Below are 55081 nucleotides of genomic sequence, written 5' to 3' on the forward strand. Positions count from 1 at the left end.
TGCGCGACCTCCTGATCGGGGCGCCCGTGTTCTGGGTGCAGCGGCCGGGCTACATCCTGGCCTGCCTCGCAGCGGCTGCCGTGGTCTGGCTGCTGGGCAAGCGCGGCTGGCGTTTCCGGGCTCTGCTGTGGCTCGACGCCCTAGGCATGGCCGCCTATGCCGTGGTCGGCACGGCCAAGGCCCTGAGCCTTGGCGTCCATCCATTCACCGCCTCGGTCATGGGCGTGCTGACCACCGCCTTCGGCGGCGTCATCCGCGACGTGCTGGCCGAAGAGCCCAACCTACTGCTGCGCCGGGAAATCTATATCACCGCCGCCATGCTGGGAGCCGGGGTGTTCGTGGTGCTGCAGCTGCTGAACGTGCCGTTCTGGCCGGCCGGAATTGCCGGCTTCGCGGCCGCCTTCGGCCTGCGGGCCTGCGCGATCCTGTTCGGCTGGTCGCTGCCCGGGTTCCACGGCGAGGACGACGCCGACGCGGCCTAGCCCTTCGGCGTCAGCTTGAACGTCACCTTGTAGCCGTCATGGTCGGACAGCACCGGTTGGGCGTCGCCGTCGAATGTGGCCTCGACCTCGATCGGCGTGACCTCGACCTGATCCCCATTCAGGAAGCCGATCAGGTCCTGCGTATCTAGCCAGGGCGCGTCGCCGTCATACGAGATCTTGGTGTCGCAGGCGCCGGGCCGGCGGTGGCACCATCGGCTGACCACCTCGAACGGATACTCGGTCATCATGTGGTCGAAGCGGCCGGGCGAACGGCGGATATTGAAGTCCCCGCCGACGATCAGCGGCGCGCCGGGCGTGCGGTCCGACTGCATAAAGTGCTTCAGCTCTTCGGCCTGCAGGTTGTGGGCGGCGTTGTAGCGGGCGCGCGGCACGCCCGAGGCGCCATGCGAGTTCAGGTGGGTGTCGGCGATCTCGACCGGCACCGACAGGCCAGGCACCTGCAGGCTGACCAGCATGACGCCCTTGTTGGCCAGGCAGTCCAGACCCGCGCAGTAGCGGTAGGCGTGCGACTTGACCCAGTCGATGGGATAGTTGCTCAGCACCCACAGGCCGCTGGAGCCCCACTTACCCAAGCCCTCGCCCTTGCGCCGATAGCGCACGCGCCGGTACTCGGGCCGTTCGTCCTTGGCGAAGACATTGGGATCGCGCTGGCCCTTGCGGGGGCCGCGAGCGACATAGGCGTAACCGCTCTCGTCGATCAGGTCCCAGATCTCGTCGCGAAAGCCCTCCTGGATCAGGACGACGTCGGGCTCTTCGCCCTTGGAGCGCAGAGCGGCCAGCTCGTGGCCGATCTTCTTCAGCGCCGAGCCCCGGCCCTTCCGGATCGGCCAGGGCAGGCCCTCGACATTGTAGGTCATGACGCTGAACGTCACGCCGACAGCATCCTTGGATGCGGCCTCGCCGGACACGGGCTCGCTCGCCCGCGCCGGGGCGGCGGCCAGCAGGGCCAGTGCGACAAGAGCCCAGGCTCGGCGGATCAGGCGGCTCGCTCCTCGGCGATCTGGGCAATGACATGGGCGCCGTCGTGGCCCGTGACCCGGAAGGCGACGATCTCGCCCAGCGGCGCCTCGCCCTCGAAGCGGATCTCGGTGAAGTCGTCGGCCCGAGCCACGCCCTCGCGCTCGACCAGGCCCGGCAGGGTGCGGCCAACCTGGCGCTGCAGATGACGTTCCAGGCCGCGCTGGCCGGCCTCGCGCAGGCGGCGGGCGCGGTCCTTGATCAGCGGCCCCTTCACCGGCGGCATCCGCGCGGCGGGCGTGCCGGGGCGGGCGCTGTAGGGGAAGACGTGCAGGAAGGCCAGGTCCGCCTCCTCGACCAGACGCAGCGTGTTCTCGAACGCCTCGTCGGTCTCGGTCGGGAAGCCGGCGATCAGGTCGGCGCCGAAGGCCGTATCGGGACGCACGCGGCGCACCTCCGAGACCAGCTTCAGGGCGTCCTCTCGGCTATGGCGGCGCTTCATGCGCTTGAGGATCAGGTTGTCGCCAGCCTGCAAGGACAGGTGCAGGTACGGCATCAACCGCGGCTCAGTCTCCAGCAGCTTGAAGAGGTCCGGATCGATCTCGGCCGCGTCGATCGACGACAGCCGCAGCCGCGGCAGGTCCGGGACCATGCGCAGGATGCGGCCGACCAGTTGGCCCAGGGTCGGAGTCCCCGGCAGGTCCGTGCCCCACGAGGTGACGTCGACGCCGGTCAGCACGACTTCGCGATAGCCCTCGGCGGCCAGCTTGCGGACCTGCTCGACGACCTCGCCGGCCGGAGCCGAGCGCGAGTTTCCGCGGCCATAGGGGATGATGCAGAAGGTGCAGCGGTGATCGCAGCCGTTCTGGACCTCGACATAGGCCCGGGCGCGGTCCTTGAGGCCGTCGATCAAATGGCCGGCGGTCTCCTTGATCGACATGATGTCGTTGACCCGCACGCGGGTTGAGGTGTCGATCAGCGCGCCCGGGGCGGCCTTCTCGGCATTGCCCAGCACCAGGTCGATCTCGGGCATGGCGGCGAAGGCGGCGGCGTCGACCTGGGCGGCGCAGCCGGTCACGATGATCCGCGCGCCGGGACGCTCGCGCCGGGCCTTGCGGATCGCCTGGCGGGCCTGACGCACGGCTTCGTTGGTCACCGCGCAGGTGTTGAACACCACCGCATCCGAAAGACCATCGGCGGCGGCGCGGGCGCGGATGGCTTCGCTCTCGTAGGCGTTCAGGCGGCAGCCGAAGGTGACGACATCGACGCCGTCCGGGCCGGACAGGGTCGTCGCCGGACCGCCTTCTTCACCGGCTTCGGGCTTGGGCTTCGGGGCCGCCTTGATGACGGTGTAGGTCGTCACGGCTTGGCGACACCAGAATCGACAAATTGGGCGAAGGCGTCCTTCCAGTCCTTGTGCCAGCGCGAAAGGGCCGGACGGTTCTCGATGATGTCGCCCAGGGCCCAGGCCATGCGCTTGTTGTCCAGCTCGCGCGAGACGTCGTTGTCCGGGCAGAGAACGTAGAAGTCGCCGGCGCCGATGCGCTCCAGCATGAACTCCACGACCTGTTCCGAGGTCCAGGCGGCGGCGGGCTTCTCGCCCGGGCCGCGCTTGGTCATGCCGGTGAAAGTGTAGCCGGGGACCAGCAGATGAGCGCTGACCTGGCAGCCTTCCGTTTCGCGCAAGGTGTGGGCCAGGCCCTCGGTCAGCGACTTCACCGCCGACTTGGAGACGTTGTAGGCCGTGTCGCCCGGCGGCTGGGTAATGCCCTGCTTGGAGCCGGTGTTGATGATCAGGCCGGGATTGCCCGAGGCGGCCATGTCCTCGCCGAACACCTGAACGCCGTTGATCACGCCCCACAGGTTGACGTCGAGAATGCGCTTCCAGGCGTCGTCGCCAGCGAACGCGTCGCCGCCACCGCCGACCCCGGCGTTGTTCATCAGGATGTCGACCGACCCATAGGCTTCGATCGCGGCGGCCTTCAGGGCCTCCACGGCCGCGCGGTCCGACACGTCGGTCGGAACGGCCAGGGCGCCGATGGCCTCGGCCTCGGTCTTCAGCTTGCGAGCGGTGACGTCGGCCATGACGACGTTGAGGCCCAAGGCGCGGAACGCCTTGGCGGCGGCTAGGCCGATGCCGTCGGCGGCGCCGGTGATGACGGCGGTCTTGCCTTGAGCCAGTGCAGGATGGACGGTCATGCGGCCACCGGGAGCTTGCCGGTGAAGTCCATGCTGACCGGGCCGGTCATGATCACGTGGCCATCGCTCTCGCGCCATTCGATGACGAGCGAGCCGCTCTCGAACTGAATCCGGGCCTTGCGGTCGGTCAGGCCCCGGCGCACGGCCGCGACCTGGGCGGCGCAGGCGCCCGTCCCGCAGGCCGAGGTCAGGCCCGCGCCGCGTTCCCAGACCTTCAGCTGGATATGGTCGCGAGCGGCGATGTGCGCGAAGCCGACATTGACGCCTTCGGGAAACAGCGGGTGATGCTCGACCAGCGAGCCCGTGCCGGTGGCGAACTCATCCGAGACCGGGGCGTCGACGAAGAACACGACGTGCGGATTGCCCATCGAGACGCAGACCGGCGTGTGAACCAGCGGCGCGTCGATCGGACCGACCTGCAGTTCGACGCGCTCGGTGTTCATCTCTTCGGACAGCGGGATCTGGGTCCAGTCGAGGGCCGGCGGGCCCATGTCGACCGTAACCAGCTTCTCGCCGGCGGCGACGCCCGACAGGCGTCCGGCGCTGGTGTCGAAGGCCACGGCCTCCTTGCCCGACGACTGCATCAGCAGCCAGGCCACGCAGCGGGTGCCGTTGCCGCACGCGCCAATCTCGTCGCCATCGGAATTCCAGAATCGCACATAGGCCGCCGCGCCCGGCGCCTTGGGCGGGTCGATGGCGATCACCTGGTCGCAGCCGACGCCGCCGTCCCCACGTTTGGCGATCGCGCGGATCTCCTCGGGGGTCGGTTCAAAAGCTTGCGTGGCGGTCTCGATGACGACGAAGTCGTTGCCGAGCCCATTCATCTTCAGGAAGGTGCGGCTCATGACGCGGCTATATAGTGGAAAGCGGGGCAAAATGCACCGCAGCGGGACGACGCAGTAGCATGACGGCCAAGGATATTTGCGAGCAGCTGACCAGCGCCCTGCGCGACCGCCAGCTGATGCGCTTTCACCGGCGTTTCGAGGACGGCTGGGTGAAGGGTTATGTCGTCGGAATCGGGCCCGTCTTCGTGATGCTCGCGGAAGTCAGCGACCACCTGCGCTTCAACGGCTTCGGCTGCTACCGCCTGCCTGACATCAAGAACCTGCAGCCCGCGCCCTACCCCGAGTTTGTGGAGTCCGCGCTGGAGAAGACAGGCCAGGTCCAGCCTGAAACCCCGGCCGTGGCCCTCAACAGCATCGACGACATCATGGCGACCGCCGGAGCTCTGTTCCCGATCGTCACCGTACACGAGGAGACCGGCGGTCCCGGCGTCTGCCACATCGGCGCGTTCGTCAGCCTGGAGGGCGGGGTGGTCTGGATGCGCGACATAGGCCCCGATGCGGTCTGGGACACCCAGCCCACGGCCCGGCGACTGGACGATCTGACCCGGATCGACTTCGGCGGCGCCTACGAGGCCGCCCTGGCCCTGGTCGGCGGTCCGGCGCCCGAACCGATCGAGGCTCGCCCGCCGCTGCGACTAGTGGCCGACAATGGCTGAGCCCGCTCGCGAAGACCTGCGCCTGCGCGCGCGGCTGCGGGCCCTGTACCACGGCGCTTCGCCAACGGCGGTGCGGTTCCGCTATGCGGTGATCCTGATCGATCTGGCGATCATCGCCTTCTTCATCGCCGCGCCGCTGATGCAGCACCACGGCGTGACCTTCTATCTGATCGACTATGGCGTGGCGCTGTTCCTGGCCCTGGACCTGGCGGCGCGGGCCGTCGCCCATGGCGACTTCAAGTCCTGGCTAAAGAAGCCGATCGTCTGGCTGGACCTCTTCGTGCTGGCCACCCTGCTGTTCCCGGCCTGGCTGTTCAACTTCGGCTTCCTGCGCGTGCTGCGCCTGTGGACCCTGGTGCACAGCGAGTTCTTCTGGCGCACCGTGGCTCGTCGCTACGACGACACCCGGATCGAGGACATCACCCGCGCGGCCAGCTCGCTGGCGACCTTCGTCTTTGTGGTCACGGGCTTTGTCTATACGAGCTTCGTTGGCCGTCATGAGGGCCTAAACGGCTATGTCGACGCGCTGTACTTCACGGTCACCAGCCTGACGACGACAGGCTACGGCGACGTCACGCTGCCGGGCGTGTGGGGCAAGCTGCTGTCGATGGCGGTGATGCTGGGCGGGGTGTCGCTGTTCATCGGCCTGATCCAGTCGATATTGCGACCACACAAGGTGATCCATCCCTGCCCCTGCTGCGGCCTGCGTCGGCACGATCCGGACGCGGTTCACTGCAAGGCGTGCGGCCTCGTGCTGAACATCCCCGATGACGGGCTCTGATCGTTCCCGGTCAAGCTCTGGCCAGGGTCGAATTTTGCGCTAGGGTCGCCTCCCCTGTCGCGCCGCTTTCGGGATGACTAGATGCGTAACCTGCTTTTCGCCCTCCTCGCCTCCACGAGTCTGATGACCCTGACCCCCGCGATCGCCGCCGACACGACCAAGCCTGCCGAAGCCCGCACGCCGCTGGCCGAGCTGGGCAGGGACGACCCTTATCTCTGGATGGAAGAGATCGAAGGGACCCGCGCCCTGGACTGGGCCAAGGCCCAGAACGGCAAGACTTTGCCCGTGCTGCAGGGCGATGCGCGCTATGCCGGGCTGGAAGCCCAGGCCCTGGCGATCCTGAACGCCAAGGACCGGGTGCCCGGCGTCTCGTTCGCCGGCGACGGGTTCTTGCGCAACTTCTGGCAGGATAAGGACCATGTCCGCGGCGTCTGGCGAAAGACGACGCTGGAGAGCTATCGCACGGCCGAGCCGGCCTGGGAGACCCTCCTCGACATCGACGCCCTGTCCAAGGCCGAGAACGCCAACTGGGTGTTCAAGGGCGCCAGCTGCCTTGCCCCCGACGACACCCGCTGCTTGGTCACCCTGTCGAACGGCGGCAAGGACGCCGTGACGGTGCGTGAGTTCGACACCACGACCAAGAGATTCGTCGACCCGGCCAAGGGCGGCTTCGTCCTGCCCGAAGGCAAGCAGAACTACACCTGGCTGGACAAGGACACCCTTCTGGTCGCCCGCGAGTGGACGCCTGGCGAGCTGACCAAGTCGGGTTACGCCTATGTGCTGAAGACCCTCAAGCGCGGCCAGACCCTGGACCAGGCGCAGGAGGTCTATCGCGGGACCGAGACCGACGTGTCGGTCAGCCCCTATGTCCTGCGCGATCCGGACGGCAAGGTTATGGGCGTCATCGCCCACCGCGGCGTGACCTTCTTCGAGAGCGAAGACTATCTGATCACCCCGATGGGGCCGGCCCGCCTGCCCTTCCCGGCCAAAAGCTCGATCCAGACCTATGTCGACGGCCGCCTGGTGTTCCTGCTCGAGCAGGACTGGCCCGAGCATGGCCTTAAGGTCGGCGACTTGGCCGAGTACAACATCGACCCGCTGACCGTAGACGCCCATGCCAGCCTGGGTCATGGCAAGCCGGCCGGCGCCAAGCCGCAGCTGATCTTCCGCCCGACCGCCAAGCAGTCTGTGGAGTCGGTGACCAACACCCGCGGCAAGCTGGTCGTGGCCATACTGGACAACGTCAAGGGTGCGACCCTGGTGTTCAGCCACGGCGCGAAGGGCTGGAGCCAGCAGAAGCTCGATCTGCCGGCCAATTCCAGCATCGGCCTGGGCTCGGCGTCGGAGAAGGATGACCGCCTTTTCGTCACCGTCACCGGCTACCTGACCCCGACCACCTATTGGATCGCCGACGCGGCCACGCTGAAGCTTGAACAGGTCAAGGCCTCGCCGGCTCGCTTCGACGCCTCGACCCACGTGGTCGAGCAGTTCGAGGCCACCTCGAAGGACGGCGTGAAGGTCCCCTACTTCATCGTCCGGCCCAAGGACGTGAAGTACGATGGCAAGGCCCCGACCTTGCTCTACGCCTATGGCGGCTTCCAGGTGTCGATGACGCCGTCCTATTCGGGCGTGATGGGCAAGCTGTGGCTGGAGCGCGGCGGCACGTATGTCGTGGCCAACATCCGCGGCGGCGGCGAGTTCGGTCCCGCCTGGCACGAGGCGGCGCTGAAAGAGAACCGCCAGAAGGCCTATGACGACTTCTTTGCGGTGTCGCAGGACCTGATCGCCCGCAAGATCACCTCGCCCCGTCGCCTGGGCGTGATGGGCGGCTCGAACGGCGGCCTGCTGATGGGCGTGGCCCTGACCCAGCGTCCGGAGCTCTACAACGCCATCGTCGTGCAGGTGCCGCTGTTCGACATGATCCGCTACAGCCAGATCGGGGCCGGCGCCTCGTGGGTGGGCGAGTATGGCGACCCGGCCATACCGTCGGAACGGGCGGTCATCGCCAAGTATGACCCCTATTCCAATCTCAAGGCCGGCCAGAAGTATCCCGAGGTTTTCATCGAGACCTCGACCAAGGACGACCGCGTCCACCCGGCCCACGCCCGCAAGGCGGCCGCCAAGCTCGAGGCTCTGGGCTATCCGGTGCTGTACTACGAGAACGTCGACGGCGGCCACGCGGCCAGCGCCAACCTGGCTGAAACGGCTCGACGCCAGGCGCTGGAGTTCATCTATCTGACGCGCAAGCTGATGGACTGAACCGGACGGCGGCTCGATCTCTCTTTTGCGAGAAATTGAGCCGCCTCAATTTCGCGTAACGCCGTGTCGTCAACTCTAAGGAAAGTTATCGGCGTCAGGATGCGCCGCAATTAACTGTACGAGCGCGCCCTCTTGCCTATCGAAGTCGTCAACGCCTTGGACCTTTCGCCTGCCGACGTCGCGCGGTGGGCTGAGCTTCAGCGTGGCCAGACGCGGTTGGATTCGCCCTTCCTGTCGCCGCAGTGGACCCTGGCCGTGGCCCGGGCCCAGGCTCAAGGCGACAAGGGCGAGAAGGGCCAGGCCATCAAGGTGGCGATCGAGCGCGGCGCGACGGGCGAGGCCGTAGCCTTCCTGCCCACCCGGGTGCGCCACGACGTGGCCATGCCGGTCGGCGCGCCGATGTGCGACTATCAGGCCCTGATCTCGGCTCCCGGCGCGACCATGAACCCGCGCGAACTGCTGTCGGTGCTGGGCGCGGCCCGCATCGACTTCTGCCACATGATGGCCGACGACGTGACCCTGGGTCGCCACGCGCGCGGCCAGGCCGACAGCTGGGTGATCGAGACCCCGAACGGCTACGAGGCCTATGCCGCAGAGCGCAAGGCCGCCGGCGTCGGCGTGCTCAAGGACATCGACAAGAAACGCCGCAAGGCCGAGCGCGAGATCGGTCCCTGCCGCTTCACCGCCATGTCGGAAAGCCGTGCGGCGTTCGACCAGCTGATCGCCTGGAAGCGGGTGCAGCTGCTGCTGACGCACCAGACCGACCTCTTCAAGGCCCAGTGGGTCAACAGATTGCTGGACGATCTTTTCCAGCGCCGCGACGCCGATTTCGGCGGCGGGCTCTACACGCTGCACCTGGGCGAGCGCCTGGCGGCCGTGCAGATGCACCTGCGCGGACAGCACACGATCCACGGCTGGCTGATCGCCCACAATCCGGATCTCGAGCGCTATTCGCCTGGCCTGATGCTGTTCCAGGACATCCTGAAGAGCATGGACGGCACGCCCTACATGCGCCTGGACCTGGGCGCCGGCGACTACCGCTTCAAGCGCGAGCTTTCCAACGCCCGCCAGACGGTGGTGTTCGGCTTCATGGGTTCGCCCTCGATCCCCAGCCTGTTCCGGCACGCCGCCTACGGCGTGCGCAGCATGGCCGAAGCCCTGCCGCTGGGCCGGATTTCCGACCTCCCCGGCAAGGCCATGCGGCGCCTGGACCTGCTGCGCGGCCTGCACTGACCCCTAGAGCGCTCTAGGCGCGGGTCCAGCCGTACTGCAGCTCGCCCTCGCGGTGGGCGAAGCGGTTGAGGTGGACGGCCACCACGTCTTCCAGCTTCGCCAGGCTTTCGCCGTCCTCAGCCTGGATGGTGATGTCCAGACCGTCCGGATGGGCGGCCATCCGGCACGTCCCGGCCGGCAACGGGAAGGTCGCGGTCGCAGCGTCGTACTGGACCTCGAACTTGTGGCTCCAGTGCTTGGCCAACTGGGTCATGTAGCGGGCGCCGTTTTCGGTGGCGACGCGGGCGTGGCTTTCCATGAGCGCTCCTGTCTTCAGATGGCTTCGATGACGCCGGCGGCGTCGTCCAGGGCCTTGGCCACGGCGCTGATCTGCTCCGCGGTGAGCTGACCGCCGTGCAACTTCAAGCGCAGGGCCGTCTTCAGATTTTCGCGAGCCCGCAGGATCTGCGGCGAGAAGGCCGCACTGGCCGACGCAGCCTCTGCCATGCGCTCGAACAGCGAGCGGACAGGCTGGGCGTTGCTGGCCAGGAAGTCCTCGCCCTCGGGGGTGATCGTATAGAGCTTCTTGCCGCCGCCGGCCTCGCCGGCCGTGACGTAGCCCAGCTCTTCCAGCAGGGTCAGGGTCGGATAGACCACGCCGGGGCTGGGGGTATAGGCGCCGCCGGCTGCTGTCTCGATGGCCTTGATCAGCTCGTAGCCATGGCTGGGCTTGTCGGCGATCAGCTTGAGCACCACGAAGCGCAGGTCGCCGTGGTCGAAGAACCGGCCCATGCGACCGCCGCGGCCTCGCGGACCGCCGTGCTCGCCACGATGGTCTCCATGGAAACCGAACGGATGGCGGCCGTGATGTTCGCCGCCATGACCGGCCCAATGGCCGCGGCGGTGTTGGTGATGACGTCCAAACATGTGTGTTTTAGATCCTGTTTCGTTATATCGAAGTTATAGATATATCGAAACTGACGATCGTCAAGCCTATTTCGTTATATCTAATTACATCGAACGAAATACGGCCTAGCTTCGCGGGACGAATGGCCTTACGCCGCCCGCCCCGCCGAACCGGTGACGACCTGAGGTATAGCGGCCACAGCGTGGCCGAAATCTCGGGGTCAATCTTGATACGGAGGACGTCGTGAATACATGCCGCGTATCAGAAGCAGGAGCATCAGCTTGAGCGACCAGCCCCAGAGCCCGCGCCGCAAGGCCGCCGGCCGGCGTTTCGCCGTCGCCGTCGGGCTGATGTCGGCCGCCAGCGTGCTGGCCTTGGCCCCCGTCGCTCAGGCGCAAGAAGCGGTTCCGACCGTCCCCGCGCCGCCGGTTTCCGCGCCGGCGGTGGCGGACGACAGCGCTGCCTTGGCCGTCAATGATCCGCTGGAAGGCGCCAACCGCGCCTCGTTCAAGTTCAGCATGGGCGTGGACAAGGTTCTGCTGGGCCCGATCGCCCATGGCTACATGGCCGTGACCCCCGACGTGGTGCGCGATCGCGTCAGCAACGCCGTCTACAATCTCGGCGAGCCCAACACCGTCATCAACCACGTGCTGCAGGGCAAGCCCAAGCGCGCCATGCGTTCGACCACCCGCTTCCTCGTCAACTCGACGATCGGCGTGCTGGGTCTCTTCGACGTGGCCGCCAAGATGAACCTGCCGCCGCGCGCCGCCGACTTCGGCCAGACCTTCGGCACTTGGGGCGCTCAGCCCGGCGCCTATCTCTATGTGCCGGTGATGGGCCCGATGAACGTGCGAGACGGCGTCGGCCGCGCGCTGGACATCTTCACCGACCCCGTCCGCATCGTCGGCGGCGGTCTGGACACCGACTTCGGCAAGGCGCGCCTGGCCGTGACCATCCTCGACACCCGCGCCCTCGCCGATCCGGCCCTGCGCGCGGTCAAGGACTCCAACGATCCGTACGCCACCGCCCGCTCGGCCTATACCCAGTATCGCGAGGCCTTCATCCGCGAAGCGACCGGCGAGATGGAAGACCTCCCAGATTTCGACACGCCGCCCGCGGATGCTCCGCCCGCGACGCCCAATCCATGATCCTTCCTGGAACAGCCATGACCTCCTCCCCCACCCGGCGCGGCGCCAACGCCGCGCTTTTAACGTTCGCCAGCGCTTTGACGATCGGCGCCGCCACCCTGGCCGGCCCCGCTTTCGCCCAGGCCCGTGATCCCGGCGCCGAGGCCTTCGTGCAGGCCAAGGGCCAGCGCGTGATCAGCGTCCTGGCCAACAAGAGCATGCCCGACGCTCAGAAGAAGCAGATCTTCAAGCAGGCGGTGGACGAGCTGGCCGACGTGCCGCGCATCACCAATTTCGTGCTGGGCAAGTATGCCCGCACGATCACGCCCGAACAGAAGGCGCGCTTCACGCCGGTCTTCCGCACCTATGCCGAGAACGTCTACCAGAACCGCATCGACGACTATCGCGGCGAGAAGCTGACGGTCACCGGTTCGGTGATCCGCAAGCCGGGCGACGTGATCGTCAACACCACCATCTCGGGCGGCCAGATCAAGTCGCCGCTGCCGGTGACCTGGCGCGTGCTGGGCAGCGGCCAGACCTGGAAAGTCGTCGACGTTCAGTTCAAGGGCGTGTGGCTGGCCATCACCCAGCAGCAGGACTTCGTCTCGACGATCGACAACGCCGGCGGCAATGTCGACGTGCTCATCAATCAACTGCAAAAGGGCGGCTCGAACCGTCGCTAGGAGCGACCAGGTTCGAGATAAGGGGATATGGCTTTGCGCGAACAATGGGCCGAAACGGCCATGGGCGTCGTCGTGCTCGCACTTGCCGCGGGCTTCCTGACCTATTCGCTGAGCGTCGGCGGGGTCGGCGTGAAGAGCGGCAACTACGAGATCAGCGCCAAGTTCGGCGAGGCCGGCTCCCTGGCGCCCGGCGCCTCGGTGACCGTGGCCGGCGTCAAGGTCGGCACGGTCTCGCAGGTGACGCTGGAGCCCAAGACCTACCTGGCCGTGGCCAAGCTGAGCATGGACCCGAACGTCAAGCTGCCGACCGACTCGACGGCCAAGATCACCAGCGACGGCCTGCTGGGCGGGGCGCACATCGCCATCGCCCCGGGCGGTTCGCTGGAAGACCTCAAGCCGGGCGGCGAGATCGACAACACCCAAGGCGCCGTGGACATCTTCGGCCTGATCGGTTCGGTGATCCGTCCGCAAGGCGGGGATGACGACGACAAGGCCGCAGCTCCAGCAGCGACCAACCCGGCCACGCAACCGGCCGAGAGCTACTAGGATGACCGCCCAGGCGGCCCGCAAGGCCGCGCCTAACCCCATCCGCGCGCTGGGACGATCCACGCTGGCGGCGATCAGCACGGTCGGCGGCGTCGGCGTCTTCGCCGTGCGCGGCGTCGCCGCGGCCCTGAGCCCGCCCTGGTTCTTCGGCCAGCTGTGGCGTCAGATCGTGGCGATCGGCTTCTTCTCGCTGCCGGTCGTGGGCCTGACCGCCGTCTTCACCGGCGCGGCCCTGGCCCTGAACATCTTCACTGGCGGCGGGCGCTTCAACGCCGAACAGGTGATGCCGCAGATCGTGGCTTTGGGCATTACCCGCGAGCTGGGCCCGGTGCTGGCCGCCCTGATGCTGGCTGGCCGGGTCTCGGCCGCCATCGCCGCCGAGATCGGGGCCATGCGCGCCACCGAGCAGATCGACGCCATGCGCACCCTGTCGACGGACCCGTTCCGCTACCTCGTCGGCCCGCGCCTGTTGGCCGGCGTGCTGATGCTACCGATCCTGACCGCCGTGGCCGACACCATCGGCGTCGCCGGAGGCTGGCTGGTGGCGACGCGGGTGCTGGACTTCAGCCCGACCGTCTACATCCGCAACACCATCAGTTTCCTGGAAAGCTGGGACATCATCTCGGGCCTGATCAAGGCCGGGGTGTTCGGCTTCATCGTCACGCTGATGGGCTGCTACCACGGCTACAACGCTTCGGGCGGCGCCCGCGGCGTCGGCCGGGCCACGACCCATGCGGTGGTCTCCTCGGCGATCCTGATCTTCGCCTCGGACTACCTCCTGACCACCTTCTTCACCCACGCCGCCAAATGACCCAGACTCCCAAACTGGCCTGGAAGGGCGTGACCAAGCGCTTCGGCGGCCGCGCGGTGCTGGACGGCTTGGACCTGTCGGTGGCCCCGGGCAAGTCGCTGGTGATCATCGGCGGCTCGGGCCAGGGCAAGTCGGTGACGATCAAGACCGCTCTGGGCCTGCTGCGCCCCGAAGCTGGCGAGATCGAGCTGGACGGCAAGAACATCGTCGGCCTGTCGGAAGGCGCCCGCCGCAAGCTGTTCTCGCGGATCGGCGTGCTGTTCCAGGGCGCGGCCCTGTTCGACAGCCTGACCATCTGGGAGAACGTCGCCTTCCGCCTGCTGAACGCCGACGGCGTCTCGCGCAAGGTCGCCAAGGACCGCGCCATTGAGGCCCTGGAGCAGGTGCGCCTGGCGCCGTCCGTCGCCGACCGCTACCCGTCCGAGCTGTCGGGCGGCATGCAGAAGCGCGCGGGTCTGGCCCGCGCCGTCGTCGCCCAGCCGGAGATCTTGTTCTTCGACGAGCCGACCACGGGCCTGGATCCGATCACCGCCGCGGCGATCAACGAGCTGATCTCCAACCAGGTGCGTCGCCTGGGCTCGACCGCGGTGTCGATCACCCATGACCTGGCCAGCGCCCAGACGATCGGCGACGAGATCGCCATGCTGCACGACGGCAAGATCATCTGGCGCGGTCCGGCCGCCGAGCTGCACACCACCGACAATCCCTATGTCCGCCAGTTCGTCGAAGGTCGCGCCGAAGGGCCGATCTCGCATGCGGTCTAGGACAGCCGGCGTCCTCATCCTCACGGCGAGCCTGCTCTTCGGAGCGGGCGCGCAGGCTCAGAGCTTCGTCCGCGGCGACTGCCAGGGCCATGTCGGCGTCTCGCCCGGCCGCTTCGACACGCCGGCGCATGGGCTCTGGTATCGCCGCTACTGGACCGGGTCGTGCGATCCGCAGATCCAGCGCTGCATCCCCGGCTCGCCGAACTGGAACGAGATGGTTGGCAAGCTGGTCGCCCGCAGCGCGCCGGCTCAGCGCGGCCAGGCCCTGACCAAGGCGTGCCGCCTGGGCCAGCTGATCGGCCTGGAATGGTCGCGCAGCAAGACGATCCGCAAGATCGACCTGGGCGACCTGCGCGCCTTCAACCATACGCTGGACCACGCCGACGATGTCCTGAAGGGCATCGACCAGGTCGAGCAGGCCGCGCGCATCAAGCTGACCGCGCCCTAGGGGGCCTCGCGCAGGGTCTCGGCCAACAGTCGCCCCTCGACCGAGCGGCTGGAGCCGGCTCGCCAGGCGACCACGATCTCGCGGCTGGGATGTTCGGTCGCCAGCGGCCGGATGGTCAGGGCCGTCTTGTCGGCCAGGCCCGCCTCGACCGCCATGGCCGGCAGGAACGACACGCCCAGGCCCGAGCCGATCATCTGCACCAGGGTGGGCAGCGAGGTGGCCGCGAAGCTCTCCTCTTCACCCACGCCCCGCGGCGGTTCCAGGCCGCAGGCGGCCAGGGCGTGATCGCGCAGGCAGTGGCCGTCTTCCAGCAGGATCAGGTCGTCGCCTTCCAGGCTGGCCGGATCGACACGGACAGAAGCCGCCATCGGGTGGTTGGCCGGCGCGGCGGCCAGAAGCTCGTCATCCTCGACATGGGCCCAGTCCAGACCGGACATGTCGTAGGGCAGGGCGATCAAAGCCGCATCCAGGGCGCCGCTCTTCAAGGCTCCGATCAGCCGCTGGGTCAGGTCCTCGCGCAGAAACAGTTTCAGCTTGGGGAAGCGGTCGCGCAGCACGGGCAGGGCGCGCGGCAGCAGATAGGGCGCCACGGTCGGAATGACGCCCAGGCGGAAACGACCCGCTAGCGGCTGGCCAGCGCCGCGGGCGGCCTGCACCAGGTCCTCGGCCCGGGCCAGGATGTCCTCGGCCCGCCGCACCGCCTCCTGGCCAGCGGCGGTCAGGATTACTCCCGAGCGGGCGCGATCGACGACCGGCGCCCCCAGGATCTTCTCAAGTTCCTGGATGCCGGCCGACAGGGTCGGCTGGGTGACGTGGGCGTTCTCGGCCGCGCGGCTGAACGAGCCGTGCTCGGACAGGAGCTTGAGATACTGCAGCTGGCGAAGGGTCGGGAGCATTCTATCAATATAGGATCAATCTATTGGGAATCCAAAAACTATCGATTGGATGTGTTCGCGGCAGAGGTGTAGCAAGGCTTCACGGCGATCGGTTCGAGGCTCTCCCCCACCGGCTTCGAACGCCCCGCCAGCGCCCGGTCCGCGCCCAGTCTCCCTCGCGGCGCGGACCGGGACGCCCCACGTCCGTGATGCTAAGGGTCCTCCAACCCAGGAGGTCCCATGCCGATCGCGGCCCTGAGCGCCCAGCTGCCCGCCTACGCCAAGGATATCGCCACCAATCTCGAGGTCCTGGCCGAAGAAGGCGTGCTGTCCGACCAGGCCAAGTGGGGGACCTTCCTGGCCAGCGCCTGCGCGATCGGCGAGCCGCAGACCCTGCGCGCAATCACCTCGGTCGCTCGCGAAGCGGGGCTTTCACCTGAAGCCTTCGAAGCCGCCAAGACCGCCGCGGCGATCATGGCCATGAACAACGTCTATTTCCGCGCCCTCCACATCATGGAGACGGCGGACTACGACCATCTGCCCTCACGCTTGCGCATGAACCGCCTGCGCCATCCCGGCGTCGACCCTGTCGACTACGAGCTCTGGTGCGTGGCCGTGTCAGCGATCAACGCCTGCGGGGCCTGCCTGGACAGCCATGAGGCCGAGCTTCGGCGACGCGGCGCCGAGCCCATTCAGGTGCAGGCGGCCCTGCGCATCGCCGCCGTCGTCCACGCCGCCGCCCGGGTGTTGGCGGTCGAGACCCTGGATCGTCCCCAGTTTTCGGGCGTTTGAAGGGTATGCGCGACGCCCCGTCGCGCCCCGTTTACGGTCCCGGCCCCTCGACATAGGTCGGGTCCGTAAACTAAGTTGTTAACCTCTGGGTAAGAGATTCGCGGCTCCGCAACCTCCCGATGGGGGCGCCGGGCCGGTACGGGGCGAAAGTGGGCACATGAGACTGCTGTCGAAGAATTCGCGCGACGCCAAGAATGGCAAGCCGACCGTGCTCGGAGAGGACGACGTCCGGACCGAAACGGTGCAGCACCAGATCGAGTCCACTCAGGCCATCGGCCAACGCTACGAAACCATCCACGGCGGCCTCGACAGCATCGGCCGCGTGATGGAGCACCTGAAGGCCATCGAGCCGCTGATCGCCGAGATCCGTGGTCCCGTCGCCCAGGAGTTCGACGCCCGCCGCGCCGAGCACTCCGAACTGATCGCCCTGCGCGCCAACTATGATCAGGCCCAGCGTCAGGTCTCGCTGATCCAGGCCGAGGAGCGCGACGTCAGCGCCCGCCTGGCCGCCGCCGAGACCGCCCTGGGTGAGTCCGACGCCCGTCGTCAGACCCAGGACGCAGCGCTGGAAGATAACGCCCTCGAGATCGACCGCCTGCGCAACGCCCTGCTGCAGTCGGACCTCAAGGTCTCCAGCCTCGACGCCTCTCTGCGCGACGCCACCAGCCGCATCGAGCACCTGACCCAGGACGTCGACGGCCTGCGCGTTCAGAGCCAGGACATCGACACCCGACGCGGCGACGCCGAGGCCGCTCTGGCCCGCGCCAACCAGGACAACGCTCTGCTCGCCGAAGAGTCGGCGACGCTGAAGAAGCGCGTCGACCAGGCCGGCGTGGATGTCGCCCGCCTGTCGCGCATCGAGACCGACCTGGAAGCCCAGCTGGCCGGCGAACGCGCCCGCATCCAGGCCGCCGAGAACGCCCTGCACGCCCACCAGACCGACACCGGCCGCATCATCCGCGGTCTGGAAGGCCAGGTCGAAGCCGGCCGCGCCGAGATCTCGGCGCTGCAGACCCGCCTGGAGACCGCTTCGGGCCGCGCCGACAAGCTGGAAGAGATGAACGGCCAGATCTCGGCCCGTCTCGCCGAGTCCAGCGCGCATCAGAAGGCGGTCGAGCGCCGCGCCGGCGACCTCAACGTCGCCCTGGAGCGCGCCCTGGAACGCATCCGCACGCTGGAAGAAGACTCCGAAGGCCTGCGTCAGCGTCACGCTGGCGTCGACACCGCCCGCGCCACCGCCATCGAGCGCGCCGACCAGCTGGCCAAGGGCGCCGTCGCCCAGGACAAGGCCATGAAGCGCGCCGAGGAACGTTCGCAACAGCTGCGCACGCGCCTGGACGCCATGCAGGAAGCCCAGGACCAGATCCGTCGCGAGCACGAGGACAAGGTCGCCGAGCTGCAGGCGACGATCGAGCGCCTCACCTCGGAATCGGCCCTGGCCGAAGGCGCCCTGGAAGCGGCCCGCCGCGACCGCTCGCGCCTGCAGATGGCCCTGCTGGGCGCCAGCGACGGCGACATGCAGGAAACGGCCTGATCGCCACATCAGGCTTGAAGATCAAGACGCCCGCGAGCTTCCGGTTCGCGGGCGTTCTTGCATCTAGGGCTTGAGCGCCACGAACAGGTCCTGGCCGCCGGCGTACTGGGTGGGCGGCAACCAGCCGCCAAAGATCGCGCCAGCGGGCAGGGAGAAGCCGGCCTCGCGCACCGCGGCCTCCAGCGCTTCCAGCGGATGGGCGATGGCGCGTTCGGGCGAGCGGGGATCGACGACCATCGCGCCGCCTTCCCAAGGCTGGAACGCCAGCGCCGCCTGGCCCTCGGCGATCGCCGCCACACGATCGGCGGTCAGGGCGAAGGCGGTGAACATGAAGCGGCCGCCGGGCTTCAGCACGCGGCAGGTCTCGTCGAGATAGTGCCTGATCGACTCCAGCCGCATGTGGCTGAACACCGAGGTCGCCAGAGCGACATCGATTTCGCCGTCGTTGGCGGGAAAGGCGAGGGCGGTCTCCTCGATGGCGCCGGCCGCGCGATACTCGCCGTTACGGACATCGACGTGGATGAAGCGGAAGTCGTCGCGCCGCGCGCCGAACCGTTTGCGACATGCCGAAACAGCGGCCCTCGAAACGTCGAAGCCGACATAGCCTGCGCCGGGCTCCAGGTAGTCCAGCAGCGGCGCAGCCATGCGGCCCGTACCGCAACCGATATCCAGCACGCACATGGCCGGGGTCAGACCCGCATGTTCGATCAGGAAGCCCAGGTTCTGCTGTCCGGCCTTCTCGAAGTCGCCGCCGCCGACATTGTGCACGACCTGCCAGGGCTCGCGCCAACGCGACGGGTCGCGGATACGGTCCGGCAGGCTCTTGAGGTCGAGATACGCCCCAGACGCCGTCCGGCGCAGGACCGGCGGCAGCAGGCTGGTCGCCCACTTCAGCGTCGTCGTCATGACCTACCCAAGATTGTGTAGCAGCTTCCGTGCGATCTACCGCAAACTGAGCATCACAACCAGCGTAAGCTTACGTTGAGCCGCTATCGGACCTCGGCTGCTCGTTTCAGGCCCGCGATCTGCTGCCCGAGCACGCCGTCGACCGGCGCAGCGATCTTGTCGAGGCCGCCCTTGAACCAGCCCCCGACGTCATAGGTGAAAGTCACTGTGGTGCGTCCGGCCGCTTCCGCCAGTTGCACGGTCAGGGCCCCGGACGCGCCAGAGCTCTGCAGCGGGCCCAGGCCGCCGGTCAGCACCAGCTTCTGGTTCGGCACGGCGTGCACCGTGGTCATGTGGAGGACCGAGCCGCCATTGGGCAGGCGCTCGCAGAAGCAGCCGCCCGAGGCCGCGGCCAGCGACAGATTGGCGGCCGAGCCTGACCAGGTATGGTCCGACGACCACCATTTCGACGGCTGCAGCAGCGTGGCCCAGACCACCGCAGCCGGGGCCTCGACCACCGCCACATGACGAACTTCGAAGCCGTTGGGTTGGGCCTCGACCACCTCGGCCCGCACGGCGCCCGTCAGCACCAGGAAGGCGAGGGCGGCTCCAACGCAGATCGGCATCGTCTTCATGGCGCGTCTCCTATTCGATCGGCGAGCTCACGGTCGCCCCGCCCGCCTTCAGGCGATCAAGCACCCCATTGCCCGGCAGCAGGAAGCCCAGGTCGACCACCGCCACGGTGACGCCGGGACGCTTGAGGGCTTCGGTCATTGCGTCGGTGGTCTGGTCGACGCCCTTCTCCAGAAGGGCGGGGCCACCCGGTGCGCGGGTCAGGCAGCGCTGCACGCCGCTGGCGCGATAGCGGGCCCGCACGGAGGCCAGATCGCCCTCGGCCCAGTCCTGGCCAATGGTCGTCGAGTGGGCGGCGTCATAGGCGATCTCGTCCAGGGCCACGCGGAGGCAGTAGAGCTGATCCTCCGGCGAGAGCTTGGAGGCGATCGTGGTCACGGCGCTCATCCGGTACTGGCCGACGGCCTTGACCTTGAGCTTGCGGGCCTTGGCCATGCGCTCGATCGTGCTGACCGGCTTGGCTTCGGACAAGCCAGCGGCTTGACGGAGGTCAGACAAAAGCAGGAACCCCGCCACGGCCGGCTTCCAGTTCTTGTACTCGCCGGCGCTCTTACGCGCCTGCTCGCGCGCGGCGACGAAACGCGCGCGCAGGTCGGCCGGCAGTTCGTTCTCCAGCGACTTGCCCAGCGGCTGGCGCAGGCCGCCGCCGAATTTCAGGATGAAGCCGGCCACCTGGGTCACGCCGACCGAGGCTTCCGGCGGGACCAGCACCAGGCTGGCCTTGTCCAGCGCCTTGTTGAGGCGGGGGCTGTCCCACTTCAGGCGATGGGGCAGGGGATTGGCCGAGCCCAGGATGTAAAGCTTGGAGTCACCTTGCTCGACCAACCAGATGGCGGGACCGCGCGGCTTGGCGACCACGGTCAGCTCGGCGACCACCGCGCTTTCGTCCTGCGCGGGAGCCTGGCCAAGATCGACGGTGGGCGCGACCTGAAGCGCCAGGGCGAGGGCTAGGGCAGTCGACATCGAAACTCCTTCAGCCCCGCGATAGTTCTAGTCCGTGGCGCGCCCTCTCCCAAATGGGAGAGGGCGCTTCAGCCCTTAGGCCCCTGGCGGAACCGGGAAGCCGCGCTTGCGCATCAGGGCGCCGATCTTCACGTCGCGGCCGCGGAAGGCCTTGAACTGGTCGACCGGGTCGACCGTGTTGCCCTTCGACATGATGTCCTCATAGAGGCGCTTGGCGACAGCCTTGTCGTAGAACTTGCCCGGCGCCTCGGCGAAGGCTTCGGCCGCGTCGGCGGTCAGGGTGTCGGCCCACAGATAGCTGTAGTAGCCGGCCGAATAGCCATCGCTGGAGAACACGTGACCGAACTGCGGCGTGCGGTGACGCATGACGATCTGCTTGGGCATGTTCAGCTTGGCCAGCTCGTCACGCTCGAAGGCGTCCGGGTCGATCGTCACGTCGCCGGCCAGGTGCAGCTTCATGTCGATCAGGGCGCTGGCCAGATACTCGGTCGTATCGAAGCCCTGACCGAACTTGTCGGCGGCCTCGATCTTGGCGACCAGGGCCTGCGGGATCGGCTGGCCGGTCTTTTCGTGCAGCGCGAACTGGCTCAGCACCTGCGGCGTCGGCAGCCAGTGCTCGTTCAGCTGGCTGGGGAACTCGACATAGTCGCGGGCCACGGACGTGCCCGACACCGACGGATAGGTGGCGTTGGCGTTCAGGCCGTGGATGGCGTGGCCGAACTCGTGGAACAGGGTGGTGGCGTCGTCCCACGAGATCAGCACCGGCTCGCCGGGCTTGCCCTTGATGAAGTTGGAGTTGTTGGAGACGATCGTGGTGATCTCGCCCTTGAAGCGCTCCTGGGTGCGGTAGTTGTTCATCCAGGCGCCCGAGCGCTTGCCGGGACGGGCATAGGGGTCGAAGTACCAGAGGCCGACATGCTTGCCGGCGCGGGTGACCTCATAGACCGTGACGTCCTCGTGATAGACGGGCAGGCCTTCGATTTTCTTGTACTCGAAGCCGTACAGCTGACCCGAGGCCCAGAACATGCCCTCGCGCAGCTTGTCCAGCTGCAGGTAGGGCTTCACCTCGTTCATATCGAGGTCGTACTTCGCCTTGCGGACCTTCTCGGCGTAGAAGCGGTAGTCCCAGGGCTCCAGAGTGAAGCCACCCTTTTCCTTGTCGATGATCGCCTGCATGTCGGCGACATCGATGGCGACCTGGGCGATGGCCGGGGTCCACACCGCCTCCATCAGCGCCATGGCGTTCTCGGGCGTCTTGGCCATGGCCGTTTCCAGGCGCCAGTGGGCGTGGGTCTTGTAGCCCAGCAGCTTGGCGCGCTCGACGCGCAGCTTCAGGATCTTCGAAATGATGGCGTTGTTGTCGGTCGCGCCGCCGTTGTCGCCGCGATTGACGAAGGCCTTCCACACCTTCTCGCGAGCCGCGCGCACCGGACTCTCGGTCAGGAACGGATCAACGCTGGAGCGGGTGTTGACGACGATGTACTTGCCCGGAAGCTTGCGCGCCGTCGCGTTCGAAGCGGCGGCGGCCTTCAGGCCCTCGGGCAGGCCGGCGAGGTCGGCGTCCGAAAGCTCGATCCAGGTGTTCTCGTCAGCCAGCAGGTTCTGGCTGAACTTGGTGAAGAGGCCGGCCAGCTCGGTGTTGATCGCCGCGACGCGGGCCTTGGCTTCGGGGCTCAGCTTGGCGCCGGCGCGCACGAAGTTGCGGTAGTAGATCCACAGCACACGCTGCTGCTCGGGCGTCAGCTTGGCCTTGTCCGGCGAGTTGTAGACCGCCTCGATGCGAGCGAAGAGCGCGGCGTTCTGGGTGATCTTGTCGTTGTGGGCCGACAGCTTGGGATCCATCTCCTCTTCGACGGCCTGGAATTCCGGCGTGCTCATGGTCGAGCCCCAGATGCCGTAGAAGGTCGAGACGTCGTTCAGCATGCGGCCGGAGTCTTCCAGCGGCGCGATCACGGTTTCGAAGGTCGAGGCGGCCCGATGGCGGGTGATGGCGTCGATCTCGGCCAGGTTCTTGGCCATGGCCTCTTCCAGCGCCGGCTTGAAATCAGCGACCTTGACCTTGTCGAAGGCCGGCACGCCGCCATAGGGGCCAACCCATTTGGCCGTGAGGGGATTGGCGCCTTGGGCCATGGACAAGCTCGGATTGAGGGCGACGGCGGCGCCGGTGGCGGCGGCCGAAGCGAGGAAGGTGCGACGTTGCACGGAGTGTCTCCGGTGGGAATTTGCGCTCGACCCTAGGATATGGGGCCGGTCGCGTCACATGACAGCACCGTAACCTTCCGGAGTGCGTGGACGGAAGCCGTGGGTGGGTCTAAATCATCCCTCCATGATCGGCGTCTTCGACTCCGGCGTGGGCGGCCTGACGGTCCACCGCGCCCTCGTGCACCGCCTGCCCCAGGCGGATTTCACCTATCTGGCCGACCAGGCCAACGCCCCCTATGGCGTGCGGACCGGCGAGGAGATCGTCGAGTTGACCAAGGCCGGGTGCATCCGCCTGTTCGAACGCGGCGCCAGTCTGGTCGTCCTGGCCTGCAACACCGCCTCGGCCATCGCCCTGCGCCGCCTGCAGCAGACCTGGCTGCCGGGTTATCGCAATCAGGTTGGTCGTCCCGTCAACATCCTGGGCATCATCGTGCCGACCATCGAGGCGGCCACGGGCCTGCCCTGGGAGCACGAGGCCGAGCGCCGCGGCGAGAAGGTCGAGCAGCTGGACATCCTGGGGGTCTTCGCCACCCAGGCCACGGTTCGCTCGCGGGTCTACGAAATCGAGATCGACAAGCGAAAGCAGGACCTGGCGGTGTTCTCCGAGCCCTGCCCGGAGCTGGTGCCGCTGATCGAGGGCGACGCCAGCGCCGTCGAACTGGCCAAGGCCGTCGAAGCGCACGTTCAAACCCTGAAGGCGCGCATCGGCCGCTTCCCCGACCGCGTGGTGCTGGGCTGCACCCACTACGAGATCATCGCCGACATCTTCCGCGCCGCCCTCCCGGCCGGCACCCCGCTGATCCAGCAACCGGCTTCAACCGCCGACGCCCTGGAGCTCTATCTGGAGCGCCATCCGGACTACGTTCAAGGAACCAGCGGCAGCCGGGTGTTCCTGACGACCGGAACGCCGGGACCGCAGAACGGCTTGGTGCAGGGGTTCTGGGGCGGCCCGCTCACGTTCGACGCAGCCTGAGGCGCCGCGACATTCTGAATCGTTTCCTGACGAACGCCGTAAACGCCTCTTAACGCTCTTCGGGCACAACATCGCGGTTCGCCCTGTTTGCGCAGGGTCGAGGCATACGAAGTTGAGTTCGGAGACTACCCATGGCGCGAGCCGCGCGGCGATCCACGACGGAGCTCCTGTGGGATGCGTTCCGTTACGGCTGGGTCCAGCCCTGGACGGCCCGGTTCCGGGGCGGTGTCGTCACGGTGATCGGGGCGGGGCTGCTGCTGGCCATCGCCACCTACAACGCCACCGATCCCAGCTTCAACGCCGCCACCGGCGAGCCGGCCCGCAACGCCCTGGGCGGGCCGGGCGCCGCCATCGCCGATCTCTTGATGCAATCGCTGGGCCTGTCGGGCTGGGGCGTGGCCCTGCTGATGCTGGTGTTCGGCGTCACCCGCGTGGCCCAGGCCGATCCGGACGCCGAGCGCAAGGACCTGCGCCAACGCGCCGGCGTCGGCGCCCTGGGCCTGCTGGCGCTGTCGGCCGCCCTGGCCGCACCGCCGCCGCCGGCGATATGGCAGCTGGAAAAGGGCCTGGGCGGCTTCTGGGGTGACGGCCTGCTGCACATGGTAGGCGGCATCCTCAACTTCGCCCACATTCCCGGCGCCAACATCATCGCCGCCATCCTGTTCGCCATCGCAGCCATCGTCGCCTTGGGCTTCGCGATCGGCGTGCGCGAGGTTGATCCCGACGCCATCCACGCCGCGGTCAGCAACGCCCTGCAGCCGCGCATGCGCGCCGAGCCCGAACCGGCGCCCGCCCCCGTCGCCAAGCCTGCCCGCGTGAAGAAGGAAAAAGCCGAGCCCGCGCCGCGCCGCGAGCGCCCCGGCCGCCTGCCGCCGCTGGAAGCCGATGACGACGCCTTCGACGGCGAGACTCAGATCGCCGCGCCCGCGCCGCAGGTCGCGCGCGCTGCTCCCCCGGAGCGCGCCTACACGCCCCCGCCGCCGCAAAGCGACGAGGACGAGTTCGAGGACATGCTGGACGCCCGCCCGATGGCGATCGCCAAGCCCAAGGCGCCGGCCAAGGAGTCGGGCCGCGAACTGCGCGAACAGCAGAAGACCTTCGACTTCGACGAGGAAGACGGCTTCCAGTTGCCGGAACTGGCCATGCTGGCCAAGTCCAAGCCGCGCTCGTCGGAGGTGGACGCCGCCTCGCTGCGCCAGAACGCCCGCCTGCTGGAAAGCGTGCTGGCCGAGTTCGGCGTGAAGGGCCAGATCGACCAGATCCGGCCCGGCCCCGTCGTGACCATGTACGAGCTGGTGCCGGCTCCGGGCGTGAAGACCGCCCGCGTCGTAGCGCTGGCCGACGACATCGCCCGCTCGATGAGCGTGATCTCGTGCCGCGTCGCGGTGGCCCAGGGCCGCAACGCCATCGGCATCGAAATGCCGAACTCCAAGCGCGAGACGGTCTATCTGCGCGACCTGCTGTCCAGCGCCGACTACGAGAAGGCCAGCCAGATCCTGCCCATGGCCCTGGGCGAGACCATCGGCGGCGAGCCCTACATCGCCGACCTGGCCAAGATGCCCCACCTGCTGATCGCCGGTACGACCGGTTCGGGCAAGTCGGTCGGCGTCAACGCCATGATCCTGTCGATCCTGTACAAGCTGCCGCCCGAGAAGTGCCGCTTCATCATGGTCGATCCCAAGATGCTGGAACTGTCGGTCTATGACGGCATCCCGCACCTGCTGGCCCCCGTCGTCACCGATCCCAAGAAGGCCGTCGTGGCCCTGAAGTGGACCGTGCGCGAGATGGAGGACCGCTATCGCCGGATGTCCAAGATCGGCGTGCGCAACATCGCCGGCTACAACGAGAAGGCCAACGAAGCGCTGGAGAAGGGCGAGCACTTCGAGCGCACCGTCCAGACCGGCTTCGACGACGCGGGCCGCCCGATCTACGAGACCGAGCAGATCCGTCCCGAGGCCATGCCCTATCTGGTCGTGGTCATCGACGAGGTCGCCGACCTGATGATGGTGGCCGGCAAGGACATCGAAGGCGCCGTGCAGCGTCTGGCCCAGATGGCCCGCGCCGCCGGCATCCACCTGATCATGGCTACCCAGCGCCCGTCGGTCGACGTCATCACCGGCACCATCAAGGCCAACTTCCCGACCCGGATCAGCTTCCAGGTCACCTCGAAGATCGACGCCCGCACCATCCTGGGCGAGCAGGGCGCCGAGCAGCTGCTGGGGCAGGGCGACATGCTGTACATGGCCGGCGGCGGCCGCATCACCCGCCTGCATGGTCCGTTTGTTTCCGACGGCGAGGTGGAGCAGGTCGCCAAGTTCCTGCGCGACCAGGGCATTCCGCAATACCTGGAAGAAGTCACCGCCGGCGGCGACGAGGAGCAGGAGGAGGCCGTCGAGGGCGCGTTCTCCGGCGAGGGCGGCGCCAACGATCTCTACGACCACGCCGTGGCCGTGGTCACCCGCGACCGAAAGGCCTCGACCAGCTACATCCAGCGCCGCCTGCAGATCGGCTACAACCGCGCCGCCTCGCTGATGGAGCGGATGGAGAAGGAAGGCGTCGTCGGCGCCGCCAACCACGCCGGCAAGCGCGAGATCCTGGCTCCGCCCCCGCCGCCGCTGTAGGCAACCTTCACCGTGGACAGTGCGTTCCCATCGCTCTCAACCTGAACGGCGCTTCATCGGAGCGCCGGAAAATGGCCTTGCAGCGGCCTTCGCGCAGGCCAAGGTTGGGCTTAAGGAGTCTGCATGACCAATCGCCGTATCCTTCTGGCGGCCGGCCTGGCCGCCGCCCTCGCTTCACCGGCCCTGGCCCAGCAAGGCCGTCCTGTTCCCGCCAAGCTGTCGCCCGAGCAGCAGGCCCAGTTGGACAAGGCCACGGCCTATATCCAGAATCTTAGCTCGGCCAAGGGACGCTTCGTGCAGACCGACGCCCGCGGCACGGTCACGCAAGGCACGCTCTATCTGCAGCGCCCGGGCAAGGCCCGCTTCGCCTATGATCCGCCGGCCGGCTTGCTGGTCGTGTCGAACGGCAAGAACGTCAACATCTTCGACAGCCGGCTGAAGACCTTCTCCAGCTATCCGCTCAGCAAGACGCCGCTGAACCTGCTGCTGGCCCGCGAAGTGCGGCTGGACCGCGGCGTGGTGATCACCGACGTGCGCCCCCTGGCCGATGGCTTCACCATCGTGGCTCAGGACGATCGTCGCCAGGCGCTGGGCAAGATCACCATCGATTTCTCCAACGGTCCCGTCGGCCTGATGGGCTGGACGATCACCGACGTGAAGGGCGGCCAGACCCGCGTGCGACTCAGCGACTTCGGCTCGACGTCGGCGCTGGATCCGCAGCTGTTCGAACTGACCGACCCGCGCCGCACAGCGGGACGCTAAGCGTGGTCCGCGTTTTGTGACATTCTCACAACATGCAAGAATCAAGCGTATAGGCGCTTGACTAAAAGTTTTGACGTGGCATATTTAACACGCATGGCGAAGAGCGACCGACCCGCTCCTCGCGAACCGTGCCGGAACCTATCCCCTCCCGGCGGCGGCATGAGAGACCTGACTTTCGCCCCGGCTGCCAAGGCAGCCGGGGCGTTTTTCTTTTCCAGCTCGGCTTTCCAGGCTAGAGCCACGCCATGCGCCTTCGTATCGCCACCTGGAACGTCAATTCCGTCCGCCTCCGCGCCGAACAGGCCGCCCGCTTCGTCGACGAGCAGGCGCCGGATGTCCTGTGCATGCAGGAGATCAAGTGCCAGGAGGGCGAGTTCCCGCGCGAGGCCTTCGAGGCCATGGGGCTCAAGCACATCAAGATCGCCGGGCAGAAGGGCTGGCACGGCGTGGCCATCGCCTCGCGCCTGCCGTTCGAAGACGTGCCGACCCTGATGAACTGCCGCGAGGGGCACGCCCGCTGCGTGGCGGTCAAGGTGGCCGGCGTCGACATCCAGAACTTCTACATTCCGGCGGGCGGCGACACGCCCGACCGGATCGGCAATCCGAAGTTCGACCACAAGCTGGACTTCTACGAGACCCTGACCGCCGCCCTGAAGAAACGTGACCCCAAGGATCCGCTGATCGTCACCGGCGACCTGAACATCGCCCCCGGCGAAAACGACGTCTGGAGCCACCGCCAGATGCTGAAGGTGGTCAGCCATACCCCGGCCGAGCTGGAAGCCTTCGACGCGATGATCAAGTCGATGGACCTGCTGGACCTGCCGCGCCTGGCCACGCCCGAGCCCGAAAAGCTGTTCAGCTGGTGGAGCTATCGCGCCGCCGATTTCCGCAAGTCCAACCGCGGCCTGCGCCTGGATCACATCCTGGCCAGCCCGGGCCTGCGCGATGCGGCGATCGTGGACGGCAAGGTCTCCTCGCGCGTCCACGACACGGTCCGTGAATGGGAACGCCCCAGCGACCACGCGCCGGTGACGGCCGATTTGAAGATCTAGCGCCGAACCGACGCCGGCGCCTTCATCTGCAGGATTTCCCGCGTGCGGCGGGTGATGCCGTACAGCATGCCCTTGTCGCTCTCGTCCCAGTCGATGGCCTGGCCTTCGGCCTCCATCGGCAAGGTCTCCAGGTGGTCCAGAACGCCGCCGCCCATCGGCAGGCCCACGACATAGACCTCCGGCAGATCGTGGCCGCTCAGATAGAGCCGGCCGTCCGGACCCCAGCCGCCGCCCGAGATGCTCATCGGCTTGATGCGCTCCAGGATCGTTGGCGGCAGGGCCCAGCCTTCCAGTCGCCGCCACTGGTCGTCGAACTTGACCAGGGTAGTGTGGCGATGGTCGCGCGGCGGCTCGCCGCCCTTGGCGTCGTAATTGGCGAACATCGCCCACCAGAAGCCGTCCTTGCGATCCACCCAGGTCACCGAGCCGGTCCCCAGACCCAGCGAGATGCTCTTCTTGTGGGCCAGGGTCATCGGATCAAAGATTTCAACCGTGCTGACATGCGGCGCGGCCGGATAGTTCGAGCTGGCGCACACCAGCTCGCCGCCGATCAGGGCGCACGAGTTGATGTGCGGGAAGCGCGATTTGGGACCCGTCCACTCGGCGCGCTTCTCGCCGGTCTTCTTGTCGAAGCGGACGATCGTGAAGTTGCTGACCGAATAGACGTCCTTGGGACCGACCGCCGCGCCCTGGCTGGCGTTGCCGGCATAGCGGCGAACCGTCTCGAACCCAGCTTGGGCGGGTTCAGGAACGGGCGCGGCTTGCAGGGCAGCCGCCAGGAGCAGGGCGATCGTCATGTCCGGATCTCCGCCTAGAAGTTGAACGCCGCGCCGACCCAGTAGGTGCGACCGTAGTTGGCCCATTCCTGCAGGTAGCGGCGGCCGGGACCAGTCACTTCCTGGCGACCCGTGTTGGACAGGTTCTGCCCTTCGACGAAGACACTGATGTGATCGCTGAAGCGCCAGGACAGGCTGGCGTCGAACACGTGGCGGCCCTTCCAGTACTGGTCGGAATTGACGTTGGCGTCGTTGATCGTCTCCAGCTGGCCGCCGATGTAGTTATGCGAGACCCGGGCTTCGAACGGACCGCGCTGATAGTAGATCGACTCGTTGGTGGTGATCTCAGGCTGCTGGAACAGGCCGGTGACCCGCGGACCGCTGGCGGTCAGGAACGTGAACTCGGTGTCCAGCCAGGTGACGTTGCCGTTGAACCCGAAACCGTCGAACGGCGCGGGCAGGAAGGTGAAGGCCTGCTGCACGGCGAATTCGACGCCCTTGATCTTGGCCGTCTCGGCGTTGCGCGGGGTCGAGACCAGCACGGTCTCAACGCCCCGACCCACGTTTAGCTGTTCGCTCGAGGACAGGGTGAAGATCTCGTTCTTGATGTCCTTGGAGAACAGCGCCAGCGAGACCATGCCGTCGGTCGGATAGAACTCGACCGAGACGTCGAAGCCCTCGCTCTCGCGGGCCTTCAGGCCGGGATTGCCTCGCGACAGGGTCGGCTGGCTGCCGTCGAAGGAAAGGTTCTCGGTCGCAGCCAGTGAACCGTAGTCCGGACGGCCGATGGTGTTGGTCCAGGCGGCGCGGACGATGACGTCCGGACGCGGCTTCCATTGCAGGTGCACGCTGGGCAGCCAGTTGCCGTAGCTGCCATCGTTGGAGACCGGGGTCAGCACGCCGCCGGTGTTGCGGACGGCGTCGGACTCGATCTTGGTGTGCTCGTAGCGCAGACCGCCCAGCAGGGTCAGGTCGCCGAAGCGATAGCTGCCTTGCAGATAGCCGGCCTGGACGTCTTCGCTGACGTCGTAGTTGCCGGTCGGCGCCGTGACCGTCGTGGTGAAGCGGCTGCGGTTGGCCTTGAAGAAGTCCATGGCCGCGCCGGCGTCTATCCGCGGATTCAGAAGGTAACGGCCAGCGATCAGCTCGGTGGGACCCGCTTTGTCGACCTCGGCCAGGGTGTAGGTGAAGCCCGTACCGGCGCGGTAGTTGACCTGCGAGTTGCGGAAATCACGGTCGCTGGCCCGCAACACGCCGCCGAACTTCAGCGTCCAGGCCGCATCATCGTCGAAGGCCAGGTCCAGGCGGGCCTGGGTCGTGGTCTCGTTGGTCTTGGTCAGCGCGTCGCGGTGCTGCTGCAGCACATAGTTGGCCGGGTTGCGCATCGCCGCTTCGTTGACCGGGTTGAAGGTCGGGAACAGCGGGTTCTTGGTGTCGTAATTGAAGGCGTAGTTGGCGCCCTGGGCGTCGACGGTGCGGAACTCGACCGAGTGGTTCGGCACGTCCAGACCGGCCAGCGAGTAGACGAGGTCGCCCGAGGCGTTCCAGCCCTTGGCGAAGTTCCACGTGAAACCGGTGCGCGCCAGGCCGATCTCGCGGGTGGTGATCGGCTGGTTCAGCTGGATGATGCCGCGGCCGCGGGCGAACGAGCCCGAGGTGGCGGTCTGGTTGGCGACGTTGCCGAGGGGCTCGATGCGGTACTCGATCCGCTCTTCGTCGTCTTCCATGCGCGAGGCCAGCACCGAGGCGTCCCAGCGGAACGTATCGGTCGGACGATATTCGAGCTTGGCGTTCACGCCGCTGCGCTGCTTGGTGTTGTTGTACCAGAACAGGCGCACTTGGGTCGGCACCTGGATGCCGTTGCCGGCCGCCGCGCCCGACGCCACAGGCGCGCCGCTCGCATTGTACTCGCGGACGCTGGGATCGGCGGCCTCGACCTGCGGGATGTCGTAGTCCAGCTGCTCATGCGAAGCGCCGATCACGACGCCCCACTGGTCCTCGGCCCCGAACCGGCGGCCGGCGGCGAAGGCCAGGCGATAAGACGGCTTGTCGTTGCGCACGTCGCCGGCGCGCTCGTACTTGCCGTACGAAGCCATGCCGTTGAAGAACGGCGACTTGGCGTCGAAAGCGCTGCGGGTGGTGACGTTGATGACGCCGCCAATGGCGTTGCCGTCGTTCTCGGGCGTCACCGTCTTGATGACTTCCAGGCGGCCGGCCATCACCGAGGGGACGATGTCCATCGGCACGGTGCGGCCGCTCTCGTCGACCGAGGCGACCAGGGCGCCGTCGATGGTGGTGCGGTTATAGGTCGAGCGCAGGCCGCGGATGACCGGGAAGCGCGGCTCGCCCTGGTCCTCCATCACCGAAATGCCGGGAATGCGACGCAGGGCGGCGGCGGTGTTGTGGTCGGGCAGCTTGCCGATATCGTCGGCCGAGACCACGTCCGAAACCACGAAGGCCTCGCGTTTCACCGCGATGGCGGCGCGTTGCGCTTCACGCTGGCCGGTGATGACCACGGCCTCGACGTCGGTCGAGTCCTGGGCGAAGGCGGCGACCGGCGCGCACAGGGCGCTGGTGGCCAGCAGGCCGACGATCAGGTTCTTGGTTTCGAAGTGCGACACGGGACCCCTCCAGCGTTCTTGATGGCTGGGCGATAGGGCGCGTTGACGACGTTAGGGTGTCGGAAAGACCAACGTTATGCGACGTACACGTACGGTTGCGGAGCTGCGCTGACTTAACCTTCGGCGGCGACGACGCCGGCCTTGATCCACAAGGCCTGGTCCTTGAGGTTCTTGCGGATCCAGGCGGCGTGGATCTCGCGCTCGGCGTCGGTCGAGCGCGGCGCCAGGGGACGGGGGCGAGCCCCATAAGAACCCTGGACGGCGGCGGAGACCGACAGGGCCTCGACATGGGTCAGCTCCAGGGCGCGTTCCTTGCCGCCCTGCAGTTCCAGATAGACCTCGGCCAGCAGGTGCGAGTCGATCAGCGCCCCGTGCTTGTCGCGGCTGTCGAGGCTGATCTTGAACCGCTTACACAGCGCGTCGAGCGAGTTGTACATGCCCGGAAAGCGCTTCTTGGCCATGGCCAGGGTGTCGATCCAGCGCTCTTCCGGCAGGGGCGCGCGACCGCACTTCTCCAGTTCGAAATTGACGAACGATCGGTCGAAGGCGGCGTTGTGGGCGACCACGACACTGTCGCCGACGAAATCGATGAACTTGTCGGCGATCTCGTGGAACTTGGGCTTGCCGGTCAGGAAGGCGCTGGAAAGGCCGTGGACCTTCTCGGCCTCGGCCGGCATGTCGCGCAGCGGATCGCAGTATTCGTGGAACGAGCGGCCGGTCGGCATGAAGTCGACCACCTCGATGCAGCCGATTTCGACCAAGCGGTCGCCCGTCTTCGGATCGAAGCCGGTGGTTTCGGTGTCGAGGATGATTTCCCGGGCCATGGCCCTTCAATGGGCCGCTTCGAGCCGGTCTTCAAGCTGAGCCGGGAGTTCTCAACAGAGTCAGAAGGTCGCGGACCTGCTGGTGAGCGTGATCGAGGCCTAGCCCCGTATCGATCACAAAGTCCGCCCTGGCGCGCTTTTCAGCGTCTGGGGTCTGACGAGCCAGGATCGCCTCGAATTTTTCCGGCGTCATTTCAGGTCGGGCCAGAACGCGAGCGCGCTGGATGTCGGCAGCGGCTGAAACGACCACGACCTTGTCGACCTTCTTCTCGCCGCCGGTCTCGAAGAGGAGGGGGATGTCGAGGACGACGATCTCGTGGCCTTCGGCCTGGGCTTTCTCGAAGAAGCCGATCCGGTGGCCGCCGACCAGCGGGTGGACGATGGCCTCAAGCTTGGCCAGGGCTTCGGAATCGCCGACGACTCGGGCGCTGAGCTTGGCCCGATCGATGGCGCCGTCGACCACCACGCCCGGAAAGGCCGCCTCGACCGGCGCCACGGCCGCGCCGCCGCTGGCGTAGAGCGCGTGGACGGCGGCGTCGGAATCGTAGACCGGCACGCCTTCGGCCTGGAACATCGCCCCGGTCGTGGACTTGCCCATGCCGATCGATCCGGTCAGGCCCAGCACCAGCATGTCAGCCCTCGCCCAGGATGCGCAGCAGCAGGCCCCGCGCATCGACTTCGGCCGGCGGCGCCACGCCGAACATCCGCTCGAACGACGGGACCGCCTGGCGGAGCAGCATTTCCAGGCCATCGACGGTGCGACGGCCGGCGGCCTCGGCGCGCTGCAGGAACTCGGTGCGCAGAGGCTTGTAGACCATGTCCATGACCACGGCCGTCTCGGGCGTCAGGCTCAGATCCGCCGCCGGACCCTCGCCGCCGCCGAGACCCAGCGAGGTGGCGTTGATGATCAGACCCGCGTCCGTGAGCAGGGCAGGGAGGTCCGCCTCGCCGGCCGCCACGACCTTGTCGCCGAACGCATCGGCCAGTTCCTGGCCGCGAGCCACGGTGCGGTTGACGATCCGCACCTCCGGCGCATCGGCCAGCAACAGGGCGGCCGTCGCGCCGCGGGCCGCGCCGCCGGCGCCGAGGATCACGACCGGGGCGGCCGAGACGTCGAAACCGTTGGCCTGCTCGGCGATCGCGCCCAGCAAACCGGGGCCATCGGTATTGTCGGCGTGGATCGAGCCGTCGGCCTCGAAGATCAGCAGGTTCGCCGCTCCGGCCATCCTGGCCAGGTCGCTGGCGTGATCGGCGGCGGCCAGAGCCCGTTCCTTGAAGGGGATGGTGACGTTCAGACCGCGGATTGCGCCGCCCCGGAAGCCGTTCACGAAGGTCTCGAAGCTGTCGGCGCCCGGCGCGAACGGCACATAGGCCGCGTCCAGCCCCGCCGCCTGGATCCAGGCGTTGTGGATCAGAGGGCTCATCGAATGCTTGATCGGCTGGCCGCACACGCCGCCGACGATGGCGGCTCCGGAAATCGTCATGCCGCCAGGGCTCCGTGAAGACGCAGGAAGTCGAGCAGGCCGATCAGCGGCAGGCCCAGAATGGTGAAATAGTCGCCGTCGACCTGGTCGAACAGCTGAACGCCCTCGCTCTCCAGCTCGTAACAGCCGACCGACCAAAGCAGCGCTTCGCCGCGACGCTCTATATAGGCGTCGAGCCAGGCCTCGCTGAACGGGCGCACCGACAGCTTGGCGGTCTCGACAATGCGCCAGATCGGCTGGCCGTCGCGGGCCACAACCACGGCCGAGTGCAGCTTGTGGGTCTGACCGCGCAGTTCCAGAAGATGCTCGCGCGCCTGGGCCAGGGTCTCGGCCTTGTCGAACAGCTTGCCCTTCAGATCCAGCGTCTGGTCGGCGCCGATCACCAGGCCGGGACGCTTGGTCGAGACCTTGACCGCCTTCATCTCGGCCAGGGCGTCGGCGATGTCGCGCGGGACGGCCTCTTCGGCGAGCAGGGCCGCCTTGGCCGCATCCTCGTCGACGCCAGGACTGACCGCCTCGAAGGCGACGCCGGCGTTCTTGAGGATCATCTGACGCGCCGAACTCTTCGACGCGAGCGTAACGGGCGTCATCCCAGGACCTCGACCTTGCCGCGGCCGCCCGACAGCAGATTGACAATCGCCGCGGCCGTTTCCTCGACCGAGCGACGGGTGATGTCGATGACCGGCCAGTTCATTCGCTCGAACAGGCGCCGAGCGGCGATGATCTCCTGCCGCACGGCGTCGCCGTCCACATAGTCGCTTTCTCTATTCTCCTTGAGAGAGAGCAGGCGGTTGCGGCGGATCTGGATCAGCCGATCGGGCGAGGTGATCAGGCCGACGATCAAGGTGTTCTTCAACTCGAACAGCTCGGGCGGCGGCGGCCGGCCCGGCACCAGCGGCACGTTCGCGGCTCTCACCCCCCGGTGGGCCAGATAGATGCAGGTCGGGGTCTTGGAGGTGCGTGACACGCCGACCAGGATAACATCGGCCTGGGTCAGGTCCTGTCCGCCCTGGCCGTCATCATGGGCGATGGCGTAGTCCAAAGCCTCGATGCGGTCGAAATAGTCGTTGGTCAGGGCGTGCTGGGCGCCCACCCGGGTCGAGATCCGCGCGCCCAGATAGCGCGACATGGCGCTGATCACCGGATCCAGGGCGGCGATGCAGGGCATCTCCAGCTTGCGGCAGCCTTCCTCCAGCGCCGCGCGCAGGCCCGGATCGACGATGGTGTGCATCACCACGCCGGGCGCCCCGCCGATCTCCTCCAATGCCCGGTCAAGTTGCCGGGTGGAACGGACAAGCGCGTAGATGTGTTCGATAGGCAGGATGTCGGTGAACCGGGCGCAGACCGCACGCGCCATGGCGTTCAGGGTCTCGCCCGTGGAATCCGACACCAGATGGATGTGGAAGTAGGTCGCAAAACGCTGCGGAAGCCGTTCGCCTTCGCCGCCCGCGGCCAGACCTTCCTGTGGATCATCCGTTAACGGTTGCTTAACCAATGGCCTCGCCCCTGGGGACGCCTGGGCGCCAAACGGGGTCCGAGGCGTCGTGACACGGCGCCGCTGTGATCAACGGTCGCATTGCTCGCGTACCATCCCCAGGCTGACACCGCATCCCCCGAACTCTGAATCCTGGTTGTCCAAAACCCGGGATAGAGTCCGCTGAGGGGTTTTTACCCGTCGCCTGCGATTAAGATTTTATTAAGAATTTCAAAGCGCTGCCGGAGCGTCCACAAAGTTAACAGAGGGTTAACCACATGTGGGGCGGGCTGGGGGCAAAGCGCTACGGTGTGTGGGGCGAACGCGCCCGACAGGGGTTTTCCCCACTGTCCAGTTGCCCTCCCACATCCTCTTTCAATTCTTAAATTCTTATTAAGAAATGATAGAAAGACCTTAGGGGGCTTACGGGCTTGAGCCCGAGCGCGCTCCGGGCTTTAACGCGATCCATGACCGCGCCGACCTCCCAGACCGAACCGAAGTTTCTTTCCGCCCTAAGTGGTGAACGCCAGGTTAACCCTCCGATCTGGTTCATGCGCCAGGCGGGCCGGTACCTACCGGAGTATCGGGCAGTTCGGGCCACGGCTCCGGACTTCATCTCGTTCTGCTTCGATCCGGAGAAGGCGGCGGAAGTCACCCTGCAGCCGATGCGCCGGTTCCCGTACGACGCGGCGATCGTGTTCGCGGACATTCTGCTGATCCCCGGCGCGCTGGGCCAGAAGGTCTGGTTCGAGGCCGGCGAAGGCCCCAAACTGGGCGAGATGCCGTCGATCGAGTCCATGGCGGAAAAGGCCGGTGAAGCGGGCAAGTCCCTTTCGCTCATCGGGGAGACGCTGACCCGGGTTCGCTCAAAGCTCGATCCGTCGAAGGCCCTGATCGGCTTCGCCGGCGCGCCGTGGACCGTGGCGACCTACATGATCGAGAAGGGGTCCAGCGATCGTAGCGGCGCGCGGACCTACGCCTATCAGAACGCCGAGCAGCTGGACGCCCTGATCCAGGTGCTGGTCGACTCGACGATCGACTATCTGGCCATGCAGGTCGACGCCGGGGCCCAGGCCCTGAAGCTGTTCGAGAGCTGGGCCGAGGGCCTGTCCGAACCGCTGTTCGATCGCCTGGTCACCCAGCCGCACATCAAGATCATCGAAGGCCTGCGCGCCCGCGGCGTCACCGTGCCGATCATCGGTTTCCCGCGCGGCGCCGGCACGCTGGTTGAGGACTATGCGGCCAAGACGCCGGTTCAGGGCGTGGCGCTGGACACCTCGGCTTCGGCCAAGCTGGGTCTGTCGATCCAGAAGACCAAGACCATCCAGGGCGCGCTCGATCCGTTGTTGCTGCGGGCCGGCGGCGATGCGCTGCTCAAGCGCGTCGACGAACTGGTCGAGCAGTGGAACCAGGGTCCCTACATCTTCAACCTGGGCCACGGCATCCTGCCCGACACGCCGATCGCCAACGTCGAGGCCGTGCTCGAGCGCGTCACCGGCCAGAAGGTCGGCTAGTGGCCAAGAAGCTCGCCGTCGTCCTGTTCAATCTCGGCGGTCCGGATGGTCCTGACGCCGTGCGGCCGTTCCTGTTCAACCTGTTTCGCGATCCGGCGATCATCGGCGCGCCGGCGATCATCCGCTATCCGCTGGCGGCGCTGATCTCCACGACCCGCGAGAAGATGGCCAAGGCCAACTACGCGATCATGGGCGGCGGCTCGCCACTGCTGCCGGAGACGCGGAAGCAGGCGACCGCGCTGGAAGCCGAGCTGGCTGAAGCGCTGCCGGACGTCGAGGCCAAGTGCTTCATCGCCATGCGCTACTGGCATCCCTTCACCGGCGAGACGGCCAAGCAGGTCCAGGCCTTCGCGCCGGACGAGATCGTGCTGATGCCGCTCTATCCGCAATATTCGATGACCACGACCGCCTCGTCGCTGAAGGCGTGGCGCAAGGCCTACAAAGGCGGCGGCCGCCAGACGACGGTGTGCTGCTATCCGGACGAGTTCGGTCTGGTCGACGCCCATGCCCGCTTGATCCGCGAGACTTGGGAGAAGGCCGGTTCGCCGTCGAACGTGCGCTTGCTGTTCTCGGCTCACGGCCTACCGGAGAAGGTGATCCTGGCCGGCGACCCTTATCAGAAGCAGGTCGAGACCACGGCCGCCGCGATCGCCGCCAAGCTGCCGGCCGGCCTGGACTGGACCGTCTGCTACCAGAGCCGGGTCGGGCCGCTGAAGTGGATCGGTCCCTCGACCGACGAAGAGATCCGTCGGGCGGGCGCGGACGGCAAGGGCGTGATCGTCCTGCCGATCGCCTTCGTCTCCGAGCATGTCGAGACCCTGGTCGAGCTGGACCATGAATATGCCGAGCTGGCGAAAGAGGCCGGCGTCGCGCCCTATCTCCGCGTGCCGGCCTTGGGCGTCGCGCCGGAATTCATCGCCGGCCTGGCGCGCAGCGTCGTTTCGACCCTGGACGGGGCAGGGCCGACGGAAGCCTGCGCCTGGGACTGCATCGAGACCAAAGGAGCCGCGGCGTGATGGATGCCCTTTCGGCGCACTACAACCTGGTGCGCGGCCTGCACATCCTGTCGGTTATCGCCTTCATGGCCGGCATGCTCTATCTGCCGCGCCTGTTCGTCTATCACACCAAGGCGACTGCCGGCTCGGAGATGGACGAGACCTTCAAGGTCATGGAGCGCCGGCTGCTGCGCGGGATCATCAATCCGGCCTCGATCGCCACGGCGCTGTTTGGCGTGCTGTTGATCGCTATCGACAGCCAGGGTCCGGGCGTCGTCGCTTTCCTGACCCAGCCCTGGATGGCCACCAAGCTGGTCGCCCTGTTCGGCCTCTATGGCTGGCACGGCTTCCTGTCGGCCTCCCGCAAGAAGTTCGAGCGCGGCGAAAATGTCCGCTCGGAGAAGTTCTGGCGGATCACCAACGAGATCCCTTTCGTGCTGGCGATCATCATCGTCCTGTCGGTGACGACCAAGTTCATGCTGGGCTGAGGACGCGGCTGGCGCTTGACCGGCCGTCTCCCGCGTGGTTTGCATCCCAGTAGGTTCTTTCGAGAACTCAACTTCACGGACCGGCGCCCGTCCTGGCGCGCCCCGCGAGCGATCCCGCCGCAAGGTCTGTTCCCCAACGATCCGCGTCATCGTCAACCGACGCGCATGACTGGTCCGTCCCCATGGGTTCGACCAGGCATGACCATCAGAGTTCTACCGGCCGGACTCCGTCGTGGAGCCCGCGCCCTTCCTTGAGTCTTGCCATGACCGAAGAAACCGAAAACCAAGTCCCGGCCGTCGAAGAGACGACCATCGAGGACACCGCCGAGGCAGTTGTCGATACGACCGCCGACGCCAGCGCCGAGAGCGCGGCCGATGCGTCGGACGACGATGACGGCGCCGAGATCGCCGCGGCTATCGCCGCCATGGGCCTGAAGTCCATGTCCCTGCAGGAGCTGAAGGAGAAATCCCCGGCCGACCTGCTGGCGTTCGCCGAGACCTTCGAGGTCGAGAACGCCAGCTCCATGCGCAAGCAGGACATGATGTTCGCCATCCTGAAGACCCTCGCCGAAGAAGGCGTGGAGATCTCGGGCTCGGGCACCATGGAAGTGCTGCAGGACGGCTTCGGCTTCCTGCGCTCGCCGGAAGCCAACTACCTGCCGGGTCCGGACGACATCTACGTCTCGCCCTCGCAGATCCGGAAGTATGGCCTGCGCACCGGCGACAGCGTCGACGGCGCCATCCGCTCGCCGCGCGAAGGCGAGCGCTACTTCGCCCTGACCAGCGTCGCCAAGATCAATTTCGAAGCGCCTGACAACGTCAAGCACAAGATCCACTTCGACAACCTGACGCCGCTCTATCCCGAAGAGCGCCTGAACATGGAACTGCCCGATCCGACCATCAAGGATCGCTCGGGCCGGGTCATCGACATCGTCGCCCCGCTGGGCAAGGGCCAGCGCTGCCTGATCGTCGCCCCGCCGCGCGTCGGCAAGACGGTGATGCTGCAGAACATCGCCAAGTCGATCGAGACCAACCACCCCGAGTGCTACCTGATCGTCCTGCTGATCGACGAGCGTCCGGAAGAAGTCACCGACATGCAGCGCACGGTGAAGGGCGAGGTCATCGCCTCGACCTTCGACGAGCCGGCGACCCGCCACGTCCAGGTGGCCGAGATGGTCATCGAGAAGGCCAAGCGCCTGGTCGAGCACAAGCGCGACGTCGTCATCCTGCTGGACTCGGTCACCCGTCTGGGCCGCGCCTACAACACCACCGTCCCGTCGTCGGGCAAGGTGCTGACCGGCGGTGTCGACGCCAACGCCCTGCAGCGCCCCAAGCGCTTCTTCGGCGCGGCGCGTAACGTCGAGGAGGGTGGTTCGCTCTCGATCATCGCCACGGCCCTGATCGACACCGGCAGCCGCATGGACGAAGTCATCTTCGAAGAGTTCAAGGGCACCGGTAACTCGGAAATCGTCCTGGACCGCAAGGTGGCCGACAAGCGCATCTTCCCGGCCATCGACGTGCTCAAGTCGGGCACTCGCAAGGAAGAGCTCATCACGCCGCGCGACCAGCTGCAGAAGACCTACGTCCTGCGCCGGATCCTCAACCCGATGGGCGCGTCGGACGCGATCGAGTTCCTGCTCGACAAGTTGCGTCAGTCGAAGACCAACGGCGACTTCTTCCAGTCGATGAACACCTGAGTCCGAACAGACTCACCGCAGATATGGAAAAGGCGCCGGTTCTACCCGGCGCCTTTTTTATTGGGTCGTACCGCGTTCGGTCCTACGGGATCAGCAGGGTTGACCCTTTGGTCTTGCGTCCTTCCAGGGCCTCGTGCGCGGCGCGCGCTTCGGCGAGAGGGAAGGTCTGGCCGATGTCGATCTTCACCGCGCCGGAGCCAATCACTTCGAATAGCGCCGCGGCGCTTTCGTCGAGTTCCTCGGTCGTGACGATGTAGTCGAACAGGCGCGGGCGGGTGACGTAGGCCGACTTGGCCGACAGCTCCAGCGGCGCAAACGGCGGCACGGGACCCGAAGCGTTGCCGAACGTGGCCAGCACGCCGCGACGGCCCAGGCTCTTGAGACTGGCTTCGAAGGTGTCCTTGCCGACGCCATCATAGACAACCGCGACGCCCTGGCCGCCGGTGATCTCGGCGACGCGCGCTGCGACGTCCTCATGGCTGTAGTCGATGACATGATCGGCCCCCAGCTCATGGGCGATGGCGGCCTTGGCTTTGGAGCCGACCGTGGCGATCACGGTCGCGCCCAAGGCTTTGCACCACTGCACCAGGATCTGGCCGACACCGCCGGCGGCCGCATGGACCAGAACGGTATGGCCGAGTTTCACGTGAAAACATCGACGGACCAGAAACTCGGCCGTCATGCCTTTCAGGAGAGCCGCGGCCGCGACTTCGAGAGTGACGCTCTCCGGAACCTTCACGGCCCGGTCGGCCGGCACAACGGCGGCCTCAGCATAGGCGCCCATGGTCCCGTTGTAGGCGACGCGGTCGCCGACCTGGAACCGGGTGACCCCATCGCCGACGGCCTCGACCAAGCCTGCCGCCTCCAGTCCGATGACCGTCGGAGTCCTGATTGGATAGAGGCCTGAGCGGTGATAGGTGTCGATATAGTTCAGGCCCACGGCTTGGTGCCGGACCAGGATTTGGCCGGCGGCGGGCGAGGGCAGGGGCAGGTCGGCGGCCTCGAGCACCTCTGGGCCGCCGGTGCGGACAGCTTGGATCGCCAGCATTAGCCCAGAGCCTTCTGGAAGAAGGTCAGGCTGCGGCCGTTGGCCTTGGCCGCGTCGGCCGCGTCGTAGTGGGCGCCGCCTTCCCGAGCGAAGGCATGATCCCGACCTTCGTAGAGATGGATCTCGATCTGCGGGTGATCCTTCAGGGCGGCCAGAATGACTTGGCGCGCTTCGGGCGGCACGAACTGGTCCTGCTCGGCGATATGCATCAGCAGAGGCTTGTTCAACTTTTCGGCCTCGCCGACATGCTTCTCCAGGCCCACCCCATAGTAGGAGACAGAGGCGTCAACGTCGGTGCGGGTGGCGGTCAGGAAGGCCAGCAGGCCGCCCAGGCAATAGCCGACCGCGCCGACCTTACCATTGACGCCGTCCAGCTTGCGGACCGCGGCGATAGTGGCGGCGATGTCCGAGACGCCGGCGTCCACGTCGAACGCGTTGAAGAGTTCGAAGGCGCGCTTCCACTCGGCTTCCGACTGGTCGGTGATGTCGATGCCGGGCTCGATCCGCCAGAACAGGTCAGGCACGATCGCGACATAGCCTTGGGCGGCCAAGCCATCGGCGATGTCGCGCATGACCTTGTTGACGCCGAAGATCTCCTGGATCACGACGATGGCCGGCGCGTTGTCCGCTTGAGGGCGCGCGACATAGGCCGAGAAGTCGCCATCCGGCGTGGTGATGGTGAGGGTCTCGCTCATCGGGATCTCCGTCCTTGCAGGGTCTTGGCAGCGTCGATGTGACTTTCGACCAAAGCGCTCTAACCTGCGCCGAAAGGCCAGGCCGGTAACAATATAGTGCCCTGACCGAAGGGAACCACCTCATGAAGATGACCATCGAGATCGACTGCACGCCTGTTGAGGCGCGAGCGTTTCTGGGGCTGCCGGATGTCAGCGCGCTCAACGACCATCTGGTCAAGGAGATGCAAAGCCGCATGGACGCCAACATGGCGATGCTGGCCCCCGAGGAGCTGATGAAGAACTGGATGGCGTTTGGCGCCGGCGCCCAGGAGCAGTTCCGAAAGCTGATGACTGCCGCGGCTGGCGCGGCCGCCGGGAAGCCCTGAACTCATGACGGATACGATCTTCGCCCTGGCCACGGCGGCCGGGCGAGCGGCGGTGGCCGTGGTGCGCGTGTCGGGTCCGGCGACCTTGTCGGTGGTTCAGGCGCTCACGGGAAAACCCCCGAGGGCGCGGATGGCGGGTTTGCGGACCCTGCGCCATCAGGGCGTGGATATCGACGAGGCCCTGGTCCTGCGCTTCGAAGGGCCGGCCAGCTACACCGGTGAGGACAGCGCCGAGTTTCACGTGCACGGCGGTCGGGCCGTGGTCGAGGCGCTGCTGTCGGCGCTGAGCGACCTGGGCGCGCGCCTGGCCGAGCCGGGCGAGTTCACCCGCCGGGCCTTCGAAAACGGCAAGCTGGATTTGGCCCAGGCCGAGGGCGTCGGCGATCTGATCGACGCCGAGACGGAAGGCCAAAGGCGTCAGGCGCTGGGGCAACTGGGTGGCGCGCTCAGCCAGCGCTATGACCGCTGGCGTGACCTACTCATTCAATCCCTGGCCATGCTGGAAGCCGCTGTCGACTTCCCGGACGAGGATCTGCCAGAGGAGGTCGCCGAGCGCGCCCGTCCGGCGCTGCGCATTCTGAACGACGAACTCGACGCGGCCTTGGCCGATGTTTCCCGTGGGCGCCGAGTGCGGGACGGCTTTCGCATCGCTCTGGTGGGCGCGCCGAACGCCGGCAAGAGCACGCTGCTGAATGGTCTGGTCGAGCGCGACGCGGCCATCGTCACCGATACGCCCGGTACGACCCGTGACGTCATCGAGGTTCCGCTGGTGCTGGGCGGCTACAAGGTGCTGGTCGCCGACACGGCCGGGATCCGCGATACCGCCGACGCCATCGAGGCCGAGGGCGTTCGCCGGGCGCGGGCCTGGGCTGAGGAAGCTGACCTAAGGCTTTGGGTGGTCGATGGGTTTCACGTGAAACATACAGTGAAGCTTGAAGGGACCATTCGAGGCGGGGACTGGCTGATCCTCAACAAGGCCGATATCGCCGACGGCTCGGAGCTTGCCGGAGCCAATGCGCATTGGGCCGGGGAGGGGCTGAAGGTCGTTCGTCTCTCGGCGCAGTCGCGTGAGGCGGTCGACGAACTTCGGGCGGCGCTCGCGGAGCACGTGGCCGACGCCCTGTCCGGCGCGGAGTTCCCGGCCGCCACGCGCCTGCGTCACGCCGAGCGCTTGACGGAGGCCCGGGCCTATCTGGCGCGCGCGCTGTCCGACATTGGTCTGGAAGTCGAGCTGGCCGCCGAGGATGTTCGACTCGCGGCCCGGGCGTTGGAGAAGATCACCGGTCGGGTCGATCCCGAGGATGTGCTGGGCCGCGTCTTTTCGTCGTTCTGCATCGGCAAGTGATGTGTCGCGCGAAGCATCCCCTATATTATCCACAGCGCGCTCACAGCTGTGATGGGGGTGTTTCACGTGAAACGCCGGCGAGTCAGATCGACCCATTCGCCTGATTGGCGTATAGGATGAGTCCAACGCCCCCGCTCGTTCGGGGGCGTTCGCATTGAGGCGAGTTCTTTGTCCAACACCTGGGATGTCATTGTCATCGGCGGCGGTCACGCCGGCTGCGAGGCGGCCGCTGCGTCCGCGCGCGCTGGCGTCCGCACCCTGCTGCTGACCCACAAGCTGGAAACCATCGGCGAGATGTCGTGCAACCCGGCCATCGGCGGCCTGGGCAAGGGCCACTTGGTTCGAGAGATCGACGCCCTGGACGGCGTCATGGGCCGGATGGCCGACAAGGCCGGGATCCAGTTCCGCATGCTCAATCGTTCGAAGGGTCCGGCCGTTCGCGGCCCGCGCGCCCAGATCGACCGCAAGCTCTATCGCGAGGCGATGCAGGCCGAGCTGAACGCCACGGCGAACCTCGACATCATCGCCGCCGCCGCCGAAGACCTGATCGTAGAGGGCGGCAAGGTCGCCGGTGCGATCGATGGGGAAGGGCGGATCTACCGCGCTTCACGTGTGATCCTCACGACCGGCACCTTCCTCAAGGGCGTCATCCATCGCGGCGACGATCGCATCCCCGCCGGCCGGGTCGGCGATCAGCCGGCCATCGGCCTGTCGGATCGCCTCTACGGTCTGGGCTTCCAGATGGGCCGCCTGAAGACCGGCACGCCGGCGCGCCTGGACGGCTCGACCATCGCCTGGGACCAGCTGGAGAGCCAGGCGGCCGACGAGGTCCCGGTCCCGTTCTCGTATCTGAACGACAAGATCGACGTGCCGCAGATCGCCTGCGGCGTGACCTTCACCACCGCAGAGACCCACCGGATCATCGCCGAGCGCATCGGCGAGTCGCTGGTCTATAGCGGCCGCGCCACGGGTGTCGGTCCGCGCTATTGCCCGTCGATCGAGGACAAGGTCGTCCGCTTCGCCGACAAGACCAGCCACCAGATCTTCCTGGAACCGGAAGGCCTGGACGACACCACCGTCTATCCGAACGGCATCTCAACCTCGGTGTCTGAAGAGACCCAGCTGCTGTTCCTGCGCACGATCCCCGGCTTGGAGAAGGTCGAGGTCGTCCGTTACGGCTATGCGATCGAATACGACTATGTCGATCCGCGCGAGCTCTATGCCACGCTGGAGACCAAACGTCTGCCGGGTCTCTATCTGGCCGGCCAGATCAACGGCACCACCGGTTATGAAGAGGCGGGGGCTCAAGGCTTGATGGCCGGCCTGAACGCGGCGCTGGCCGTGCAGGGCAGGGAGCCCGCCGTCTTCGCGCGCGACGAGGCCTATATCGGCGTGATGATCGACGACCTCGTCACCCGTGGCGTCACCGAACCCTATCGTATGTTCACCAGCCGGGCGGAGTTCCGCCTCACGCTGCGCGCCGACAACGCCGACCAGCGCCTGACCGATCGCGGCCTGGCCTTGGGCGTTGTGGGCGAGACCCGGGCCGAGGTCTGGGCCGAGAAGAAGGCGCGGCTTGACGCGGCGCGGACCTTCGCGCGCTCGGTCACCCTGACACCAAACGAGGCGGTGAAAGCCGGCTTCAAGGTCAATAGCGACGGTGTCCGCCGCGACCTGTTCGCCATGCTGGCCTATCCCGACGTTTCCCTGGACGACCTCGGCCGGATCTGGCCCGAGGTTTTCACGTGGAACAGTGACGTTCGCGAGCAGATAGAGATCGAGGCGGCCTATGCCGGCTATCTCGACCGCCAGCGGGCCGACGCAGAGTCGCTGCGCAAGGACGAGGATCTGCGCCTGCCGAACGATCTGGACTATGCCGACATTGGCAGTCTGTCTAACGAGGTGCGCGAGAAGCTTCAGCGCGTTCGTCCGCTGACCCTGGGCCAGGCGGCCCGGATCGAGGGCGTGACCCCCGGAGCGCTGACCGCCCTGTTGGCCCACGTGAGACGCAACCGTGCAGCCTGACGCCATGACCGACACCGCCGAACCGCTGGTCCTAGACGCCGCGGGCTATCAGGCCCTTACCCGTGCGACCGACGCCCAGATGGCCGACCTCACGCGATTCCAGGAGCTGCTGGCCGAATGGAACGCGGTGATGAACTTGGTCGGTCCGCTGACCATCGACACCTATTGGTCTCGACATGCCCTAGACAGTTCGCAGCTGTTGCCGTTGGCGCCGGGCGCTCTCAGCTGGGCTGACCTGGGCGCTGGCGCGGGTCTGCCCGGCGTCGTGCTGGCCATACTGCTGAAAGGCACGGACGGGGCGGGGGTCCACCTGGTGGAATCGATGGCCAAGCGCTGCCGCTTCCTCGAAGTGGTCGCCAAGGATCTCGACCTGCCGGTCCAGATCCATAATGCGCGCGCCGAAGAGCTTAAGCTGGACGTCGATATCGTCACGGCGCGGGCCTGCGCGCCGATGACGAAGCTTCTCGGTTTCGCCGAGCCCTATCTTTACCGCGGGGCGACGGGCCTGTTCCTGAAGGGACAGGATGTCGCAGCCGAGCTGTCCGAGGCCAAGAAGGTCTGGGCGTTCCAGAGCGACCTGCGCATCAGTCAAAGCGACCCTCGCGGCCGCATCGTTCAAGTGAAGAGGCTTTCCCGTGTCCGCTAATCCTCTCCGCGTTCTCGCCATCGCCAATCAGAAGGGCGGCGTCGGCAAGACCACGACCGCCATCAACCTGGGCACCGCCCTGGCCGCCTGCGGCGAGCGCGTGCTGCTGATCGATTCCGACCCGCAGGGAAACTGTTCCACGGGGCTGGGTATCGGCCGCACCCAGCGTCGCACCACGCTGTACGACGTGTTGATGGGTGAGTCGCCGGTGGTCGACGCCGCCGTGAAGAGCGAGCTGCCGGGCCTGGACGTCATCCCGGCCGATGCCGACCTGTCGGGCATCGAGATTGAACTGGGTCAGACCGCCCGCCGCTCGTATCGCCTGCGCGACGCGCTGGAATCGATCCGGGTCAACGGCCCCTACACCTATGTGCTGATCGACTGTCCGCCGTCGCTGAACGTGCTGACGGTCAACGCCATGACCGCGGCCGATGCGGTGTTCGTGCCGCTGCAGTGCGAGTTCTTCGCCCTGGAAGGCCTGACACAACTGATGCGCACCATCGAGCGTGTGCGCGGCAGCCTGAACCCGCGCCTCGAGATCCAAGGCGTGGTGCTGACCATGTACGACCGCCGCAACAGCCTGTCGGAGCAGGTCGCCAGCGACGTGCGCGCCCACTTTGGAGACAAGGTCTATGACGCGGTCATCCCGCGCAATGTCCGCGTCTCCGAGGCCCCGTCGTTCGGCAAGCCCGTGCTGCTGTACGATCTGAAGTGCGCCGGCAGTCAGGCCTATCTGAAGCTGGCCCGTGAAGTGATCAGCCGCGAGCGTGATCGCCAGGCGAAAGCGGCCTAGCCTAAAGCTTGGCCATACCGAACCTAGACCCGTAGTTTGACTGAGATGAAGATGGAGTCCGTCGCAATGGCAGAGCCCGGTAGTTCCGAAGGGCGTCGTGGTCTGGGTCGGGGTCTGTCCGCCTTGCTGGGTGAGGTCGACGCTGCACCGGCTCAGGCTCCGGGCGAACGCGCCGCCGGCTCCAGCGAAGCGCCGATCGAGCTCTTGAAGCGCAACCCCGACCAGCCGCGCCGCACCTTCCGTGAGGAAGACCTGGAAGACCTGTCCAACTCGATCCGCGAGAAGGGCGTCCTGCAGCCGATCCTGGTCCGTCCGTCGCCCGATACGCCCGGCGAATACCAGATCGTGGCCGGCGAACGCCGCTGGCGCGCCGCTCAGCGGGCCGGCCTGCGGGCCGTGCCGATCATGGTGCGCGAGCTGGACGACCTGGCGGTGCTGGAAATCGGCATCATCGAAAACGTCCAGCGCGCTGACCTGAACGTCCTGGAAGAGGCGCTGTCCTACAAGGCGCTGATGGAGAAGTTCGAGCGCACCCAGGAGAACATCGCCCAGACCATCGGCAAGAGCCGCAGCCACGTCGCCAACACGCTGCGCCTGCTGGCCCTACCGGACGAGGTGCAGTCGTACTTGGTCAGTGGTGAGCTGTCGGCCGGTCACGCCCGCGCCATCGCCGCGGCCTCGGACCCGGTCGCTCTGGCCAAGCAGATCATCGAGGGCGGCCTGTCCGTCCGCGAGACCGAAGCCCTGGCCCGCAAGGCGCCGGGCGTGAAGCCCGCCAAGAGCAAGGGCGGTCGTCCCGCCAAGGTCAAGGACACCGACACCCAGGCGCTGGAAGCCGACCTGTCGTCGGTGCTGGGCCTGGACGTCTCGATCGATCATCGCGGCGCGACCGGGACCCTGACCATCACCTATGCGACGCTCGAGCAACTGGACGACCTGTGCAACCGGCTCACGCGCGGGGTGTGATCATCCGCACCTAGAAAGGTGCGGTTGACCGGATTTTCGAGCTCTTCAAAATCGCCTCTGTGACGCACCAAGCGGCGCCTTTCCGTACTCCGGGAGGCACCGTTTTCGTGAGAGGAGGGCAGTTTGAGTCCGATCAGACTCCAAGCCTTTGTGCTGCAACGCTTTCTCGGAAAGCGTCCACAGCGGCGCAAAGGGGTGATTTTAGAGGGTTCTCTAGCCCGATCTTCCCGGCGAAAGCCGGGACCCAGATCTCAGGGGCTGAAGAGGGCTGGAAGCGCTCTGAGCTCTTAGAACTCATCCCGTCGTTCTTCCATCTGGGCCCCGGCTTTCGCCGGGGAGACGGGCGGGGGTTACAGCCCCAGTCGCCGCGCCCGTCCCGCGATCATCAGCGCCAGGCGTTCGGAGATCAGCTGATCGGGCGAACCCGAGGTCTTGCACGCACGGTCGGCGGTCAGGATCTCGCCCTGGATGTCGAGGATGGCTTCCAGGTTCCAGGCTCGAGCCTGACGCAAGAACTCACGCTCCTGTTTCCAGAAGACGCCGGACGCCTTGGCGGCGGCCTGCAGGTCGACGCCATTCTTGTGCAGGGTGAGCACACGACGGAGCCGGCCGAGATAATAGCCCATGGCCCGCACAGCGGCCGGACCGCCTTCGCCCTCTGCCGCAGCGCGACGCAGGGCGGCCTGGGCCGCGCCAACCTTGCCGCCGAACGCATCGGCGGCGGCGTCGCTGAGCGAGGCTTCAGGCTCGACGCCGAGGAAGTCGGTCAGATCGGCGGCGGTAGCGTTGACGCCGCTGTTAGGGCCCAGATAGAGCGCCAGGCGCTCGATTTCGGCCCGAGCGACGCCGCGCTCCTTGGGCAGGCGCGAGACGAACAGGTCCAGGGCCTCGCCGTTCAGGCTGACCTTGTCGTTGGCCAGCAGATCGCGGGTCATGCGGGCCAGGTCGCCTGCTTCATCTTCATAACAAGGGATGACGGCGCAGCCGTTGGCCTTCTCGCCGACCTTGCGCAGCTGGGAGTCGCGCCCCAGAGCTCCAGCCTCGACCAGGAAGAAGGCGTCGGGGTTCAAGAGGCCCTCGACGTGACGGGTCAGGGCCTCGGCAGCCTGCTTGTCGGGACCGGCCTTCTCGCCATTCAGGCGCAAGCGCACCAAGCGACGGCCGCCCATCAGCGACATGGCCGACAGCTCGTCCTCCAGCTTGGCGGGATCGGCGTCCAGGTCGCCGTCGGTCAGCTGGGCGGTGTCGAAGGGGTCGTCAGGGCGCTCGACGACGCGCTTGGCCAGGGCGTTGGCGCGATCGCGCACCACGCCACGGTCCTTGCCGTACAGCACCACGGCCCGGATGTCCGGGGTCGGCTCCCGCAGGAAGCGCTCGACGTCCGGACGCTTGGACAGGATCATCGCTGATTAGGCCGGTTTACGGCCCGCCAGCCAGGTGGCGAGCTCCAGCTGGATCTTGCGGGCCACCTCGACCGCAGCGCGCTCCTGGCCGTCGTTCTGAGCCGCGATGGCCGCATAGGGCTGGTCGGCTGAGTCGTAGGTCACGGACACTTCCGTATAGCCCTTGTGAACCTCGCCAGAGGTCTTGGTGTCGACCAGCGTCCAGGTCACCGCCATCCGCAGTTCGTAGCGGTTGGCGTTGTTGTCCAGCCGGACGCCGCGCGCGAAGCGCTGCTCGTTGATGGCGTAGGACAGATGATAGGCCGCGGGCGATCCCTGGCGATAGGCCAAGGCGTCGTCCAGCTTCTCGCGCAGCAGGTAGCCGCCGCGGCCCTCGGACGCGATCGGCTGGATGCTGGAGAGCCCGCCCTCGACACCGGGGCGACCGTACAGCGGCGTGAAGCCGGCACAGGCCGAGAGTGTCAGGGTCGAAAGCGAGAGGGCGCAGACCGCCAGGAAGCGTTTCATCTGTATCAGTTGGCCACGATGTTGATGATGCGGTCCTTCACCACGATCACCTTGCGGACCGTGAGGCCCTCAAGGTGAGCCATGACGTTGGGATCCGCCAGCGCGATTTTCTGGACTTCGTCGTCCGGGGCGCCGGCCTTGACCTTCACCTCGCCGCGACGCTTGCCGTTGATCTGGATCGGCAGGACGCGTTCGTCGTCCGCGGCCAGGGCCGGATCGGCCTTGGGCCAGGGGGCGTCGACGACCATGCCTTCGCCGCCGACCTTGGCCCAGGCTTCCTCGGCCAGGTGAGGCGTGAAGGGCGAGACCAGGCGGGCCAGGATGTTCAGGGCCTCGGCGCGGGCCGCCAGAACAGCTTCTGAAGCGCCTTCGGCCGGCGCGGCCTTCAGGGCGTTCAGGAACTCGTACAGGCGCGCCACGCCGCTGTTGAAGCGGAAGCCCTCGATGCTGTCGGTGACGTAGCCGATCAGCTTGTGGGCCGACTTGCGCAGGGCCACGGCCGCTTCGTCGCTGTCATCGTGGGCGAAGTCACCGGCCGGCTGGCCGTCGAACTCGTTCCACAGCCGGTGCGTGAAGCGCCAGCTGCCTTCGACGCCCGAGTTCGTCCACTGAACGTCGCGCTCGGGCGGGCTGTCGGACATCACGAACAGGCGCGCTGAGTCGACGCCGTAGGCTTCGAAGATGTCCTCAGGCGCGACGACGTTCTTCTTCGACTTCGACATCTTCTCGATGTCGCCGATGACGATCGGCGCGCCGGTCTTGGCGTGTTTGGCCGTGCGGGTGTTGCCCTCGGCGGTGATCACCACGTCCGCCGGCTCGACCCACTCGCCGGCCTCGCTCTTGTAGGCCTCGTGGGTGACCATGCCCTGGGTGAAGAGGCCAGCGAAGGGTTCCTCGACCGACAGCAGGCCCTCGTCCTTCAGGGCGCGGGTGATGAAGCGGGCATACAGCAGGTGCAGGATCGCGTGCTCGACGCCGCCGATATACTGGTCGACCGGCATCCAGTGGTCAGCCGCGTCCTTGCCCACCGGCTCGTCGGCCTGGGTGTCGGCGAAGCGGGCGAAGTACCAGCTGCTGTCGATGAAGGTGTCCAGCGTGTCGGTCTCGCGCTCGGCGCGGGCCCCGCACGACGGGCAGGTGGTGTGACGCCAGGTCGGATGGCGCAGCAGCGGGTTGCCCGGCTTGTCGAAGGTGACGTCGTCGGGCAGGGCGACCGGCAGTTGGTCTTCCGGCACCGGCACGACGCCGCAGGCCTGGCAGTGGACGACCGGGATCGGGCAGCCCCAATAGCGCTGACGCGAAATGCCCCAGTCGCGCAGGCGGTAGACGGTCGCGCCCTGGCCCTGGCCTGCGCCTTCGATGCGCGCCACGGCCTCGGCCTTGGCGGTCTCGACGTCCATGCCGTCCAGGAACTCGGAATTGAAGATCTTGCCGGGGCCGACATAGGCCTCCTTGCCGACCGCGAAGGTCGCCGGATCCTCGCCGTTCGGCAGCACCACCGGCTTGACCGGCAGGTCGTACTTGCGGGCGAAGTCCAGGTCGCGCTGGTCGTGAGCCGGGCAGGCGAAGATCGCGCCGGTGCCATAGTCCATCAGGATGAAGTTGGCGATCCAGACAGGCAGGGTGATCGACGGATCCAGCGGGTGCTGCACCCGCAGGCCGGTGTCGTAGCCCAGCTTCTCGGCGCTCTCGATCTCGGCCTCCGAGGTGCCGCCCTTGCGGCAGTCGGCGATGAACTGCTGGACGTCGGGGTTCTCGATGCCCAGGCGCTCGGCCAGCGGATGCTCGGGCGCGATGCCGACGAAGCTGGCGCCGAACAGGGTGTCGGGACGGGTCGTGTAGACCTCCAGGCCGTCGGCCATGCCGTCGGGGGCGTCACCGTCGAACTGGAACTTGAAGCGCAGGCCCTTGGAGCGGCCGATCCAGTTCTCCTGCATCAGGCGAACCTTGTCGGGCCAGCGGTCCAGGGTCTTCAGGCCGTCGATCAGGGCGTCGGCATAGTCGGTGATGCGCAGGAACCACTGGGTCAGCTTGCGCTTCTCAACCGTCGCGCCCGAGCGCCAGCCCTTGCCGTCGATGACCTGCTCGTTGGCCAGGACCGTCATGTCGACCGGGTCCCAGTTGACCGAGGCTTCCTTGCGATAGACCAGGCCGCGCTTCAGCAGACGCAGGAACCAGGCCTGCTGCTTGCCGTAGTATTCCGGGTCGCAGGTGGCGAACTCGCGCGCCCAGTCGACCGACAGGCCCAAGGCCTTCAACTGTTCGCGCATGGCGGCGATGTTGTCGTAGGTCCAGCCCTTGGGGTGGACGCCGCGCTCCATGGCGGCGTTCTCGGCCGGCATGCCGAAGGCGTCCCAGCCCATGGGATGCAGGACGTTGAAGCCCTGGGCGCGCTTGTAGCGGGCCACGACGTCGCCCATGGCGTAGTTGCGGACGTGGCCCATGTGGATGCGGCCCGACGGATACGGGAACATCTCGAGCACATAGTATTTCGGACGGCCGTCGTTGATCTCGCCGGTCTTGAAGACGTCGGCCTTGGCCCAGGCGTCACGCCATTTGGGCTCGGTGTCTTTGGGATTGTAACGGGCCATCGGAAACCAGGTCTTGAATGCGGAAAGGCGCTCCAGGGAGCGCGGCCGCGTCAAGTTAAGCGGTTTCGCGGCCGGAGCGCGCAGAAAGATAGGGCGTCAGGGTCCCCTTCGCCGGGAAGAGGACCCTTAGGGGCCTTAGCCCCGGATGTTCGAAAGTCGAAGCTGACGCGCGCGGGTCAGGATCGCGTTCTCGATGTCGGTGGCGGTCTGGGGCGCGACTTCGGTGTCGACCCAGTTACCGTTCATGTCCTTGGCCTGCTTGAACACCGTGACGTTCAGGCCGTCGGCGCGCAGGCGGGTGTCGAGGATGTAGACCGTCGCCTTGAAGCGCTCGGCCGGGGTCTCGGGGCTGATGTACCAGTCGGTGACGATCACGCCGCCGTACGGGTCGGCCGAGGCCAGCGGCATGAAGTTCAGGGTGTCGAGGCTGGCGCGCCACAGATAGCCGTTGACGCCGATCGAGGCTTCGGGAGCCGTGGCCTTCTTGCCGCCGATGCCCAGGAAACCCTTCTTCTCGCCTTCGGCGGAGAACGACTTGGGGCTGCTGCCGCAAGCCGCCACGCCCAGCATGGACAGAGCCAGGACGCCCGCGGCGACGCCGCGCATCACAGACCCACGCTCAAACGCCATAGTACCTCGCTCCAAATGTCTCGCCGGCGCGGCTAACGCATTCCTGGCGCGCTCCCGCGGCCGGGAGCCGGTCTATAGCATGGCTGCGTCGCCTCAAAACAGGAATCGCGTGACCTCGTCGCAACAGGACTCGATTGAATCATATGATTCAGTGGGAACGGGGACCGATGTGCGGTTGACCGCGTTCCAGCCAAGCCTTTAATCGCAACGTAAGGGGCTCGTTCCTATATGGGATGGGTGGGGACAACTGAGTATGGGCGGCGAGTAGCGATGGTCGCGACGCGTTTCTTCTTGGCGGGGGCTGCCGCGCTGATCCTGACGGGATCGGCCGCGACCGCGTTCGCGCAGGCCAAGCCGCATGCCGTGACGCCTGACTTCAGCGTCAAGAACGACTTCACCAGCGCCGCTGCCGGGGTCCAGTATCCGCAGGACGAGAAGCGCGCCCTGCGTTGGGACGCCAAGAAGGGCCGCTGGGGTCTGAAGCTGGACCTCGACCAGCCCTCGAGCCGTGAAATGGAACTGCAGGACGTGCAAGCCGGCGCCTACTTCAAGGTGACGCCGTCGATCCGCGTCGGCGGCGCCGTGGCCCTGGGCGAACGCAACCCGGCCCTGGCTGCCCGCAAGGCCGAGCCGACGGAAGCCGCGCCGCGCGTGCGTCTCGAGACCGCGTTCAAGTTCTAACCCGCAAGGGCCTCCACAGCCGCCAGGCCGACGACCCCGCTGCCCGTGAGCTGCGAGACGGTTTCCGCGCGCACGCCGCCTAGCGCATAGACGGGCAGGGCGGTGGCCGAAACCAGCACGCTCAGGCCGTCGATCCCCAATGGAACACCCGCCGACGGACTGTTGCTGGGAAAGACCGGCGAGACGACGACCGCATCGGCCCCAGCTTGCTCGGCGGCGCTGACCGCGGGCTGACCGTGCGCAGCGGTCGTGATCAGCCAGGCCGGACGGCCCTCTCTCAGCCGGGGGATCTGGTCCGCCATCCGCTCAGGAACATGCAGGCCATCCGCGCGGATCGCCTCAGCCAGCTCTGCTTCGGCCCCGGCCAGCAGCAGCAGGCCACGGGTGTCGGCGATCGCGCGCAGGCGGAGACCCTGTTGGATCGCCTCGCCGGCGCCGAAGGCCCGGAAGACGATCCCCGCCCCGCGCGGCAGGCGTTCGGCGACGGCTTCGGGGCTTTGCACCCGAGCCGGATCGGTGAAGAACAACAGGTTGGGCAGGGTGACCCCGCGCACGGTCCTTGGCGGAAAGGTCGCCGCCGTCCTAGACAGGACCTCCAGTTCGCTCACGCCGTCCACGCCGGGTTTGTCTCCATGTCTCAAGCGCTTGCCGATATCCGAGTCCGCATAGCCGACGCCGAGGCCCGCGCGGACCGCCCGACGGGCGCGGTGACTCTGGTGGCCGTGTCCAAGACCCAGCCCTGGGAACATATCGCGCCCGTGCTCGACGCGGGACAGAAAGTGTTCGGCGAGAACCGCGTCCAGGAAGCCATGGAGCGCTGGGGCGACCGCCGAGAGGGTCTGGAGCTGCGCCTGATTGGTCCGTTGCAGACCAACAAGGCCCGGGATGCGGTGGCGTTCTTCGATGTCATCGAGACGGTCGACCGCGAGAAGCTGGCCCGCGTTCTGGCCGAAGAGATCCAGCGCGCCGGCAAGGCCCCACGCCTCTATGTCCAGGTCAACACCGGCGAGGAAGACCAGAAGGCGGGGATCGCGCCGAGCGAGGCCGACGCCTTCATCGCCGCCTGCCGGACGACCTATGGCCTCACTGTCGAGGGCCTGATGTGTATCCCGCCGTTCGACCAGGACCCCGCGCCGCACTTCGCCCTGCTGAAGGCGATCGCCCTGGCCAACGGGGTCGAAAAGCTGTCGATGGGCATGAGCGACGACTTCGAGATCGCCATCGAACAGGGCGCGACGTCGGTGCGGGTCGGTTCGGCGATCTTCGGCCGCCGCGATTACGCCTAGTCCGCCACGATCTCGACCGCGTCGCCCGGCTGGGCGGCGGCCAGCACGGCCTCGATGTCCTCGCGCGCCAGAGCTACGCAGCCCTCCGTGCCTGGATAGCCGTCGCGGGCCAGGTGCATGAAGATGGCGGAGCCCATCCCGGGGATCGGCGGGTCGTCGTTGTGGCCCAGGATCACGACCAGGTCATAGACTTGGTCGTCGCGCCACATCCGCTCGGCGCTGGCCGGATAGGGCAGG

Annotated in this window: 55 protein-coding genes (2 of these 55 cut by a window edge); 29 read left to right on the forward strand and 26 right to left on the reverse strand. The window is 67.0% G+C overall.

Annotated elements, in window-relative coordinates; translation table 11 throughout:
• Nucleotides 1–482, forward strand: partial view of a trimeric intracellular cation channel family protein gene (locus tag E1H18_RS09860; RefSeq protein WP_172266940.1) — the 3' portion only. Its footprint begins 163 nt before the window's first position; the window shows 482 of its 645 coding nt (coding positions 164–645); its start codon lies beyond the left edge, outside the window; it ends in the stop codon at nt 480–482.
• Here the strand turns inward: E1H18_RS09860 and E1H18_RS09865 are convergent.
• The 4 genes from E1H18_RS09865 to dapF all read right to left on the reverse strand — a co-directional run bounded on the left by E1H18_RS09865 (nt 479) and on the right by dapF (nt 4504).
• The gene (locus tag E1H18_RS09865; protein WP_370526472.1) at nt 479–1375 is read right to left on the reverse strand and encodes an endonuclease/exonuclease/phosphatase family protein; all 897 of its coding nucleotides are present in this window, start codon (nt 1373–1375) and stop codon (nt 479–481) included. The genes E1H18_RS09860 and E1H18_RS09865 overlap by 4 nt on opposite strands.
• A 104-nt stretch (nt 1376–1479) precedes the next feature.
• A complete protein-coding gene (gene mtaB / locus E1H18_RS09870) occupies nt 1480–2823 on the reverse strand; it encodes a tRNA (N(6)-L-threonylcarbamoyladenosine(37)-C(2))-methylthiotransferase MtaB (protein ID WP_172266943.1) in 1344 nt (447 codons plus the stop codon).
• On the reverse strand, nt 2820–3737 hold the full coding sequence (locus E1H18_RS09875; RefSeq protein ID WP_172266946.1) for an SDR family NAD(P)-dependent oxidoreductase: 918 nt from the start codon (nt 3735–3737) through the stop codon (nt 2820–2822). Before E1H18_RS09875 ends, mtaB begins: the two co-directional genes overlap by 4 nt.
• Entirely contained in the window at nt 3656–4504 is an 849-nt protein-coding gene (dapF, locus tag E1H18_RS09880; RefSeq protein ID WP_172266949.1) for a diaminopimelate epimerase, read from the reverse strand. Before dapF ends, E1H18_RS09875 begins: the two co-directional genes overlap by 82 nt.
• Before the next feature lie 59 nt (nt 4505–4563).
• Between dapF and E1H18_RS09885 the strand changes: the two genes are divergently transcribed.
• From E1H18_RS09885 to E1H18_RS09900, 4 genes are all read left to right on the forward strand, one after another.
• Complete coding sequence (locus tag E1H18_RS09885; RefSeq protein WP_172266951.1) at nt 4564–5160, forward strand: hypothetical protein; 597 nt, start codon at nt 4564–4566, stop codon at nt 5158–5160.
• Nucleotides 5153–5941 (forward strand): potassium channel family protein, encoded by a 789-nt coding sequence (locus E1H18_RS09890; RefSeq protein WP_172266954.1) that lies wholly within the window; start codon nt 5153–5155, stop codon nt 5939–5941. The genes E1H18_RS09885 and E1H18_RS09890 overlap by 8 nt, the downstream gene beginning before the upstream one ends.
• Nucleotides 5942–6022: 81 nt before the next feature.
• Nucleotides 6023–8200, forward strand: coding sequence for a prolyl oligopeptidase family protein (locus E1H18_RS09895; protein WP_172266957.1), 2178 nt, complete (start codon nt 6023–6025; stop codon nt 8198–8200).
• A gap of 132 nt (nt 8201–8332) precedes the next feature.
• The gene (locus E1H18_RS09900) at nt 8333–9433 is read left to right on the forward strand and encodes a GNAT family N-acetyltransferase (RefSeq protein ID WP_172266960.1); all 1101 of its coding nucleotides are present in this window, start codon (nt 8333–8335) and stop codon (nt 9431–9433) included.
• 13 nt (nt 9434–9446) lie between these two features.
• On the opposite strand, the gene E1H18_RS09905 is transcribed toward E1H18_RS09900, so the two are convergent.
• Together E1H18_RS09905 and E1H18_RS09910 are read right to left on the reverse strand one after the other, a co-directional pair.
• The gene (locus E1H18_RS09905) at nt 9447–9731 is read right to left on the reverse strand and encodes a DUF2218 domain-containing protein (protein ID WP_172266963.1); all 285 of its coding nucleotides are present in this window, start codon (nt 9729–9731) and stop codon (nt 9447–9449) included.
• Nucleotides 9732–9745: 14 nt separating this feature from the next.
• Nucleotides 9746–10339, reverse strand: coding sequence for a PadR family transcriptional regulator (locus E1H18_RS09910; RefSeq protein ID WP_172266966.1), 594 nt, complete (start codon nt 10337–10339; stop codon nt 9746–9748).
• Nucleotides 10340–10570: 231 nt separating this feature from the next.
• On the opposite strand from E1H18_RS09910, the gene E1H18_RS09915 reads away from it, so the two are divergent.
• The 6 genes from E1H18_RS09915 to E1H18_RS09940 are packed head-to-tail and all read left to right on the forward strand — an operon-like array spanning nt 10571 to nt 14698.
• Entirely contained in the window at nt 10571–11467 is an 897-nt protein-coding gene (locus E1H18_RS09915) for a VacJ family lipoprotein (protein WP_172266968.1), read from the forward strand.
• Nucleotides 11464–12129: a phospholipid-binding protein MlaC gene (locus tag E1H18_RS09920; protein ID WP_172266971.1), complete on the forward strand. Its 666-nt coding sequence runs from the start codon at nt 11464–11466 to the stop codon at nt 12127–12129. The genes E1H18_RS09915 and E1H18_RS09920 overlap by 4 nt, the downstream gene beginning before the upstream one ends.
• A gap of 27 nt (nt 12130–12156) precedes the next feature.
• On the forward strand, nt 12157–12675 hold the full coding sequence (mlaD, locus tag E1H18_RS09925; RefSeq protein ID WP_172266974.1) for an outer membrane lipid asymmetry maintenance protein MlaD: 519 nt from the start codon (nt 12157–12159) through the stop codon (nt 12673–12675).
• A gap of 1 nt (nt 12676) precedes the next feature.
• Nucleotides 12677–13486 (forward strand): ABC transporter permease, encoded by an 810-nt coding sequence (locus tag E1H18_RS09930; RefSeq protein ID WP_172266977.1) that lies wholly within the window; start codon nt 12677–12679, stop codon nt 13484–13486.
• Nucleotides 13483–14250, forward strand: a complete 768-nt coding sequence (locus E1H18_RS09935; RefSeq protein WP_172266980.1) for an ABC transporter ATP-binding protein — start codon at nt 13483–13485, stop codon at nt 14248–14250. The genes E1H18_RS09930 and E1H18_RS09935 overlap by 4 nt, the downstream gene beginning before the upstream one ends.
• The gene (locus tag E1H18_RS09940) at nt 14240–14698 is read left to right on the forward strand and encodes a hypothetical protein (protein ID WP_172266983.1); all 459 of its coding nucleotides are present in this window, start codon (nt 14240–14242) and stop codon (nt 14696–14698) included. Before E1H18_RS09935 ends, E1H18_RS09940 begins: the two co-directional genes overlap by 11 nt.
• On the opposite strand, the gene E1H18_RS09945 is transcribed toward E1H18_RS09940, so the two are convergent.
• A complete protein-coding gene (locus tag E1H18_RS09945) occupies nt 14695–15594 on the reverse strand; it encodes a hydrogen peroxide-inducible genes activator (protein ID WP_172266986.1) in 900 nt (299 codons plus the stop codon). The genes E1H18_RS09940 and E1H18_RS09945 overlap by 4 nt on opposite strands.
• A gap of 219 nt (nt 15595–15813) precedes the next feature.
• Between E1H18_RS09945 and E1H18_RS09950 the strand changes: the two genes are divergently transcribed.
• The gene (locus E1H18_RS09950) at nt 15814–16365 is read left to right on the forward strand and encodes a carboxymuconolactone decarboxylase family protein (protein ID WP_172266989.1); all 552 of its coding nucleotides are present in this window, start codon (nt 15814–15816) and stop codon (nt 16363–16365) included.
• A gap of 157 nt (nt 16366–16522) precedes the next feature.
• Nucleotides 16523–17899, forward strand: a complete 1377-nt coding sequence (gene creS, locus E1H18_RS09955; protein WP_172266993.1) for a crescentin — start codon at nt 16523–16525, stop codon at nt 17897–17899.
• Between the two features lie 63 nt (nt 17900–17962).
• On the opposite strand, the gene E1H18_RS09960 is transcribed toward creS, so the two are convergent.
• The 4 genes from E1H18_RS09960 to E1H18_RS09975 form a co-directional block, all read right to left on the reverse strand.
• Entirely contained in the window at nt 17963–18805 is an 843-nt protein-coding gene (locus tag E1H18_RS09960) for a class I SAM-dependent methyltransferase (RefSeq protein ID WP_172266996.1), read from the reverse strand.
• Between the two features lie 83 nt (nt 18806–18888).
• Nucleotides 18889–19419, reverse strand: a complete 531-nt coding sequence (locus tag E1H18_RS09965) for an SRPBCC family protein (protein ID WP_172266999.1) — start codon at nt 19417–19419, stop codon at nt 18889–18891.
• A 10-nt stretch (nt 19420–19429) separates the two neighbouring features.
• Nucleotides 19430–20380 carry a TraB/GumN family protein gene (locus tag E1H18_RS09970; protein ID WP_172267002.1) on the reverse strand — a complete coding sequence of 317 codons (951 nt, stop codon included), beginning with the start codon at nt 20378–20380 and terminating at the stop codon, nt 19430–19432.
• A 75-nt stretch (nt 20381–20455) separates the two neighbouring features.
• Entirely contained in the window at nt 20456–22582 is a 2127-nt protein-coding gene (locus E1H18_RS09975; RefSeq protein WP_172267005.1) for a M3 family metallopeptidase, read from the reverse strand.
• 124 nt (nt 22583–22706) lie between these two features.
• On the opposite strand from E1H18_RS09975, the gene murI reads away from it, so the two are divergent.
• From murI to E1H18_RS09995, 4 genes are all read left to right on the forward strand, one after another.
• Nucleotides 22707–23555, forward strand: a complete 849-nt coding sequence (murI, locus tag E1H18_RS09980; protein ID WP_172267008.1) for a glutamate racemase — start codon at nt 22707–22709, stop codon at nt 23553–23555.
• Between the two features lie 131 nt (nt 23556–23686).
• Entirely contained in the window at nt 23687–26176 is a 2490-nt protein-coding gene (locus E1H18_RS09985; protein ID WP_172267011.1) for a DNA translocase FtsK 4TM domain-containing protein, read from the forward strand.
• A 123-nt stretch (nt 26177–26299) separates the two neighbouring features.
• The gene (locus E1H18_RS09990; protein WP_172267014.1) at nt 26300–26938 is read left to right on the forward strand and encodes an outer-membrane lipoprotein carrier protein LolA; all 639 of its coding nucleotides are present in this window, start codon (nt 26300–26302) and stop codon (nt 26936–26938) included.
• Between the two features lie 245 nt (nt 26939–27183).
• Nucleotides 27184–27990 (forward strand): exodeoxyribonuclease III, encoded by an 807-nt coding sequence (locus E1H18_RS09995; RefSeq protein WP_172267017.1) that lies wholly within the window; start codon nt 27184–27186, stop codon nt 27988–27990.
• On the opposite strand, the gene E1H18_RS10000 is transcribed toward E1H18_RS09995, so the two are convergent.
• From E1H18_RS10000 to E1H18_RS10030, 7 genes are all read right to left on the reverse strand, one after another.
• Nucleotides 27987–28787 carry a hypothetical protein gene (locus tag E1H18_RS10000; RefSeq protein ID WP_172267020.1) on the reverse strand — a complete coding sequence of 267 codons (801 nt, stop codon included), beginning with the start codon at nt 28785–28787 and terminating at the stop codon, nt 27987–27989. The genes E1H18_RS09995 and E1H18_RS10000 overlap by 4 nt on opposite strands.
• A gap of 14 nt (nt 28788–28801) precedes the next feature.
• Nucleotides 28802–31387 carry a TonB-dependent receptor gene (locus tag E1H18_RS10005; protein WP_172267023.1) on the reverse strand — a complete coding sequence of 862 codons (2586 nt, stop codon included), beginning with the start codon at nt 31385–31387 and terminating at the stop codon, nt 28802–28804.
• Nucleotides 31388–31500: 113 nt separating this feature from the next.
• Entirely contained in the window at nt 31501–32211 is a 711-nt protein-coding gene (gene dnaQ / locus E1H18_RS10010) for a DNA polymerase III subunit epsilon (protein ID WP_172267026.1), read from the reverse strand.
• A gap of 31 nt (nt 32212–32242) precedes the next feature.
• Nucleotides 32243–32842, reverse strand: coding sequence for a dephospho-CoA kinase (gene coaE / locus E1H18_RS10015; protein WP_172267029.1), 600 nt, complete (start codon nt 32840–32842; stop codon nt 32243–32245).
• Nucleotide 32843: 1 nt separating this feature from the next.
• Nucleotides 32844–33695, reverse strand: coding sequence for a shikimate dehydrogenase (aroE, locus tag E1H18_RS10020; RefSeq protein ID WP_172267031.1), 852 nt, complete (start codon nt 33693–33695; stop codon nt 32844–32846).
• Entirely contained in the window at nt 33692–34285 is a 594-nt protein-coding gene (locus tag E1H18_RS10025; RefSeq protein WP_172267033.1) for a Maf family protein, read from the reverse strand. The genes aroE and E1H18_RS10025 overlap by 4 nt, the downstream gene beginning before the upstream one ends.
• Nucleotides 34282–35190 carry a pyruvate, water dikinase regulatory protein gene (locus E1H18_RS10030; protein WP_172267036.1) on the reverse strand — a complete coding sequence of 303 codons (909 nt, stop codon included), beginning with the start codon at nt 35188–35190 and terminating at the stop codon, nt 34282–34284. Before E1H18_RS10030 ends, E1H18_RS10025 begins: the two co-directional genes overlap by 4 nt.
• A 446-nt stretch (nt 35191–35636) precedes the next feature.
• Between E1H18_RS10030 and hemE the strand changes: the two genes are divergently transcribed.
• The 4 genes from hemE to rho all read left to right on the forward strand — a co-directional run bounded on the left by hemE (nt 35637) and on the right by rho (nt 39863).
• Nucleotides 35637–36683 (forward strand): uroporphyrinogen decarboxylase, encoded by a 1047-nt coding sequence (hemE, locus tag E1H18_RS10035; protein WP_172267039.1) that lies wholly within the window; start codon nt 35637–35639, stop codon nt 36681–36683.
• Nucleotides 36683–37699, forward strand: a complete 1017-nt coding sequence (hemH, locus tag E1H18_RS10040; RefSeq protein WP_172267041.1) for a ferrochelatase — start codon at nt 36683–36685, stop codon at nt 37697–37699. The genes hemE and hemH overlap by 1 nt, the downstream gene beginning before the upstream one ends.
• The gene (locus E1H18_RS10045) at nt 37699–38166 is read left to right on the forward strand and encodes a CopD family protein (protein ID WP_172267666.1); all 468 of its coding nucleotides are present in this window, start codon (nt 37699–37701) and stop codon (nt 38164–38166) included. The genes hemH and E1H18_RS10045 overlap by 1 nt, the downstream gene beginning before the upstream one ends.
• Before the next feature lie 263 nt (nt 38167–38429).
• Nucleotides 38430–39863, forward strand: a complete 1434-nt coding sequence (gene rho, locus E1H18_RS10050; protein ID WP_172267044.1) for a transcription termination factor Rho — start codon at nt 38430–38432, stop codon at nt 39861–39863.
• An 82-nt stretch (nt 39864–39945) separates the two neighbouring features.
• Here rho and E1H18_RS10055 read toward each other — a convergent pair whose 3' ends face one another.
• Together E1H18_RS10055 and E1H18_RS10060 are read right to left on the reverse strand one after the other, a co-directional pair.
• Complete coding sequence (locus E1H18_RS10055; RefSeq protein WP_172267047.1) at nt 39946–40911, reverse strand: quinone oxidoreductase; 966 nt, start codon at nt 40909–40911, stop codon at nt 39946–39948.
• Nucleotides 40911–41606, reverse strand: coding sequence for a dienelactone hydrolase family protein (locus E1H18_RS10060; protein WP_172267049.1), 696 nt, complete (start codon nt 41604–41606; stop codon nt 40911–40913). Before E1H18_RS10060 ends, E1H18_RS10055 begins: the two co-directional genes overlap by 1 nt.
• Before the next feature lie 122 nt (nt 41607–41728).
• On the opposite strand from E1H18_RS10060, the gene E1H18_RS10065 reads away from it, so the two are divergent.
• The 6 genes from E1H18_RS10065 (at nt 41729) to E1H18_RS10090 (ending at nt 47746) form a co-directional block, all read left to right on the forward strand.
• The gene (locus E1H18_RS10065) at nt 41729–41971 is read left to right on the forward strand and encodes a DUF6489 family protein (RefSeq protein WP_172267052.1); all 243 of its coding nucleotides are present in this window, start codon (nt 41729–41731) and stop codon (nt 41969–41971) included.
• Nucleotides 41972–41975: 4 nt separating this feature from the next.
• Nucleotides 41976–43316 (forward strand): tRNA uridine-5-carboxymethylaminomethyl(34) synthesis GTPase MnmE, encoded by a 1341-nt coding sequence (mnmE, locus tag E1H18_RS10070; protein WP_370526473.1) that lies wholly within the window; start codon nt 41976–41978, stop codon nt 43314–43316.
• 168 nt (nt 43317–43484) lie between these two features.
• Complete coding sequence (mnmG, locus tag E1H18_RS10075) at nt 43485–45341, forward strand: tRNA uridine-5-carboxymethylaminomethyl(34) synthesis enzyme MnmG (RefSeq protein ID WP_194247944.1); 1857 nt, start codon at nt 43485–43487, stop codon at nt 45339–45341.
• 4 nt (nt 45342–45345) lie between these two features.
• Nucleotides 45346–45987 carry a 16S rRNA (guanine(527)-N(7))-methyltransferase RsmG gene (rsmG, locus tag E1H18_RS10080; RefSeq protein ID WP_172267675.1) on the forward strand — a complete coding sequence of 214 codons (642 nt, stop codon included), beginning with the start codon at nt 45346–45348 and terminating at the stop codon, nt 45985–45987.
• Entirely contained in the window at nt 45977–46780 is an 804-nt protein-coding gene (locus tag E1H18_RS10085; RefSeq protein WP_172267055.1) for an AAA family ATPase, read from the forward strand. The genes rsmG and E1H18_RS10085 overlap by 11 nt, the downstream gene beginning before the upstream one ends.
• A 51-nt stretch (nt 46781–46831) precedes the next feature.
• On the forward strand, nt 46832–47746 hold the full coding sequence (locus tag E1H18_RS10090; RefSeq protein WP_172267058.1) for a ParB/RepB/Spo0J family partition protein: 915 nt from the start codon (nt 46832–46834) through the stop codon (nt 47744–47746).
• 350 nt (nt 47747–48096) lie between these two features.
• Here the strand turns inward: E1H18_RS10090 and holA are convergent, their stop codons facing one another.
• The 4 genes from holA to E1H18_RS10110 all read right to left on the reverse strand — a co-directional run bounded on the left by holA (nt 48097) and on the right by E1H18_RS10110 (nt 52892).
• Nucleotides 48097–49149 carry a DNA polymerase III subunit delta gene (gene holA / locus E1H18_RS10095; RefSeq protein ID WP_172267061.1) on the reverse strand — a complete coding sequence of 351 codons (1053 nt, stop codon included), beginning with the start codon at nt 49147–49149 and terminating at the stop codon, nt 48097–48099.
• A gap of 6 nt (nt 49150–49155) precedes the next feature.
• Nucleotides 49156–49656: an LPS assembly lipoprotein LptE gene (lptE, locus tag E1H18_RS10100; RefSeq protein WP_172267064.1), complete on the reverse strand. Its 501-nt coding sequence runs from the start codon at nt 49654–49656 to the stop codon at nt 49156–49158.
• Nucleotides 49657–49661: 5 nt separating this feature from the next.
• Nucleotides 49662–52247 carry a leucine--tRNA ligase gene (leuS, locus tag E1H18_RS10105; RefSeq protein ID WP_172267067.1) on the reverse strand — a complete coding sequence of 862 codons (2586 nt, stop codon included), beginning with the start codon at nt 52245–52247 and terminating at the stop codon, nt 49662–49664.
• Between the two features lie 135 nt (nt 52248–52382).
• On the reverse strand, nt 52383–52892 hold the full coding sequence (locus E1H18_RS10110; protein ID WP_172267070.1) for a DUF3576 domain-containing protein: 510 nt from the start codon (nt 52890–52892) through the stop codon (nt 52383–52385).
• Nucleotides 52893–53147: 255 nt separating this feature from the next.
• Here E1H18_RS10110 and E1H18_RS10115 point away from each other — a divergent pair, with 255 nt between their 5' ends.
• Nucleotides 53148–53558, forward strand: a complete 411-nt coding sequence (locus E1H18_RS10115) for an NtrZ family periplasmic regulatory protein (RefSeq protein WP_172267073.1) — start codon at nt 53148–53150, stop codon at nt 53556–53558.
• Here E1H18_RS10115 and E1H18_RS10120 read toward each other — a convergent pair.
• The gene (locus E1H18_RS10120) at nt 53555–54175 is read right to left on the reverse strand and encodes a thiamine phosphate synthase (protein ID WP_370526474.1); all 621 of its coding nucleotides are present in this window, start codon (nt 54173–54175) and stop codon (nt 53555–53557) included. The genes E1H18_RS10115 and E1H18_RS10120 overlap by 4 nt on opposite strands.
• A gap of 15 nt (nt 54176–54190) precedes the next feature.
• Here E1H18_RS10120 and E1H18_RS10125 point away from each other — a divergent pair, with 15 nt between their 5' ends.
• Complete coding sequence (locus tag E1H18_RS10125; protein ID WP_172267079.1) at nt 54191–54844, forward strand: YggS family pyridoxal phosphate-dependent enzyme; 654 nt, start codon at nt 54191–54193, stop codon at nt 54842–54844.
• On the opposite strand, the gene E1H18_RS10130 is transcribed toward E1H18_RS10125, so the two are convergent.
• A protein-coding gene (locus E1H18_RS10130; protein WP_172267082.1) for a L,D-transpeptidase crosses the window boundary here: on the reverse strand, nt 54841–55081 show its 3' end. 269 nt of this gene lie beyond the right edge of the window; 241 of the gene's 510 nt are visible here — the last part of the coding sequence; the start codon falls outside the window, past its right edge — the gene reads right to left on this strand; it ends in the stop codon at nt 54841–54843. The genes E1H18_RS10125 and E1H18_RS10130 overlap by 4 nt on opposite strands.

Source organism: Caulobacter sp. RHG1, assembly GCF_013181195.1.
Lineage (GTDB): Bacteria > Pseudomonadota > Alphaproteobacteria > Caulobacterales > Caulobacteraceae > Caulobacter.

Coding starts and splice junctions, on each gene's coding strand:
- E1H18_RS09875 (WP_172266946.1), bottom strand. CDS start 3,737: ATGGCGCGAGAGCGATGGCCACGTGATCATGACCGGCCCGGTCAGCAT.
- dapF (WP_172266949.1), bottom strand. CDS start 4,504: ATGAGCCGCACCTTCCTGAAGATGAATGGGCTCGGCAACGACTTCGTC.
- E1H18_RS09885 (WP_172266951.1), top strand. CDS start 4,564: ATGACGGCCAAGGATATTTGCGAGCAGCTGACCAGCGCCCTGCGCGAC.
- E1H18_RS09890 (WP_172266954.1), top strand. CDS start 5,153: ATGGCTGAGCCCGCTCGCGAAGACCTGCGCCTGCGCGCGCGGCTGCGG.
- E1H18_RS09895 (WP_172266957.1), top strand. CDS start 6,023: ATGCGTAACCTGCTTTTCGCCCTCCTCGCCTCCACGAGTCTGATGACC.
- E1H18_RS09905 (WP_172266963.1), bottom strand. CDS start 9,731: ATGGAAAGCCACGCCCGCGTCGCCACCGAAAACGGCGCCCGCTACATG.
- E1H18_RS09910 (WP_172266966.1), bottom strand. CDS start 10,339: ATGTTTGGACGTCATCACCAACACCGCCGCGGCCATTGGGCCGGTCAT.
- E1H18_RS09915 (WP_172266968.1), top strand. CDS start 10,571: ATGCCGCGTATCAGAAGCAGGAGCATCAGCTTGAGCGACCAGCCCCAG.
- E1H18_RS09920 (WP_172266971.1), top strand. CDS start 11,464: ATGATCCTTCCTGGAACAGCCATGACCTCCTCCCCCACCCGGCGCGGC.
- mlaD (WP_172266974.1), top strand. CDS start 12,157: ATGGCTTTGCGCGAACAATGGGCCGAAACGGCCATGGGCGTCGTCGTG.
- E1H18_RS09930 (WP_172266977.1), top strand. CDS start 12,677: ATGACCGCCCAGGCGGCCCGCAAGGCCGCGCCTAACCCCATCCGCGCG.
- E1H18_RS09935 (WP_172266980.1), top strand. CDS start 13,483: ATGACCCAGACTCCCAAACTGGCCTGGAAGGGCGTGACCAAGCGCTTC.
- E1H18_RS09940 (WP_172266983.1), top strand. CDS start 14,240: ATGCGGTCTAGGACAGCCGGCGTCCTCATCCTCACGGCGAGCCTGCTC.
- E1H18_RS09945 (WP_172266986.1), bottom strand. CDS start 15,594: ATGCTCCCGACCCTTCGCCAGCTGCAGTATCTCAAGCTCCTGTCCGAG.
- E1H18_RS09950 (WP_172266989.1), top strand. CDS start 15,814: ATGCCGATCGCGGCCCTGAGCGCCCAGCTGCCCGCCTACGCCAAGGAT.
- creS (WP_172266993.1), top strand. CDS start 16,523: ATGAGACTGCTGTCGAAGAATTCGCGCGACGCCAAGAATGGCAAGCCG.
- E1H18_RS09960 (WP_172266996.1), bottom strand. CDS start 18,805: ATGACGACGACGCTGAAGTGGGCGACCAGCCTGCTGCCGCCGGTCCTG.
- E1H18_RS09965 (WP_172266999.1), bottom strand. CDS start 19,419: ATGAAGACGATGCCGATCTGCGTTGGAGCCGCCCTCGCCTTCCTGGTG.
- E1H18_RS09970 (WP_172267002.1), bottom strand. CDS start 20,380: ATGTCGACTGCCCTAGCCCTCGCCCTGGCGCTTCAGGTCGCGCCCACC.
- murI (WP_172267008.1), top strand. CDS start 22,707: ATGATCGGCGTCTTCGACTCCGGCGTGGGCGGCCTGACGGTCCACCGC.
- E1H18_RS09985 (WP_172267011.1), top strand. CDS start 23,687: ATGGCGCGAGCCGCGCGGCGATCCACGACGGAGCTCCTGTGGGATGCG.
- E1H18_RS09990 (WP_172267014.1), top strand. CDS start 26,300: ATGACCAATCGCCGTATCCTTCTGGCGGCCGGCCTGGCCGCCGCCCTC.
- E1H18_RS09995 (WP_172267017.1), top strand. CDS start 27,184: ATGCGCCTTCGTATCGCCACCTGGAACGTCAATTCCGTCCGCCTCCGC.
- E1H18_RS10000 (WP_172267020.1), bottom strand. CDS start 28,787: ATGACGATCGCCCTGCTCCTGGCGGCTGCCCTGCAAGCCGCGCCCGTT.
- dnaQ (WP_172267026.1), bottom strand. CDS start 32,211: ATGGCCCGGGAAATCATCCTCGACACCGAAACCACCGGCTTCGATCCG.
- coaE (WP_172267029.1), bottom strand. CDS start 32,842: ATGCTGGTGCTGGGCCTGACCGGATCGATCGGCATGGGCAAGTCCACG.
- aroE (WP_172267031.1), bottom strand. CDS start 33,695: ATGACGATTTCCGGAGCCGCCATCGTCGGCGGCGTGTGCGGCCAGCCG.
- E1H18_RS10025 (WP_172267033.1), bottom strand. CDS start 34,285: ATGACGCCCGTTACGCTCGCGTCGAAGAGTTCGGCGCGTCAGATGATC.
- hemE (WP_172267039.1), top strand. CDS start 35,637: ATGACCGCGCCGACCTCCCAGACCGAACCGAAGTTTCTTTCCGCCCTA.
- E1H18_RS10045 (WP_172267666.1), top strand. CDS start 37,699: ATGGATGCCCTTTCGGCGCACTACAACCTGGTGCGCGGCCTGCACATC.
- rho (WP_172267044.1), top strand. CDS start 38,430: ATGACCGAAGAAACCGAAAACCAAGTCCCGGCCGTCGAAGAGACGACC.
- E1H18_RS10055 (WP_172267047.1), bottom strand. CDS start 40,911: ATGCTGGCGATCCAAGCTGTCCGCACCGGCGGCCCAGAGGTGCTCGAG.
- E1H18_RS10060 (WP_172267049.1), bottom strand. CDS start 41,606: ATGAGCGAGACCCTCACCATCACCACGCCGGATGGCGACTTCTCGGCC.
- E1H18_RS10065 (WP_172267052.1), top strand. CDS start 41,729: ATGAAGATGACCATCGAGATCGACTGCACGCCTGTTGAGGCGCGAGCG.
- mnmE (WP_370526473.1), top strand. CDS start 41,976: ATGACGGATACGATCTTCGCCCTGGCCACGGCGGCCGGGCGAGCGGCG.
- rsmG (WP_172267675.1), top strand. CDS start 45,346: ATGACCGACACCGCCGAACCGCTGGTCCTAGACGCCGCGGGCTATCAG.
- E1H18_RS10090 (WP_172267058.1), top strand. CDS start 46,832: ATGGAGTCCGTCGCAATGGCAGAGCCCGGTAGTTCCGAAGGGCGTCGT.
- holA (WP_172267061.1), bottom strand. CDS start 49,149: ATGATCCTGTCCAAGCGTCCGGACGTCGAGCGCTTCCTGCGGGAGCCG.
- lptE (WP_172267064.1), bottom strand. CDS start 49,656: ATGAAACGCTTCCTGGCGGTCTGCGCCCTCTCGCTTTCGACCCTGACA.
- leuS (WP_172267067.1), bottom strand. CDS start 52,247: ATGGCCCGTTACAATCCCAAAGACACCGAGCCCAAATGGCGTGACGCC.
- E1H18_RS10115 (WP_172267073.1), top strand. CDS start 53,148: ATGGTCGCGACGCGTTTCTTCTTGGCGGGGGCTGCCGCGCTGATCCTG.
- E1H18_RS10125 (WP_172267079.1), top strand. CDS start 54,191: ATGTCTCAAGCGCTTGCCGATATCCGAGTCCGCATAGCCGACGCCGAG.